The sequence below is a fragment of the Pseudomonas sp. FeN3W genome (assembly GCA_030263805.2).
In the GTDB taxonomy this organism is placed as follows: domain Bacteria; phylum Pseudomonadota; class Gammaproteobacteria; order Pseudomonadales; family Pseudomonadaceae; genus Stutzerimonas; species Stutzerimonas stutzeri_G.
Genome location: CP136010.1, coordinates 1,001,125 through 1,057,046, shown reverse-complemented (window position 1 = coordinate 1,057,046; position 55,922 = coordinate 1,001,125). Strand labels below are relative to the sequence as shown.

The 55,922-nt window shown below is 61.4% G+C and carries 52 protein-coding genes and 1 pseudogene (2 of these 53 only partly in view); 26 read left to right on the top strand and 27 right to left on the bottom strand.

The window, feature by feature from the left end; genetic code table 11:
- Together P5704_004760 and P5704_004755 are read right to left on the bottom strand one after the other, a co-directional pair.
- Window positions 1-173: the start of a hypothetical protein gene (locus P5704_004760; GenBank protein ID WOF79811.1), read on the bottom strand. 562 nt of this gene lie to the left of the window's left edge; only the first 173 of its 735 coding nucleotides appear in the window; its start codon is at window positions 171-173; its stop codon lies off the left edge, out of view.
- Window positions 174-199: 26 nt separating this feature from the next.
- On the bottom strand, window positions 200-2,197 hold the full coding sequence (locus tag P5704_004755; protein ID WOF79810.1) for a U32 family peptidase: 1,998 nt from the start codon (window positions 2,195-2,197) through the stop codon (window positions 200-202).
- Between the two features lie 325 nt (window positions 2,198-2,522).
- Between P5704_004755 and P5704_004750 the strand changes: the two genes are divergently transcribed.
- Window positions 2,523-4,643, top strand: a complete 2,121-nt coding sequence (locus tag P5704_004750) for a TonB-dependent siderophore receptor (GenBank protein ID WOF79809.1) — start codon at window positions 2,523-2,525, stop codon at window positions 4,641-4,643.
- A 205-nt stretch (window positions 4,644-4,848) separates the two neighbouring features.
- Here the strand turns inward: P5704_004750 and P5704_004745 are convergent, their stop codons facing one another.
- Window positions 4,849-5,250 (bottom strand): hypothetical protein, encoded by a 402-nt coding sequence (locus P5704_004745; GenBank protein WOF79808.1) that lies wholly within the window; start codon window positions 5,248-5,250, stop codon window positions 4,849-4,851.
- A gap of 153 nt (window positions 5,251-5,403) precedes the next feature.
- On the opposite strand from P5704_004745, the gene P5704_004740 reads away from it, so the two are divergent.
- Window positions 5,404-6,237, top strand: coding sequence for a CAP domain-containing protein (locus P5704_004740; GenBank protein WOF79807.1), 834 nt, complete (start codon window positions 5,404-5,406; stop codon window positions 6,235-6,237).
- A gap of 1 nt (window position 6,238) precedes the next feature.
- Here the strand turns inward: P5704_004740 and P5704_004735 are convergent, their stop codons facing one another.
- Window positions 6,239-6,703, bottom strand: coding sequence for a hypothetical protein (locus P5704_004735; GenBank protein WOF79806.1), 465 nt, complete (start codon window positions 6,701-6,703; stop codon window positions 6,239-6,241).
- A 319-nt stretch (window positions 6,704-7,022) separates the two neighbouring features.
- Between P5704_004735 and P5704_004730 the strand changes: the two genes are divergently transcribed.
- On the top strand, window positions 7,023-7,448 hold the full coding sequence (locus tag P5704_004730; GenBank protein ID WOF79805.1) for a transcriptional regulator: 426 nt from the start codon (window positions 7,023-7,025) through the stop codon (window positions 7,446-7,448).
- Window positions 7,449-7,523: 75 nt separating this feature from the next.
- Window positions 7,524-9,482, top strand: a complete 1,959-nt coding sequence (locus P5704_004725; protein ID WOF79804.1) for an alkaline phosphatase D family protein — start codon at window positions 7,524-7,526, stop codon at window positions 9,480-9,482.
- Window positions 9,483-9,499: 17 nt separating this feature from the next.
- On the opposite strand, the gene P5704_004720 is transcribed toward P5704_004725, so the two are convergent.
- A complete protein-coding gene (locus P5704_004720; protein ID WOF79803.1) occupies window positions 9,500-10,147 on the bottom strand; it encodes a cation diffusion facilitator family transporter in 648 nt (215 codons plus the stop codon).
- A gap of 62 nt (window positions 10,148-10,209) precedes the next feature.
- On the opposite strand from P5704_004720, the gene P5704_004715 reads away from it, so the two are divergent.
- The gene (locus P5704_004715) at window positions 10,210-10,611 is read left to right on the top strand and encodes a helix-turn-helix domain-containing protein (protein WOF79802.1); all 402 of its coding nucleotides are present in this window, start codon (window positions 10,210-10,212) and stop codon (window positions 10,609-10,611) included.
- A 339-nt stretch (window positions 10,612-10,950) separates the two neighbouring features.
- Window positions 10,951-11,073: a hypothetical protein gene (locus tag P5704_004710; GenBank protein ID WOF79801.1), complete on the top strand. Its 123-nt coding sequence runs from the start codon at window positions 10,951-10,953 to the stop codon at window positions 11,071-11,073.
- Between the two features lie 69 nt (window positions 11,074-11,142).
- Here the strand turns inward: P5704_004710 and P5704_004705 are convergent, their stop codons facing one another.
- Window positions 11,143-12,234, bottom strand: coding sequence for an SMP-30/gluconolactonase/LRE family protein (locus P5704_004705; protein ID WOF79800.1), 1,092 nt, complete (start codon window positions 12,232-12,234; stop codon window positions 11,143-11,145).
- Window positions 12,235-12,550: 316 nt separating this feature from the next.
- Here P5704_004705 and P5704_004700 point away from each other — a divergent pair, with 316 nt between their 5' ends.
- Window positions 12,551-12,799 carry a zinc ribbon domain-containing protein gene (locus tag P5704_004700; GenBank protein ID WOF79799.1) on the top strand — a complete coding sequence of 83 codons (249 nt, stop codon included), beginning with the start codon at window positions 12,551-12,553 and terminating at the stop codon, window positions 12,797-12,799.
- Between the two features lie 81 nt (window positions 12,800-12,880).
- Here P5704_004700 and P5704_004695 read toward each other — a convergent pair whose 3' ends face one another.
- Window positions 12,881-13,303 (bottom strand): DUF2141 domain-containing protein, encoded by a 423-nt coding sequence (locus tag P5704_004695; GenBank protein WOF79798.1) that lies wholly within the window; start codon window positions 13,301-13,303, stop codon window positions 12,881-12,883.
- Between the two features lie 343 nt (window positions 13,304-13,646).
- Here P5704_004695 and P5704_004690 point away from each other — a divergent pair, with 343 nt between their 5' ends.
- A complete protein-coding gene (locus P5704_004690) occupies window positions 13,647-14,390 on the top strand; it encodes a class I SAM-dependent methyltransferase (GenBank protein WOF81170.1) in 744 nt (247 codons plus the stop codon).
- A gap of 79 nt (window positions 14,391-14,469) precedes the next feature.
- Here the strand turns inward: P5704_004690 and P5704_004685 are convergent, their stop codons facing one another.
- The 4 genes from P5704_004685 to P5704_004670 form a co-directional block, all read right to left on the bottom strand.
- Entirely contained in the window at window positions 14,470-14,913 is a 444-nt protein-coding gene (locus P5704_004685; protein WOF79797.1) for a DUF2846 domain-containing protein, read from the bottom strand.
- 201 nt (window positions 14,914-15,114) lie between these two features.
- On the bottom strand, window positions 15,115-15,807 hold the full coding sequence (locus P5704_004680) for a GNAT family N-acetyltransferase (protein ID WOF79796.1): 693 nt from the start codon (window positions 15,805-15,807) through the stop codon (window positions 15,115-15,117).
- A gap of 107 nt (window positions 15,808-15,914) precedes the next feature.
- Window positions 15,915-16,265 carry a TfoX/Sxy family protein gene (locus P5704_004675; protein WOF79795.1) on the bottom strand — a complete coding sequence of 117 codons (351 nt, stop codon included), beginning with the start codon at window positions 16,263-16,265 and terminating at the stop codon, window positions 15,915-15,917.
- An 81-nt stretch (window positions 16,266-16,346) separates the two neighbouring features.
- Window positions 16,347-17,072 carry an NAD(P)H-dependent oxidoreductase gene (locus P5704_004670; protein ID WOF79794.1) on the bottom strand — a complete coding sequence of 242 codons (726 nt, stop codon included), beginning with the start codon at window positions 17,070-17,072 and terminating at the stop codon, window positions 16,347-16,349.
- Window positions 17,073-17,189: 117 nt separating this feature from the next.
- On the opposite strand from P5704_004670, the gene gcvA reads away from it, so the two are divergent.
- On the top strand, window positions 17,190-18,095 hold the full coding sequence (gcvA, locus tag P5704_004665; GenBank protein ID WOF79793.1) for a transcriptional regulator GcvA: 906 nt from the start codon (window positions 17,190-17,192) through the stop codon (window positions 18,093-18,095).
- 225 nt (window positions 18,096-18,320) lie between these two features.
- Here the strand turns inward: gcvA and P5704_004660 are convergent.
- Window positions 18,321-19,482: pseudogene (locus tag P5704_004660) on the bottom strand (IS3 family transposase).
- Window positions 19,483-19,564: 82 nt separating this feature from the next.
- Here P5704_004660 and P5704_004655 point away from each other — a divergent pair.
- Window positions 19,565-19,996, top strand: coding sequence for a hypothetical protein (locus P5704_004655; GenBank protein WOF79792.1), 432 nt, complete (start codon window positions 19,565-19,567; stop codon window positions 19,994-19,996).
- Window positions 19,997-20,011: 15 nt separating this feature from the next.
- Window positions 20,012-21,352: an ATP-binding protein gene (locus P5704_004650; protein WOF79791.1), complete on the top strand. Its 1,341-nt coding sequence runs from the start codon at window positions 20,012-20,014 to the stop codon at window positions 21,350-21,352.
- Here P5704_004650 and P5704_004645 read toward each other — a convergent pair.
- Window positions 21,291-22,441 (bottom strand): IS3 family transposase gene (locus tag P5704_004645; GenBank protein ID WOF79790.1). Its coding sequence is split into 2 segments (ribosomal slippage): window positions 21,291-22,204 and window positions 22,204-22,441, totalling 1,152 coding nucleotides; the frame shifts between segments, so codons are not numbered across the junction. The genes P5704_004650 and P5704_004645 overlap by 62 nt on opposite strands.
- A gap of 217 nt (window positions 22,442-22,658) precedes the next feature.
- Here P5704_004645 and P5704_004640 point away from each other — a divergent pair.
- Together P5704_004640 and P5704_004635 are read left to right on the top strand one after the other, a co-directional pair.
- On the top strand, window positions 22,659-23,609 hold the full coding sequence (locus tag P5704_004640; protein ID WOF79789.1) for a HAMP domain-containing sensor histidine kinase: 951 nt from the start codon (window positions 22,659-22,661) through the stop codon (window positions 23,607-23,609).
- The gene (locus P5704_004635) at window positions 23,610-25,574 is read left to right on the top strand and encodes a hypothetical protein (protein WOF79788.1); all 1,965 of its coding nucleotides are present in this window, start codon (window positions 23,610-23,612) and stop codon (window positions 25,572-25,574) included.
- 236 nt (window positions 25,575-25,810) lie between these two features.
- Here the strand turns inward: P5704_004635 and P5704_004630 are convergent, their stop codons facing one another.
- Both P5704_004630 and P5704_004625 read right to left on the bottom strand, forming a co-directional pair.
- The gene (locus P5704_004630; GenBank protein WOF79787.1) at window positions 25,811-27,058 is read right to left on the bottom strand and encodes a ribonucleotide-diphosphate reductase subunit beta; all 1,248 of its coding nucleotides are present in this window, start codon (window positions 27,056-27,058) and stop codon (window positions 25,811-25,813) included.
- 524 nt (window positions 27,059-27,582) lie between these two features.
- Window positions 27,583-30,465, bottom strand: coding sequence for a ribonucleoside-diphosphate reductase subunit alpha (locus P5704_004625; GenBank protein WOF79786.1), 2,883 nt, complete (start codon window positions 30,463-30,465; stop codon window positions 27,583-27,585).
- Window positions 30,466-31,169: 704 nt separating this feature from the next.
- On the opposite strand from P5704_004625, the gene P5704_004620 reads away from it, so the two are divergent.
- Window positions 31,170-31,886: a winged helix-turn-helix domain-containing protein gene (locus P5704_004620; GenBank protein ID WOF79785.1), complete on the top strand. Its 717-nt coding sequence runs from the start codon at window positions 31,170-31,172 to the stop codon at window positions 31,884-31,886.
- Window positions 31,887-31,897: 11 nt separating this feature from the next.
- Window positions 31,898-33,514 (top strand): ATP-binding protein, encoded by a 1,617-nt coding sequence (locus tag P5704_004615; protein ID WOF79784.1) that lies wholly within the window; start codon window positions 31,898-31,900, stop codon window positions 33,512-33,514.
- Between the two features lie 25 nt (window positions 33,515-33,539).
- Here the strand turns inward: P5704_004615 and P5704_004610 are convergent, their stop codons facing one another.
- Window positions 33,540-34,211 carry a DUF4197 domain-containing protein gene (locus P5704_004610; GenBank protein ID WOF79783.1) on the bottom strand — a complete coding sequence of 224 codons (672 nt, stop codon included), beginning with the start codon at window positions 34,209-34,211 and terminating at the stop codon, window positions 33,540-33,542.
- On the opposite strand from P5704_004610, the gene P5704_004605 reads away from it, so the two are divergent.
- Window positions 34,198-34,395: a hypothetical protein gene (locus P5704_004605; protein ID WOF79782.1), complete on the top strand. Its 198-nt coding sequence runs from the start codon at window positions 34,198-34,200 to the stop codon at window positions 34,393-34,395. The genes P5704_004610 and P5704_004605 overlap by 14 nt on opposite strands.
- 70 nt (window positions 34,396-34,465) lie before the next feature.
- Here P5704_004605 and plsB read toward each other — a convergent pair whose 3' ends face one another.
- Window positions 34,466-36,967, bottom strand: a complete 2,502-nt coding sequence (gene plsB / locus P5704_004600) for a glycerol-3-phosphate 1-O-acyltransferase PlsB (protein ID WOF79781.1) — start codon at window positions 36,965-36,967, stop codon at window positions 34,466-34,468.
- A 419-nt stretch (window positions 36,968-37,386) separates the two neighbouring features.
- Between plsB and katG the strand changes: the two genes are divergently transcribed.
- The gene (gene katG / locus P5704_004595) at window positions 37,387-39,618 is read left to right on the top strand and encodes a catalase/peroxidase HPI (GenBank protein ID WOF79780.1); all 2,232 of its coding nucleotides are present in this window, start codon (window positions 37,387-37,389) and stop codon (window positions 39,616-39,618) included.
- Between the two features lie 180 nt (window positions 39,619-39,798).
- On the opposite strand, the gene blaOXA is transcribed toward katG, so the two are convergent.
- Together blaOXA and P5704_004585 are read right to left on the bottom strand one after the other, a co-directional pair.
- On the bottom strand, window positions 39,799-40,581 hold the full coding sequence (gene blaOXA / locus P5704_004590; GenBank protein WOF79779.1) for a class D beta-lactamase: 783 nt from the start codon (window positions 40,579-40,581) through the stop codon (window positions 39,799-39,801).
- Between the two features lie 93 nt (window positions 40,582-40,674).
- Window positions 40,675-41,244 (bottom strand): GNAT family N-acetyltransferase, encoded by a 570-nt coding sequence (locus P5704_004585; protein WOF79778.1) that lies wholly within the window; start codon window positions 41,242-41,244, stop codon window positions 40,675-40,677.
- Between the two features lie 256 nt (window positions 41,245-41,500).
- On the opposite strand from P5704_004585, the gene P5704_004580 reads away from it, so the two are divergent.
- The 4 genes from P5704_004580 to P5704_004565 all read left to right on the top strand — a co-directional run bounded on the left by P5704_004580 (window position 41,501) and on the right by P5704_004565 (window position 45,412).
- Entirely contained in the window at window positions 41,501-42,424 is a 924-nt protein-coding gene (locus tag P5704_004580) for an ATP-binding cassette domain-containing protein (protein WOF79777.1), read from the top strand.
- Complete coding sequence (locus P5704_004575; GenBank protein ID WOF79776.1) at window positions 42,421-43,152, top strand: ABC transporter permease; 732 nt, start codon at window positions 42,421-42,423, stop codon at window positions 43,150-43,152. The genes P5704_004580 and P5704_004575 overlap by 4 nt, the downstream gene beginning before the upstream one ends.
- Before the next feature lie 10 nt (window positions 43,153-43,162).
- Window positions 43,163-44,998 (top strand): Gldg family protein, encoded by a 1,836-nt coding sequence (locus P5704_004570; protein ID WOF79775.1) that lies wholly within the window; start codon window positions 43,163-43,165, stop codon window positions 44,996-44,998.
- A gap of 204 nt (window positions 44,999-45,202) precedes the next feature.
- Window positions 45,203-45,412, top strand: coding sequence for a cold-shock protein (locus P5704_004565; protein ID WOF79774.1), 210 nt, complete (start codon window positions 45,203-45,205; stop codon window positions 45,410-45,412).
- Between the two features lie 99 nt (window positions 45,413-45,511).
- Here P5704_004565 and P5704_004560 read toward each other — a convergent pair whose 3' ends face one another.
- The 3 genes from P5704_004560 to dapE are packed head-to-tail and all read right to left on the bottom strand — an operon-like array spanning window position 45,512 to window position 47,888.
- A complete protein-coding gene (locus P5704_004560) occupies window positions 45,512-45,883 on the bottom strand; it encodes a hypothetical protein (protein WOF79773.1) in 372 nt (123 codons plus the stop codon).
- A 56-nt stretch (window positions 45,884-45,939) separates the two neighbouring features.
- Entirely contained in the window at window positions 45,940-46,746 is an 807-nt protein-coding gene (locus tag P5704_004555; GenBank protein ID WOF79772.1) for a methyltransferase domain-containing protein, read from the bottom strand.
- Window positions 46,740-47,888 (bottom strand): succinyl-diaminopimelate desuccinylase, encoded by a 1,149-nt coding sequence (gene dapE / locus P5704_004550; GenBank protein ID WOF79771.1) that lies wholly within the window; start codon window positions 47,886-47,888, stop codon window positions 46,740-46,742. Before dapE ends, P5704_004555 begins: the two co-directional genes overlap by 7 nt.
- Before the next feature lie 127 nt (window positions 47,889-48,015).
- Between dapE and tcdA the strand changes: the two genes are divergently transcribed.
- The 3 genes from tcdA (at window position 48,016) to P5704_004535 (ending at window position 51,497) form a co-directional block, all read left to right on the top strand.
- A complete protein-coding gene (gene tcdA / locus P5704_004545; protein WOF79770.1) occupies window positions 48,016-48,825 on the top strand; it encodes a tRNA cyclic N6-threonylcarbamoyladenosine(37) synthase TcdA in 810 nt (269 codons plus the stop codon).
- 168 nt (window positions 48,826-48,993) lie between these two features.
- Window positions 48,994-50,283 (top strand): porin, encoded by a 1,290-nt coding sequence (locus tag P5704_004540; GenBank protein ID WOF79769.1) that lies wholly within the window; start codon window positions 48,994-48,996, stop codon window positions 50,281-50,283.
- A gap of 83 nt (window positions 50,284-50,366) precedes the next feature.
- Complete coding sequence (locus P5704_004535) at window positions 50,367-51,497, top strand: GNAT family N-acetyltransferase (protein WOF79768.1); 1,131 nt, start codon at window positions 50,367-50,369, stop codon at window positions 51,495-51,497.
- Between the two features lie 9 nt (window positions 51,498-51,506).
- On the opposite strand, the gene P5704_004530 is transcribed toward P5704_004535, so the two are convergent.
- The 3 genes from P5704_004530 to P5704_004520 form a co-directional block, all read right to left on the bottom strand.
- Window positions 51,507-51,929: a DUF6306 domain-containing protein gene (locus P5704_004530; protein ID WOF79767.1), complete on the bottom strand. Its 423-nt coding sequence runs from the start codon at window positions 51,927-51,929 to the stop codon at window positions 51,507-51,509.
- A gap of 97 nt (window positions 51,930-52,026) precedes the next feature.
- Entirely contained in the window at window positions 52,027-52,581 is a 555-nt protein-coding gene (locus P5704_004525; GenBank protein ID WOF79766.1) for a peptidylprolyl isomerase, read from the bottom strand.
- Between the two features lie 28 nt (window positions 52,582-52,609).
- Entirely contained in the window at window positions 52,610-53,518 is a 909-nt protein-coding gene (locus P5704_004520; GenBank protein WOF79765.1) for a LysR family transcriptional regulator, read from the bottom strand.
- Between the two features lie 61 nt (window positions 53,519-53,579).
- Here P5704_004520 and P5704_004515 point away from each other — a divergent pair, with 61 nt between their 5' ends.
- A complete protein-coding gene (locus P5704_004515) occupies window positions 53,580-53,900 on the top strand; it encodes a 3-phosphoglycerate kinase (protein WOF79764.1) in 321 nt (106 codons plus the stop codon).
- A gap of 46 nt (window positions 53,901-53,946) precedes the next feature.
- Here P5704_004515 and P5704_004510 read toward each other — a convergent pair whose 3' ends face one another.
- Window positions 53,947-54,381 (bottom strand): anti-virulence regulator CigR family protein, encoded by a 435-nt coding sequence (locus tag P5704_004510; GenBank protein WOF79763.1) that lies wholly within the window; start codon window positions 54,379-54,381, stop codon window positions 53,947-53,949.
- Between the two features lie 149 nt (window positions 54,382-54,530).
- Here P5704_004510 and P5704_004505 point away from each other — a divergent pair, with 149 nt between their 5' ends.
- Window positions 54,531-55,862 (top strand): DEAD/DEAH box helicase, encoded by a 1,332-nt coding sequence (locus P5704_004505; GenBank protein ID WOF79762.1) that lies wholly within the window; start codon window positions 54,531-54,533, stop codon window positions 55,860-55,862.
- A 16-nt stretch (window positions 55,863-55,878) separates the two neighbouring features.
- Here P5704_004505 and P5704_004500 read toward each other — a convergent pair whose 3' ends face one another.
- On the bottom strand, window positions 55,879-55,922 hold the final stretch of the coding sequence (locus P5704_004500) for a hypothetical protein (protein ID WOF79761.1). Its footprint extends 250 nt past the window's final position; only the last 44 of its 294 coding nucleotides appear in the window; the start codon falls outside the window, past its right edge; it ends in the stop codon at window positions 55,879-55,881.

Below are 55,922 nucleotides of genomic sequence, written 5' to 3'. Positions count from 1 at the left end.
GGTGACTGGCTATTGAACCAGGTCCCAACCAGCAATATGCCGACAGCGATCGTCAGCGCCCAGGAGGGCCAGACCATGCGCAGCCCGCCGTGCGTGAAGCTCGCCTTGAACACACCGGGTTGGCATTGTCGATAGAGCGAGCGGATCTCCGCCCATGTCGCAAGCACAGTCACGGCAGTGCCTCTTCCGGATGTGGATGTCAGGCGTGCGGCTTGCGGATGGTCTTCATCAGATCGTCCGGTGTGATGTGCCCGACCACACTGCTGGCACTGCCCGGCAGTGGCAGATCGAGGATATGGCCCTTCATTTTGCCCACCACATGCATCTCGCAGGGCTTGCAGTCGAACTTCAGGGTCAGCACTTCGTCGCCGTGCACCAGCTGCATCGGCGCGACCTTGGTGCGCACGCCGGTGACGCCCTTGGCCTGCTTCGGGCAGAGGTTGAAGGAGAAGCGCAGGCAGTGCTTGGTGATCATCACCGGCACTTCGCCGGGCTCCTCGTGGGCCTCGTAGGCCGCGTCGATCAGCTGCACGCCGTAACGGTGATAGAAGGCGCGGGCCTTCTCGTTGTAGACGTTGTAGAGGAACGACAGGTGCGACTCCGGATAAACCGGCGGCGGTACGCTGACCGGTTTGCGCCCGCCGCGCGGGCGGATCGCTTCGCGGGCCTCGGTCAGTGCCTCGACGGCTTCGCGGCGCAGCGCCTTGAGTTGCGAATTGGGAATGAAGAAGGCCTGCGGCGCATCCACCTCGATTTCTTCGGCGTGGTAGATGGTGGTGCCCAGCTGGCTCAGCAGGTCGGCGATCTGGCCGGGCACCTGCTCGGGCTTTTTCGCTTCGCCGAACGGGCCGGGTAGGGAGGCCGTGGCATAGGCGCCTTCCTCGCTGGTGACGTGCAGTTCCAGTTCATCGGCGCGCAATTTTGCCAGCCAACGTACGCCGATGCGGCGCTCGGCGGAGGGCTTGAGCAGCGCGTTCTGCCAGTTGTGGTCCAGGTTGCGATTGAGCGGATGGTTCGGGCGTACCTGGCGTATCGCGGCAGGCATTTCGTTGGGTTCGACGCGGTACTCGTAGCGCGACTGACCGTCTTCCTCGAATTGCTTGAGCGGCTCGACCACGCTGGCGCGGAAGCCCACCACCTCGCGCTTGATCAGCACGTTGAGGCCGTCACCGTTGGACAGCGGCTCGCGAGTCTGCACGGTCAGATCATGCTTGCCGACCTTGAGCACTTCACCCACGGCGAGGCCGGTGAAGGTCGGCGAATCGAAGGCACCGATGTCGATCTTGCGGTCGGTGACGAAGTAGTCGGTGCTGCCGCGGTGGAAGGTCTTGTCCGGGTCCGGCACGAAGAAATGATCGGTGCGGCCGCTGGAGGCGCGGGCCAGGTCAGGGCGTTCGGCGAGGATGCCGTCGAGGCGCTGGCGGTAATAAGCGGTGATGTTCTTCACGTAGCTCACATCCTTGTAGCGCCCCTCGATCTTGAACGAACGCACGCCGGCATCGACCAGCGCGCTCAGGTTGGCGCTCTGGTTGTTGTCCTTCATCGACAGCAGGTGCTTCTCGAAGGCCACCACGCGGCCCTGGTCGTCCTTCAGCGTGTAGGGCAGGCGGCAGGCCTGGGAGCAGTCGCCGCGGTTGGCGCTGCGCCCGGTCTGCGCGTGGCTGATATTGCACTGCCCGGAAAACGCCACGCACAGCGCGCCGTGGATGAAGAACTCCAGGGTCGAGTCCACTTCGTCGTGAATCGCGCGGATTTCCTGCAGGTTCAGCTCGCGGGCGAGGACCAGCTGCGAGAAGCCGGCCTTGTCGAGAAACTTGGCCCGTTCCAGCGTGCGGATATCGGTCTGGGTGCTGGCGTGGATCTCGATGGGCGGAATATCCAGCTCCATGATGCCCATGTCCTGCACGATCAACGCATCGACGCCGATCTCGTACAGCTGGTGGATCAGCGTGCGCGCGGCTTCCAGCTCGTCGTCATGCAGGATGGTGTTGATGGTGACGAACACCCGCGCATGGAACAGGTGGGCGAATTTCACCAGCTCGGCAATGTCCGCCACGCTGTTCTCGGCGTTGTGCCGCGCACCGAAACTCGGGCCGCCGATATACACCGCGTCGGCGCCATGCAGGATGGCTTCACGGGCAATGCTGGCATCCCGGGCGGGGGCGAGCAGTTCGAGATGGTGCTTGGGAAGGGACATGGCGCGGACCGGCTGTATTTCGAGGTCGTGCATTGTAAAGGCTTGAGGCCCGTTTGGGGTTGGCCGCCGGGCGACTTACGCGGCTGCCGACAACGCCCGGAGGCAGATGCCCCAGAGCAGAGCGTGCTCTTCATTCCGATGCCGCCTTTATATGCCGTATGCCCAGTCAGCCAGGGCCGAGCAAATTTGCTGCTCTTTCGATAAATGATTAATTATCTCATTCGCGATTGATTATTATCCATTGCCCGCGAATCTATGTGATCTGGCGTAACAAGAAGTCATGGGGCGCGCGGATGCCATCACTCAAATACAGAGGACATCGAATATGACGTGTATCAAAGTCGGGCTCGGTGAGGCTCGGACGCCTTGGCGCCGGGTCACAGCCGCTTTCCTGTGTTGTGCACCGCTTGCAGCTGCGCCCTTGAGTTCAAGCGCCCAGGAGGCAACCAGCGCCGATGACAAGGAGCCGTTTCGCCTCGCGCCCATCATCGTCAATGCCAATGCATCCGCTGGTGACGATGCCAGCACGGTCGTTGCTCAAGAGCTTTGGGTGGGTGGCAAGGTGCCTACCAGCATCCTCAACACACCCGCTTCGGTTTCCGTGGTGACGCAGAAGGAAATCGAGCAGCGCAGCGCCAGTACCACTGAGGAAGTTCTGCAATACACCCCAGGGGTCATCACGGACTACTACGGCACTGACGATCGCAATGATTACTTCAAGATCCGCGGCTTCCAGGCGACCACTTACCGTGACGGCTTGACCTTGGGGTCGATGCGTGGCGTCCGCGAAGAGCCCTTCGCCTATGAGCGCGTCGAAATCCTCCGTGGTGCCAACTCCACCCTGTTTGGCCCGGCAGACCCGGGTGGCTCGGTGAACTTCGTCACCAAGCAGCCGCGCTTCGAGAAGTTCGGTCAGGGTTATGTGACCTACGGTTCCTTTGACCACGTGGAAACCGGAATCGATGTCGGGGACTCGTTGAACGAGGAACAGACGCTGGCCTATCGCTTCACCGGCAAGTTCCAGAACAGTGATCGCGAGTACGATCACTCAGAGGATGACAATAAATTCGTGATGGGGGGACTGAGCTGGGCACCGACGGCATTTACCTCGGCGACAGTGATTCTCGACTACCTCAATACAACCAGCACGCCCAACAGCGGCGGGTATCCGAAAGATAAGGAATATGACCGCAGTAAATTCTATGGCGAGCCCGACTACAACTTTCATGATGTTGAGCGCACCAGTCTAAGCGGCAACTTTACCCATGATTTCGACAATGGCTTCGTGCTGCGCAGCAATCTGCGTTACAGCGAGCTGACTGATGATTTTGGCTACGTTTACCTGAATGGCACTGGTGCTGGAACGTTACGCAATCGTGATGCTTTTGGTACCGATACCGAAGCTGATCAGCTCAATGGCAACCTGATGCTTCAGTACGATGCACGATTTGAAAACATAGATAGCAGCACTATGGTAGGGGTCGAGTATCGCGATGCTTCGTCCGAGGATAGTTCCGTGTATCAGGGGGTTTCTCCCATTGACGTCGCCAATCCAGCGTACAGCGGTGCCCCGGTTGGGCTGGTCCCATATAGCCGTAACAAACAGGACTACACTACCAAGTCAGTTTTCGTGCAGCAGAATTTGTCATTCTTCGAGCGCTTCATCGTTACCGGTGGTTTCCGCAACGACTCGCTGGATCTTTCCAGCACTGACATCACCAACGTCAAAGCGTCGGATAGTTTTTCAGAGAATTCTGTCCGCGGTGCATTGACCTACATAGTCAATGACGAAGTTTCCACCTATGTCAGCATGGTGGAGTCTGTCGCGCCCCCAAGCATTGGCGTTACCCCTGAGCGCGGCAAACAGTATGAGGTAGGAGTTAAGTATTCACCCACGGGTATGAATGCACTATTTTCTGCCGCCATCTACGATCTGACTCAAGAAGACATCACCATTGCTGTCGTACAGCCAAATGGCACCATCGAACGAGAAACCATTGGCGAGTCGCGAGTGCGGGGTCTCGATCTGGAGGCCAAGGCTGAACTGACTGACAACCTGAGCCTGATTGGCGGCTACTCCTACATGGAGTCGGAGGTGCTCCGTGGAACGTTGCGCAGTGGCGCTTCGCTCGAAGGCAATGAGTTCGAAGCAGCGCCAAAGCACTCAGCATCACTGTGGAGCTACTACAACCTGCCAGGCACGACAATGAGCGTCGGTCTGGGCGCGCGTTACACGGGTGCGTACTACTTCAATCCCGACAACAGCGCTAAAAGCGACGCCACTACCCTGTTTGATGCCGCTTTCAACTACCAGATCCTCAAAGACACCGATCTAGCCATCAATGTCAGCAACCTTCTGGACGAGCAGCACGTAGTCGGCTCTGGCACGGCGGATTACTACAACCCAGGCCGCGAGATCACAGCGAAGGTCAGCTATAACTGGTAAGCGAAGAAGTCCTGTCTGGCGGCACCGATTTCGGCCAGTCAGGGCTTTGGGGGGCCACCGCTGGCTGCTATCTGGTGCGCCGCAAGGTCGTCTCGACCACAACTTAAGGGGATGCTGCTGTCAGCCGACAGCAGCACGGTCGCACTGTCGGCAGGCATGTGCAGGTGGTAGCGCAGTTCGACAGCGAATGTTGCGCCCCCCTGCGTCAAAGCCCACCCAGCAAATCATGCGCATCGAGCAGGCGCCAGGCGATTTCCGGGTGTTGCTCCAGTCCGCGGCGTACGGCGGCGGCGATGGCGGGGCGGGTCTTGCGGCAGAGGCCGGGCTGTTCGGCGAATTCGATGGCGATGCCGCGCATGCTGCGCACCTCGTTGCGGCCGGGGGCGACGGTCATGCGGATGCCGAGCTGGTCGAGCATTCGTTGCTGCACGCGCTCGAGATCGGCCAGGCTCTGCACGTTTTCCAGACGTTCGAGCAGGCGGCGTTCCTCGTGGCGGGTCAGCATGAGAATGCGCACGTCGGCACCGGCTGTTTCCAGCAATTCGTCGCGCCGGCAGGTGCAGGTGCCGGGTGGGCAGGATGGGCGAAGCGGCGGCAGGTTGTTCATGGCTTTCGATCATAGCCAAGCCTGCGCAATGCGCACAGCCAGTGGCGTTGTGCCTGCGCGGTGATGACAAGCGTGGCAGCGTCGCGCACCATGGCGCTTCATTTCTGCGCCGGGTGCGCCTCGTTCCGTCAGGGATTTAGCTGGAGAACTGTCATGCGTGTTCTGTCATCCGTCCTGCTGATCGCAACCTTGTGCGTCGCTGGCGCTGCTGTGGCCGAGGAGGCCCGCCTGGTCGAGGCGATCAATGCCTACCGTGGCGAAGTGCAGCGCTGCGGCGACAAGGCCAGCGAAGAGCTGCCGCCGCTCACCGCCGACTCGCGTCTGAACCTGCCGGTCGATGGTGCGGGCGATTTGCAGCAGGCACTGTCCCGCGCGGGCTATCCGATGGTGACCGTGCAGGCGATCACGCTGTCCGGCCCGCGGGATGCCCAGGCGGCGATGCAGGCGCTACGCGAGAGTTTCTGCCGGGTGATCCTCGATCCGCAGTTCGCCGACATCGGTGTGAGCCGCAACGGCCGTGACTGGCGCATCGTGGTGGCGCGGCCGTTGCTCGATGGTCGTCTGGGTGACTGGCAGGCCGAAGGGCAGAAGCTGCTGGAGCAGATCAACGCCGCCCGTGCTACCGCCCGCAGTTGTGGCAAGCAGGACTTCGCTGCAGCCGGGCCGCTCAGCTGGAACGAGACGCTGGGCAGCACCGCCGAAGCCCACAGCCGGGCCATGGCCAATGGCAACTTCTTCAGTCATCTGAGCGAAGACGGCCGCACGCCAGGCGATCGCGCCGAGCTGGCCGGCTACGCTGGCGGGCAGGTCGGCGAAAATATCGCCGCGGCGCTGCCGACCGCCCGCAAGGTGCTGGACGGCTGGCTGGCCAGCCCCGGCCATTGCGCGAACCTGATGAATCCGCAGTTCAGCGAGCTTGGCGCGGCCTACGCGGTCGACCCGCAGAGCGATGCGGCGATTTACTGGACGGCCCTGTTCGGCGGCTGATTCAGCGGAAGGTGCCGCGCAATTCGCCGAGCGCCTTCTGCAGGTCTTGGTCCAAGCTGCCTAGCAATTGCATCGCGCCGTTGAGGGCTATCCAGCTCTCGCCTTGCCACTTCAGTACCCGTAGATGCTGCCCGCCGACGCTGGCCCGCCGAACCTGGGGAAGCGAGCGCTTGCTGAAGTGCGGCAGCAACCAGTGGCTGAGCCAGTGCGCGAGGCGTTCGGCCAGAGGCAGCTGGCTGTGAAAGACCAGGCGATGGGCGTTGCGTATGTCGATCCAGATCGTCGGGCGCGGCTGGTTGCCGAATACGAAGCCTTCGATACGACAATGGGCATGCAGCGCGCCGAGATCGTCGGGGTAGCCGAGCAATTGCGCCAACGGCGGGCCGTCCAGCAGCAGGACGCCATCCGGCCGGTGCAGTACGGAAAGATCGTGGCTCTCGAACGTTACTTGGTGAAGGGTCGGCATTCCTTTTTCTCCGGGGCTGTCGACAATGCCTTGCGTCGCGCTCGCATGAAGTAACGCCGACAGGCGCAGTGAGGTGTCGAACCCGCTTGGATGCTGGGCGCGGCCTCTGTTTCTGGCCGGGAGCGGTGCTGTGCGTCGTACGGGCATGCGACGCTCGCGGAACGCTGTGGGTGGAGGCCAATCAGACCAGTGCGATCGGACCACCTTGCCGACGTTCCTTACCCTCCCCGTTATCACGAGCAAATGAAAGCATGAATTCAATTACAAACACAATCGAATGTTCAGTCAGGCGAGGGGCCGGAACTTAACGTCCGCCTCCATGAATGAAAAATTGGAATTCGCCGAACGCCTGCGCAGCGCCATGCTCGCCGCCGGCTACCCTGATCGCCCTGCCGTCCTGGAACGGGAGTTCAATTCCCGTTACTGGGGACGATCCGTTACCTTCCAGGCGGTCTCGCGCTGGCTGAGTGGAAAGTCCATCCCCTCGCAGGACAAACTCCAGGTCATCGCCCAGTGGCTGAGGATAGAACCCCAGGCCCTGCGCTTCGGTGAGCGCGCGGTATCGGCGATCCGCGAGCAGCGGGCGCAGTGGGAGGACCCCAGCTTCTACCGCGAGCGCGAAGCCATAGATGCCTTCTTGGCATTGCCGGCCGAGCAGCGCAAGGTTGTCCGCGATGTGATCAAGGCCTTCACCAAGGCAGGCGAGGCCGCCACGACCCTCAAGGACGATAAGAAGATGCGTTGATGCGCGCTTGCATTGCGAACGCGAAGGCACGAAAGCATCGGAGTTACGTCGAATGACCTCCGTTTCCCATTGCGAATGCCGTCCTTGATCGAATCCCCTGCTACTACCGCTCCCTTGCCACCGGTCCTCGCCGGCCCGCTACTGCGTCGTGCCGAGTCTGGCCATCTGGTGTTCTGGCTGGTCGGTTCGCGGCCGCTGACGCTGTCGCTACTGCTCGAAAGCCGGGCCCTCCGGTTGCAGCGCCGCATCGAGCTGGATGGGCCAGCCTGCCAACGGTTGCCGGTCGGCCGCGACGCGGTGCTGCACTTGGTCGACATCGTGCTGGACGAGGCGCTGCCGAGCGATTGCCTGATCGACTACGACCTGCGTATCCATGACGGCGCTGCCGAGCAGGGCATCGCCGACTGGGCACCGCATCTGCTCTACGAAGGCGAGACGCGGCCGAGCTTCGTCATCAAGTCGCGGCTCGATCGCGTGTTGCACGGTTCCTGCCGCAAGCCGCACCACGCCGCAGCAGATGGTCTGCTGTGCGTCGACCAGCTGCTGGGTGATGCGCTAAACGACCCGGCCGAGCGCCCGGCCGTGCTGTTGATGACGGGCGATCAGGTATACGCCGATGATGTTGCCGGGCCGATGTTGGTGGCCATCCATGCATTGGTGCGTCGGCTCGGCCTGTTTGGCGAGCGGCTGGAAGGTGCGGTGGTAAACGACAGCGATGAGCTGATGAACCATCCGGCCAGCTATTACCGTCGCGAGCAGCTGTTGCCCGCATTCAAGTCCAACGAGGCGCTGCGCGAGCGCTTCTTCGGCGGCGTTGAAAAGCCGGTGTTCACCACCGCCAATGGGCAGAACCATCTGATCAGCCTGGGCGAGGTCATGGCGATGTACCTGCTCGTCTGGTCGCCGACACCCTGGTCGCTGATCGCGCCGCGGATGCCCGCGCTGGAACCAGCCGAGGCCGAGCGTTACCGCACTGAAGAGGCGTGTCTGCAAGGTTTCATCACGGGATTGCCGGAGGTGGCACGCGCCCTGGCCCACATGCCGTCGCTGATGATCTTCGATGACCACGACATCACCGACGACTGGAATCTCTCCGCGCGCTGGGAAGAGACCGCCTACGGCCATCCGCTGTCGCGGCGCATCATCGGCAACGCGCTGCTCGCCTATCTGCTGTGCCAGGCGTGGGGCAACGATCCGACGCGTTTCGCCGAGTTGCTGCCGCCGCTCCATGAGCTGCTGGCGACTGCGAGCGATGGCTGGCTGGATTGCGCGGCGCAGGATCAGCTGATCGATACGCTGTTCAGGCTCGACGGCTGGGGCTACGAGCTGCCTACCGATCCGCCGTTGGTGGTGCTGGACACGCGTACGCGGCGCTGGCGCAGCGAGCGCAACCTCAGTCGCCCGTCGGGCCTGATGGACTGGGAGGCGCTGAGCGAATTCCAGCAGAACATTCTCGACAAGCCCTCGGTGCTGATCGTCTCGCCGGCACCGATGTTCGGCGTCAAGCTGATCGAGGCGGTGCAGCGGGTGTTCAGCTGGGCCGGCCAGCCGTTGCTGGTCGATGCGGAGAACTGGATGGCTCACCGCGGCGCCGCCCACGTGATGATGAACATCTTCCGTCACACGCGAACGCCGGGAAACTACGTGGTGCTGTCCGGCGACGTGCATTACTCCTTCGTCTACGAGGTACACATCCGTTCCCGCGATAGCGGGCCGTGCGTCTGGCAGATCACCAGCAGCGGCGTGAAGAACGAGTTTCCGCGGCGCCTGCTGGACTGGTTCGATCGCCTCAATCGCTGGCTCTACGCGCCCTGGTCGCCATTGAACTGGCTGACCAAGCGCCGCCGGCTGGAAGTCGTGCCGCGCGTGCCGGACCGCAGCAACGCCGGCGAACGGCTGTGGAACGGCTCGGGTATCGGCCTGCTGGTGCTCGATGAGCAGGGCAGGCCGCGTGAGATCTACCAGTTGAATGCCAATGGCGCGGCGCCAGTGGCTTTTCTCGCCGAGCGCGCTCGCCCTCGCGGCGGGGTGTAGCCGCACGTGCACCGGGATTACGTGCGTCGCTCCATATCGCTGACCGCTATCCGCTCGGATCGCAGCTCTTCCAGGGCATGGCGGGTGATCTGCACCGCCGCGCTGATCGAGAGCAGCGCCATGATCGTCGCCACGATCAGGTCCGGCCAGCCGGCACCGGTGCCGAATACGCCGAGCGCTGCCAACATCACGGCGAGATTGCCCAGCGCGTCGTTGCGGCTGCACAGCCAGACGCTACGCATGTTGCTGTCGCCTTCGCGGTAGGCATAGAGCATGCCGGCGACTGCGATATTGGCCAGCAGCGCGATCACGCCGACGACGCCCATGGTCGAGGCATGCGGCACGCTGCCATCGACGAAATTGCCGATCGCGACCACCAGGATGAGCACGCCGAACAGGCCCATGGTCAGCGCCTTGGCCAGCGACGCCCGCGCCCGCATCACCACGCCCAGGCCCAGCACGAACAGACTGACGCCGTAGTTGGCCGCATCGCCGAAGAAATCCAGCGAGTCGGCCAGCAGCGATACCGAGCCGGAGCGCACGCCCGCGCCGATCTCGACACCGAACATCGCCAGGTTGATCAGCAGCGCAATCCAGAGAATGCGCCGATAACGTCCGCGTGCCGCCGTGGTGGCGCAGCCGCCGCTGCAACAATTTCCCGCCATGACATCGCCTCCAGTTGTCGATGGCGCTACGCTAAACCCTGTAGCCACTACAGGGTCAAGCGATGCCACTCACCATCGGCAAACTCAGCAAGGCCACGGCGGTTAACGTGGAGACCATCCGCTATTACGAGCGCATCGGGCTGCTTGCGGCACCGTCGCGTACCGAATCCGGCTATCGCACCTTCAGCGAGCAGGACGCCGCACGGCTGCGTTTCATCAAGCGTGGGCGGGAGCTGGGGTTTTCCCTCGACGAGATCCGTACCATGGTCGAACTGGCGGACCAGCCGGAGCATGCCTGCACAGATGTCGATCGCCTGGTGCAGACGCATCTGGTCGAAGTGCGCCAGCGCATCGCCGATCTGCAGCGGCTCGAAGCGGAACTGCAGCGCCTGGCAGGTTGTAGCGAATCGTCGGTCCGCGAGTGCCGCATCATCGAAACCCTGACCGGAGCGCGCCGGCCCTAGATCCGCTGTATCGCGACACGCGGTGCGCACGCACCGCACATTGGATGTGCGGTGCTGACGAAACGCCCGGTCTGCCCATTCAAGGATGGCCTGATCCCGCCGGATTACGACGAGTACGGCGATGTGCCGGACTCGGGTGAAAACGATTCAGGCGCGGATTAGAACGACCAACCGAAAGCCGTTCAGCGCCCGCTCGGTCAGGCGCCTGTGCCTGGGATCTACCCGACGTCGCGCAAACGCTGCATCTGCTGGACAATTCGAGCCGCCCAGCCTAAAAAGGCGCGCTGCGCCCTGAGGCGTAGGCGCCATCCGGCAGCAGTGTCCACAAGCAGGTGAATCGTGAGAAAGAAAAAGCCCGTAGACCCCGTCCGCCAGGCCCAAAAGAACCGCGCCCACCGCATCGGCTGGCTGATCGCCCTGGCCGGCATCGTGGTGGGTTTCGCACTGGTGATGGGCAAGTAGGTAAGCTCACCGCGGCCAGGTGGACAAGCGAGGCGCTATCCACCTGCGAAGAGGCGGGCGCGGGTGGTGTCAGGCGAACGTGGCGCCCCTGGTGTTCACGTACAGCGCGTAGATGCCATGGCTGCTGGCCATGAACAGGCGATTGCCCTGCGCACCACCGAAGCACAGATTTGCGCAGCGCTCCGGCAGGTGGATATGCCCGATCGCCTTGCCCGTGGGGTTGAACACGCGCACACCATCCAGGCCTTCAGGGCTCGCCTCCGGTGAGCCGGAACTGCCCCAGCCGCACCACAGGTTGCCGCCCTCGTCGCATTTGATGCCATCCAGCGCGCCATGAGCGGTGGCCTCGATGTGTTTGCTGCGCTCGCCCAGCGTGCCGTCGGCGTTCACCTGGTAAGCCCAGACCAACCGGTTCGGCTTGGCGCGTCCCTCCACCACATAGAGCGTCGTTTCGTCCGGCGAGAAACACAGACCGTTGGGGCCGGCGATGCCCTCGATCACGCGCGTGACTTCCAGTGTCTCGCCGTCTATGCGGTACACGGCATCCGGCAGCTCGGTCTGGATCTTGTGCCCTTCGTAGTAGTTGCCGGCCTGAAACGGCGGGTCGCTGAACCAGATCGAACCATCGCGCTTGACCACCACATCATTCGGCGAGTTGAAGCGCTTGCCCTGGTAATTGTCGGCCAGCACCGTGGTGCTGCCATTGTGCTCGGTGCGTGTGACGCGCCGCCCCAGCTCGTGGGTGGTCGAGCCTTCGCAGACCACCAGGCGGCCTTCGCGATCTCGCGTCAGCCCGTTGGAGAAATTCGCCTGCTCCCGATAAACGCCGAGCGACTCGGTGATCTCGTCCCAACGCATGATTCGGTTGTTGGGAATGTCGCTCAGCAGCAGGTAACGTCCATCGCCGACCCACACAGGACCCTCGGCCCAGCGCAAACCATCGGCGATCTTCTCGACGCTGGCGTTGAACAGGCGCAGCTGCAGAAAGCTTTCGTCCAGCACTTCCAGCGACGGATCGGGATACCGCCTGCTCAGCAGTTCGGCTGACTGGGAAAGGCGGGGCAGGGCGAGGCCGGCGCTCAACAGGGTCGAGTAGGCGAGCGACTGTTTCAGGAACTGGCGGCGGGAATGGCGTGATCGTTGTTGTTCTTGTTCATTCATCGGAAGACCTTCAGGGATGGAAGCAAGCGAAATCCATGATAGTAGAGGTACGATGACTTTCAAGAATTAACGATAATAAATGACCGATTTCAACTGAGTTATCTAAGAATTCTTTTTAAAACAGTTAGATGCCTATTTTGTGGAAATCAATGTTGTCATATGACAAGGGTTGTTTGAGTCAGGTTTATGAGGCCTGCCTGCTCGGCTGCGGGCAGGGGTGGCGCTGCGCAAATCTGTTCGTACAATCGCCAACGCCGCCGGAAGGTTCATCAGACGGCGGGCCGACGACAAGGATCCGACCGAGAGAGGAAGACAGATGCCGACCTATGACTACCGTTGCGAAGCCAATGGCCAGGTTTATGAAGTTCGCCATGCCATGGCGCTACGGCCCAAGACCTGGGGCGAACTGCGCGCGGCCGGCGCGCTGGCCGAAGATGCGGCGATCCCGGACGACGCGCCGGTGACCAAACTGATGACGGCTGCCGGGGTGGTCAGCAGCCGCGTATTGAAGAATCCGGAAGCGCCGGCATGTGCCCGCGGCGGCTGTGCCGGCAATTGCCGCTGAGTTCAGCCGCGGATATGGATGCGGCGTCGCTAGGGTGGAAAACGGCGAAGCCTTTTCCACGCGGTTTCCCGGGTTTTTTCGTTAGTAACGCATCTCCAGGGTGACCCGGGTCGGTTCGCCGGCGGGCACCTCGAATGCGCTGTCCTCGAAGGACGGCGGGCCCATCACCTTGGGATTGTTCGACAGGCCGTAGCCTTCCGTTGGGATCATGCCGAAGCGGCGATCCATCTCGCCGTTGTCGTTCTCGTCATGGTAGGCCAGCACCGCGTAGCGGCCGGGCGGCACGTTCTCGAACACCAGGGTCACGGCCCCCTGCTCGGCCTTGGCCTTCTGCGCGGCGAACGCCTGGTCCTCCTTGCGGAAGCTCTTCGCGCTGGAATATACCGCCACGGCCACCTGGCCTTTATCGTGTTGCAGGCCGTCGAGGGTGACCTGCAGTTCCTCGGCATAGGCCGAGGGGAGCAAGAGTGCGAGGGCAACGCCCAGAATCGGAAGTGCTTTCATGCTGTGCTCTTGAAGTCGAGGAGGCGGAAGTCGCCGGACCCGAACGTGGCCGGCGACGCTTGAGTCGATCGCCGACATCTTCAGCGAACAAGCGAAGCGTTGTCCACGTGCGGCGGGTAGCGCATCCATCGTTCGATCAGAACTGCGGCCCCGGAGCGGACGTCTTCGACCAGCACCACCGCAATCGGCCCGCAGCGGAATGTCCTGATGGACCTACCTGGTATCGGTGACGAAATCCCTGGCGCGGTGTCCGGACATGCCGGCTCACGCGCAATTGCCGGGCGAATCGCAGCCGACCGGGATAATATGCGCGCCCCATCGACCTCTCACACTTCAGGTCATCATGCCCGGCGATGCTCTCTATACCGACTTGTCGGGTTACTACGACCTCATGTGCGCGGATATCGATTACCACGCACAAAGCCACTGTGTTCATCGGTTGCAGCAGCTGTTCGGCAACGGCGGGACGAGGCATCTGGACCTCGCCTGCGGCACGGGCCCACACGTCCGCCATTTCATCGATGCCGGCTATACCAGCGGCGGGCTCGACATCAACCAGCCGATGCTGGATAGAGCAGCCGTACGTTGCCCGGAAGCACAGTTTTCCCTGCAGGACATGTGTGGCTTCGCGGTCGAACAGCCGGCCGATCTGATCACCTGCTTTCTTTACTCCATCCATTACAGCGCAGCGCTTGCCGGGCTCGCGGCGTGCATCGCCAGCGCGCATGCTGCGTTGGCCCCGGGCGGGCTGTTCTGCTTCAACGCCGTGGACAAGCGCCGGATCGACAACGCGTCATTCGTCTCGCACACGGCCAGGCATGCTGACGGCCTGTTCACCTTCAGCTCCGGTTGGCATTACCCGGGGGAAGGAGAGCAGCAACTGCTGAAGCTGCGCATCGGCAAAACCGCCGCGGATCAGAGCCAGGTCTGGCACGACGAGCACGTGATGGTGGCGGTGAGTTTCGCCGAGCTGAGCGAGCTGCTGGCGCCGTACTTCGAAGTGCATGTGCTCGAGCACGACTACGAGAAGATCGTGCCCTGGGACGAGGTTTCGGGAAACGCGATATTCGTCTGTGTGAAGGTTTGAGCGGATCGCGGATAGAGCAGGAGCAGAAAAAGCCCCGCAAGTGCGGGGCTATTGTTTGGCGGCGATTCTTTCCGCAGCGTTAGCGGGCCAGTTCGGTTTTCGCTACAGCTTGCTGGCCTTCGCTTTCCGATACTTCGGTCAGCTTCGCACCACCCACGAACACGCCCATCTTGATCGACTGACGCACGTAATGGTTCTTGCCAGCTATGGCGTCCAGTTCGATGAGGTTGTCGCTGAACTCGGACTCGGTAGCCAGCGTGTGCTTTCCGGGCGTGATGAGACGGTAGAAGTAGGTGTTGGCTGCCGTTTCGCCGATGACCTCATCGTCGATCTTCACCGTTTTCTTTAGAGCGCCTCCAAGCATGGAGTCGCGGAAGATGTACAGGCCGGCTTGATCCTGTGGCGGTGCGGGGAAGGTCTTGTACGCCTGGTCCTTTTCGGGTGACTCCATTGGGACCGATGCGCAGCCGGTCAAAATGGCAAAGCTCAGCGCCGCGGCGCTCATCATGAAATGCTTGAACATGAATACTCGTTCCTGAGTGTTAGGCGAATTGCCGGTAAATATTAAATTGCTATCACCTGACCGTTAACCCTCTGCAGCGTCGAGCAAGTCTTGGTGAGCGGTTTTAGTGACGGGGGTCACGCTAATGGCCGCGTGCGGCGGTGTACTGCCGAACGATTGTCTGGCCTAGGTCTATCCTGCCTGTTCTGAACCTGGCAACGGTTAGTGCAGGCGTCGCACCGTCGACTGCTGCACCACGTCCTGTGCCTGACGCGCCAGCTGATCGAGCAGGCGGTCGCGCTGTTTCTCCGCCTCGCTCATGGCCTTGCGGCCGTTTTGCTGCGCCAAGTAGCTGTAGATCTGCCGGACTTCCTTGGACTGGAAGATCGGCTCCAGATCCTGCACCGCCACCGCACCGTTCGAAGCCTCGTTACGGGTATTCATCACCACCTGCGGGCCGCGCGCCGCCAGTGGCTGAAAACCGAGCTTCTGGAAATAGGGCACCTTGCTCGCTACGCAGGCCACTTCGGCATGGGGATAGCGCGCCACCATCGCGTCGACCATGGCTCGTCCGATGCCGAGCCGGCGATGCTCGGCCTGCACCGCCAGATAAACCAGCGCACAGGCGTCGGGATCATCCACGAAGGGCAGGTACAGCGCGAAGCCGAGCAGGACCGCCGGGTCGTCGGCATCCAGCGCCATTATCAGCTCCGGCTTGCCGGCCTGCGCGCCGTCCATGCTGTCGAGATAGCGATGCACCTCGAAACCCACCACGTACTGGTACAGCTGATACAGCGGGTTGTTGGGCTGCAGCGAGACCGGGCTGATGTCGCCGAGGTAATCCACCACCATCTGCAGCACCTGGCTTTTCAGCGATTCCGGCGGCGGGGTGTCGAGGTGGGTGAGGGTGAACATGGCGGCGCTCCGGTTGGTACGGAAAATGGCGGCATTGTACCGGGCGGTGCGCGGCAGGCGAGGGTAAGCGGCATTCTGATCGGTGCTGCGAGAGATCCTGCCTGCCGCTAGGTCGCGGCTGCATCTGGCTTTCTTTTCCTCGGCTTGCGTGGCGCAGGTGCCGGCATGAGGCGAGCCGTTTCGATCACCAGGCGGCAGAGGTCGTCGGCATCGTCCAGCAGCTCGTCCGCCACCGGATAGTTCTTCGCGCCGGGATAGGGCGGCGCTTGCGGCAAGTCCGGGGCGAGCGTTTCGGCGGCCTGCGAATGCTTGATGAACAGGCTGTTGTCGCAGACGAACGCGACGACCTTTTCGTCCAGATAAAGAGCGTACTCGCCGAACATCTTCCTGTACGTCAACCTGCTTCCCAGGCCGATCTGCTCTGCCACATACAGCACGAAATCTCTGTCGCTCGCCATGCCTGCTCCGCTGTCTCGACTGGGTGCCACGCCCATGGAGCGTAGCGTGGAAAGCGAAGCCGTTTCCACGCGTTACCCGCCTTATGCCTGATCGAACGCTACCTCTCTTGTCCGCCTATGAAGCGGAGGCGCATCGATTGCCGCCTGCAGCTCCGTGACCAAGGTATCGACCTGGCGTAGCGCCTCCGCCACCGAGGCGGCCAATATCTCTCCACCGGTTTCCTGACCTTCAATCGCGATCTGATGGATGCGGGTGATCCCGATGAAATTGAGTGCCGTCACCAGGTTCGGCTCCAGGTGATTCATGTGCGCCATCTCCCCGCCGGGACCAAAGCCGATGCCGCCGCGGGCGCTGAGGATGACCGCATGCCGTGGCCGGTCCGCCAGCAACGGAACGTACGGATCGGGCAACTTGCTTTCGTCGACCTCAACCGTCCGGCCCGGGCGCACGATCTGGTCGATCCAGGCCTTCAGCGCCGCAGGCATGCCGAAGTTGTAGAGCGGCGTACCGATGACCAGTACATCGGCGGCGATCAGCTCATCGACTAGCTGGTCACTTTCCGCCAGCGTGTCCCGCATCCACGGCTCACGGCGTTCTTCCGGCGTGAAGCTCGAGGCGATCCAGTCATGGTTGATAAACGAAGGCGGGTTCTGGCCTATATCCCGATAGACGATGCCGTCCTGCGCGCGGCGGGCCGCCCACTGGCTGACGAAGCGGTGGGTGAGGTTACGGCTGTGGGAGCCGTGCTCGTCCTTGCCGGCAAGGCCGGGGCGGGCGCTGGCATCGAGGTGCAGAAGGTGCGTCATGATGATTCTCCTCTGTGATTGAATTCATCTGCCGTTCGCGGTAAATCCAGCCTAGGGCTAGGCTGTAGTGGCGACAAACGACCATTTCTTCCAACAACAGATGAGAGAAACTCAGCCATGGCGCACCGCCGGTTACCTTCGCTTTCTGCTCTACGCGCCTTCGAAGCCGCCGCCCGGCACGAGAGCGCCAAGCAGGCCGCGGAGGAGCTGTCCGTCACGGCCACGGCGATCAGCCACCAGATTCGTTCGCTGGAGGAATCCCTCGGTGTGGCGCTGTTCCTGCGTAAACCAAGAAAGCTGGAACTGACCGACCAGGGGCGCGAGCTGCAACAGACGCTGGAAGCCGCGTTCGACAGCATCAGCGGGGCGGTCGAACGCCTCAGCGCGGCGCCTCGTCGCCAGGCAATCACCCTCAGCACCACACCGGCCATCGCGGTGCGCTGGTTGGTGCCCTGGGTCTGCCTGTTGCGTGATTCCCATTCGGATATCGATCTGCGCTTCCATACCTCCCATGAGCCAGTCGCGCTGGATGGCGTCACGGCGGACATCGCCATCCGTTACGGTGACGGCCGCTGGCCGGGGCTGGTGGCGGAGAAGCTGTTCGATAACACCTTCGTCCCGGTCTGCAGCCCGCACCTCGGCTTGCGGGATATAGCCGAGCTGTCCAAACACCCTTTGATTCATTTCCGTGCGCAAGCCGCCTTGTCCGCCCCGATTCACTGGGCGTCGTGGCAGAAACTCGCCAACGTGCCAGGGCTGGATGTGAGCGCCGGGCTGGTCTTCTCCGACGAGACCCACGCCATCTCCGCTGCCATCGGCGCCCAGGGTGTGGCCCTGATGAGTCGGCAGCTGATCGAGGACGAACTGAGGGAAGGGCGGCTGGTGCAGCCGTTCGGGCCGGAGATGGAGGGCAAGCCGTTTCATCTCGTGTACCCGGAGAGCCGCCGGGATGATCCGACGGTTCGGGCGGTGAGGGAGTGGGTAATGAAGGTGCCGGGTGGGTTGTGTGAGGTGGTGGGGTGAAGTGTTGAAAGGCGCGACCTAGGTAGCGCTTTCTAGGAGTTTGGAAGCTGGATCAGCTCAATCTCAGTAAAACGCCAAGCATCCTCAACGTATAGATTTTCGGTGGATCGGAGCACCGTAACCTTTTCACGCGGTACGGACTCCAGCTAGCTAACAAAATGCTCCCAAGACAACATTGTTTGTATTACTTGCGTCCAGGCTTTCCAGCTGAAATAAGTGTAGTGGTCAACCCATCCCGGACAGTGGGTTGAGTTTTTCTTCGGCCACGGCAGGCGGTAGCCCGCCGTTGTACTGATGCGGCCTGATCCAGTTGTAGCGGTGCATCAGGTAATGACTGATGTCCCGCTGCGCCTCCTGCGCCGCCAGGTAGCCCGTCGACGGGATCCACTCCGACTTCAGGCTGCGGAACAGGCGCTCCATTGGCGAATTGTCCCAACAATTCCCCCGACGGCTCATGCTCTGCTGCATCCGGTAGCGCCAGAGTCGTTGCCGGAACAGGCGACTGGCGTACTGGCTGCCCTGATCCGAATGAAACAGCACTTGCTTTGGCTTGCCGCGCTGTTCGTAGGCCATGTCCAGCGCCTTGATCACCAGGTCAGCATCTGGCTTGGCCGAGAACGCCCAGCCGATCACCCGCCGTGTATGCAGATCCAGCACCGCGGCTAGGTAATGCCAGCGACCTTGCGCCCAGACATAGGTGATGTCGCCACACCACACCTGGTTGGCGCGCTGGACAGTGAACTCGCGGTTCAGCCGGTTCGGGATATCCGGGCGCTCTACCGTGGCCTGCTTGTAGGCGTGCGACCCCGGCTGCTTGCTGACCTGCCCCAACTCCCGCATCAACCGACGCACGCGGAAACGGCCGATTGTCACGCCGGCAGCCGCAGCATGCCGAGGATGCTGCGGCTGCCGGCCGAGCCTCGACTCTGGCTGAACAACTGGTTGACCTGGCTGCGTAGCGCAACGCGGCGAGCATCAACATGGCGTCGTCGAAGACGGTGGGCGTAGTAGCAAGACCGCGCCACATCGAAGGCTGAACAGACCACTTCCACTGGCTCCTGCTCACTTAACTGGTCTATCAGCGCGTACGATCGAGTTCGTCTGACATCAAGAGAGCGGTAGCCTTTTTTAATATCGCTTTCTCCCGCTCCAGCCGATTGATCCGGGCTTCCAGCTCCTGGATCTTCTGCTGCTCGGGCGTCAGCGCCTTGCTCTTCGGGGGCACGCCTTGGCGTTCCGCCTCGAGCTGCTTCACCCAACGGCGCAATGCCGAGTCCACCACTCCCAGTGAGCGGCAGGCCTCGATATGGCTGTAACCCTGGTCCAACACCAAGGCAGCAGCCTCTCGCTTGAATTCGGCGGAAAACGTACGTCGTTGCTTGCTCATCAGACACCTCTCTAACGGCGAGGATTTTCGCCTAAATCGGTGTCCGGGGTTAGTAGACCACTACAAAACGAATATCGAAGCTGTGTATCCCTTCCAAGAGGATGGGTTAATCCTGCGCGACATCGAGGAAATCCTGCGTGTCTCGGGTGTAGGAATGCCTCCCTATACCAAGTGGGGGCGAACCCGTTCTGGCTGCTACTTCTGCTTTTATCAGCAAAAAATAGAATGGGTGAAGCTGAAGGAAACACACCCCGACTTATACGAGAAGGCCAAAGAGTATGAAGTTCCGTTTGAGAAAACAGGAAATTTCTTTACTTGGAGCCAGGGCGAAAGTCTTGCCGAGTTGGAACGGCCTGAGCGCATGGCACAGATCAAGCGTGATCATGCCGTGCGTGTCGAGAGGCAAGCTCAGCGGAAAGATAACTCCACGTTAATCGCTGTGTTTTCGGAGCACGAAGGCACCGAGGCTTTTGACGATGATGATGATCAGGGATGCTTGGTCTGCCAGCTTTGAGGAGATGGAGTTCAGATGTCATTCAAAATAACTGCGAGAACCATCTTACAGTTGGGGGCTGAGCTTATTTCCTCCGACGCGGTGGCGTTGTATGAGTTAATAAAAAATGCCATCGATGCTAGGTCCAGTAATGGCGTAGATATAAAGTTTTCAATCGTAATGCTCTTGTCTAAGTATGAGGAGTGCTTGGCTTACATTGGCGAGGGTAATGATATTGATGCTTGCAGGTCATTCATCTATGAGAATTTACAAGCCGATGCTGAGCGAGAGGACCTTGATAGCTTCAGGAGTCTAATCAGGGCTGCGCGCAATTGTGATGAGCTGCGCGATGCATTAGTTCATGCCTACCGGGCAATAAACAGAATAGTGGTTACGGATACTGGTCATGGCATGTCTAAGTCTGATCTTGAAGATATCTATCTCACTATAGGAACCTCCAGCAGGGCCAAGGATGTCAATGCGCAATTAAAAGATGGTGGGAAGGGGGAGTCAATATATCTGGGTGAGAAGGGTGTAGGGCGACTGTCTGTTATGCGTTTGGGGCGGCGACTCAGCGTACAAACAGCCAAAGTGGATGAGAAGAATTACAACATTTTAGATATTGATTGGCGCGAATTTGAAGCAGCCTATGACAAGTCTCATGATTCGGTTGTAATTACGGTAAAGCAGGGTGAGGCTAAGCCTTTAGGTCAGTCAGGAACGAAAATTATTATATCTGATTTAACTAGCGTATGGACAACTAGCGTTTTGGAGGAAAACATACGCGGACAGATAGCAAGACTGACTGATCCTTTCGTTGTAGGTAAAAAAAGGCGTTTCCCGATCCGCTTCGAGTACAACGGATCTGATATTTCATACGCTGCGAAAATTGAGCAGCTACTGCTGGATAATGCTCACGCGATCTGTAAAGCGACCTATAAGATTATTGATGGGAAGGCGCAGCTCAAAGTCGATATTGTTGAAAATATTTATAATGGTAGTGCTTACTCGGATACGCATGACGAGTTAGACCTCAAGGTTATGGTGGGATTGGAAAAGCTCGGTTATCCGCTCTCTACTTTACGGAAGGTGGGGGATTTTGAGTTTCAATTGTATTGGTATAACCGGCAAAAAATTAAAGGTATACCAGACCTGGGAAATCGGGCCGAAATCCTTAAGCTCATTGAGCAATGGGTTGGTGTGATGCTGTTTCGCGATGGTTATCGCGTATTGCCGTATGGCGATGAAGGCGATGATTGGCTTGGCCTTAATCGTAAAGCACTATCGGCAAGTGGTTTGAATCGCCCCGGCTTTCCTAGACACTCTCCAAGCTCTGGAAATAACGCTTTTCAAACTCCACTGGCGACAGCTGCATAGCGCTGCTGTGCCGGCGCTTGGGGTTATAGAACATCTCGATGTAATCGAACACATCACTGCGGGCTTCTTCGCGAGTGCCGTAGGTTTTCCGTCGGATGCGCTCCCGCTTCAGCAACTGGAAAAAGCTTTCCGCGACCGCGTTGTCGTGACAGTTACCGCGTCGACTCATGCTGCTGATTAGGTTGTTGGCCTTTAGGAAGCTCTGCCAGTCCGAGCTGCTGAACTGGCTGCCCTGGTCGGAGTGGATCATCACCTCCTGCCTGGGCTTGCGCCGCCAGACCGCCATCAACAACGCATCGATGGCCAGGTCGCTGCACATCCGTGGTTTCATCGACCAGCCGATCACCTGGCGCGAAAACAGATCCAGCACCACCGCCAAGTACAACCAGCCCTCATAGGTGCGGATGTAGGTGATGTCGGTGACCCAGACCTTGTTCGGCTCGCTGACCTTGAACTGCCGCTCCAGGCGGTTGGGCGAAGCCACCGTCGGCTTACCGCCGTAATAGCCGGGGCGCCGACGATAACCGGTCTGCGAACGCAGCCCCTCCACCCGCATCAGGCGAGCCACGCGGTGCCGGCCACAGGACTCGCCCAGCTCACGCAGGTCGTCGTGGATCTTGCGGTAGCCGTAGACCCCGCCGCTTTCCAGCCAGGCATGCTTGATCAATCCGAGCAGGCGCTGATCTTCCTTCTCGCGTGCGGATTTCGGCTCGGCCAGCCAGGCGTAGTAACCGCTGGGATGTACCTGTAGGGTCTGGCAGAGACGCCGTACCGGGTACTCCACCGACAGCTTGCTGATGACGGCGTACTTCAGCCGGACTCCTTGGCAAAGTACGCGGCGGCCTTTTTTAGGATGTCTCGCTCTTCGGTCACCCGCTTGAGTTCCGCGCGCAAGCGACGCAGCTCGGCCTGTTGATCATCTACCTGCTGCCGCTGTGCTTGGGGCTTGCTGTAGCGCTTTACCCAGGCGTACAGGCTGTGCGCGGACACGCCTAGACGCTCCGCCACATCGGCAACGCGCAAACCGCGCTCGGTGACTTGCTTGACCGCTTCGATCTTGAATTCTTCGGGGTAACGCTGGTTGCTCATGGCACCTCCTGATGGGCCTCATTATGAGGCTTGGAGGTGTCTACGAAACCAGGGGCGATTCAGTTATAAGCTAAATACCAAGCAATTTATTGGGCGAGTTGCTATCGGTCGAATTAATAATCCATATCTTTTGGATCAAACTAATAGGCAAGGCTTGCAAGATTGTCCGGAAAAAACACTGTTGGTGAATTGCCTTCAGAGCGTTATCGTAAATCGAATGGCTTTCGTCTTAGAAGAGGGAAAGTCTAGTGAAAAAACGGAACGCTTGGCGGGGTTCGATGTAGGCCGAACGGACAAAGCAGTGAAAGATCTCGAAAAGAGAGCGAGCCAGGCCGTTCGAAAGATATCGCAGCACTACAGCGGGCCAGAACATGTTTTACAGCAGGTCAAGGATTCATTCGCAGAGCTGAAAGATGCATACAGCCGGGCCGTAGATAAATTGGGCGTGGTTGAAAATGAACGCGAACGAATGACGCACTTGGCAGGCATCGGCCTAACTGTTGAGCTGGTTGCTCATGAGTTGGCTAGGGTCACCGAATTTACGCAAAAAACACTGAGAGATGTGCCGGAAAAGGAAATTAGCCAAGAGCTAAAGGGGGTCTTCGATGTCTTGGAATCTCAGCTGAAAAGTATCCAGAAGCGCTTAGCTATTCTCGAGCCTCTCAGTGTGTCTGCTCGACAGCGCAGGGCTATGAAAGATGTTGGTGATATTATTAATTTTGTCTTGACGGCACATGACTCACAGTTCAAGCGGCATAATGTAAGGCTAAGTTTGGATCTTGGTCGCAGCCCGGTGAAAGCGTTTGTGATAGAAGGGCTAGTCGTACAGATACTTGAGAATTTAATCTCTAACTCGGTTTATTGGCTTAAAGCTTACTCTGAGGAACATGAGAGTTTTCAGCCTGAAATAAATATTGTATTGACCGGTAGTCCTCCGATGATTACTTATCAAGATAATGGCCCTGGTATTCCAATTTCCCGGAGAGAGGTTGTGTTCCAACCATTTTTCTCCACAAAGGGAACTATTGAGCGCCATGGGTTGGGGCTTTACATCGCTCGAGATTGCGCGGAGATGATGGGGGGCACTCTGACTCTGTGTGATGAGCCGGTGGTGCAAGAAGGTCGTCTGAATACGTTTGTGTTGGAGTTGGCAGAGGAAGCCAAATAAATGTCTTCATTGCAGGAATTATTTAATAAATCTGACATTAAGTATGTCGAGGTGATCGACGATGCTTTTGACATACAGCCCAATATGTCTCTAACAACTGCGCAGGCGACAGCCTTTACGGACCTTCTCTCCGGTGAGGACTATGAACTACTTTGCGCGATCTTCGAAACTGATGATTTCAGCGTAATCATGGAGAGCCTTGTATCTCTAGAAGGTACTCTGAAACTTTTCGAACGTATCGACGAGCTTTCGGATAAGACCCTACGGAAAAAGGTTTTTACTGATTTCTATGAAGATGTTGAGCCGCAAAGAGAGATGCTGCAGCCGTTGTTGGATCTGCTTGAAGAGACAAAGGTAAGTTGGAAGCCATTTGGCTCTGATTACGAAGTTCGGGATGAAGCCCCTGATATTGTTTTTATCGACTTAAAAATATCGCACAGCTCCGTACTGGATTTGAGTAAGGCTGTGTCGATTGTCAGAAAAATTCAAGAACGGCATCCGCAGGCTATACCTATTATTTTTTTGATGTCGTCTCTCACTGTCGCGCTCAAGGAAAATCGCGATGAGTTTCGTCAGTCCTGTAATCTATATGCTAGTCAGTTCGAGAAGCTTAACAAGGACATGTTCAAAAGAACCCGTGAGCTGCAGAGAATGATCGCGGATTACGTGTCTGCCTACCCTGCGATCAAGTCGGTTCGTGGTTATCATGAGGCTTGGGGAGCCGCAATCCAAAGCGCTGCAGCTAGGTTCCAAGGCCAATTAAGAAATTTGGATGTTGCAGACTACATTGCGCTTAAAGATATCTCGCTTGCACATGAGAAGAGTAGTGTCGGTGGGTATCTCACTGAGGTGCTGATGGAGTACTACTTGTATGAGCTGCAAGGCTCATCAGAGATTCATGCGCTGGCAGGTGAAATTGATAAGTGGGCTAAAGGAAATATTAGGTCGCGATTCAATATAAATAAGGCTGCAGAAACTGTTTATCTGTCAAATATTGTCTTCAATGCTGAATTGCTAAAGGCGGAGGAGAAATCTGGTCTGGGTTACAAGCACGGAAAATTTAACTTGGGTGACGTGTTTTTGTATGAGGATCCCCAGACTCAACAGTATGTCAAAGCGGCTGTTATCATGAGTCCTGCCTGTGACTTGGCAAGATATAGCTGTAAGGACAAGAAAGCTCTTCATATACTGCTTTGTGAAGGGGAGGTTAGTAAGTTTAATGACGCTGTTCCTGTTCGAAACATCAAGTCAGAATCGCCTGTTGGGCCTTTGATTGTTGACTACGCAGGCAAAGATGGAACGTCCAAGTACTTGATCAGCTGGAATGTCAAACGACCCTTTTCTTGGTGTGGTGAGGGGGCCGCAAGTGTCGTAGCTCAAAAGACTCCATGGCGCTTTGCTGCGAGAATGAGGATGCTATATGCAATTCAACTACAGCGTGCGATGACTAATGATTTGAGCCGCGTGGGAGTGCAAGTTGCTCCCTCTATCTATCAACCCCACGGCCTAACAGTTTACTGTCGTGAGAAGGGACAATGGACGGTCCTTTGTGATGATTGGGCTAATGACAATACAGCAGCAGCCGTTACTGATGACGGCCCAGCCAAAAAAGTCATGTTTATGCTGCGTGGCGGGGTTTGGGCTCAACTGTTGAATAAGCTGGATGTCTGGGTCGATAAGAATTCGGATGAGTACGGTGTTGATGACTTGAAGAAGTTTCTCGCTGATGAGAACGTCTATTCAGGGCTTCAACACGTTATCATGAATAGAGTGGCTCCACCGGATAATGCATTGACTTATCGTCATCCTTTGAAAAATCTCTCACTTAAAGGTGAGGCGAGTAAGGCGTTGCGAGAGGTTCTTGCTTTTGCAAGGGAGAACGATAAATTTGACCCGAAACTCTCGGTGGTTGAAGGGGAGCAGGCTGCCGTAGTGGTAGTATTCAAACAGCTAAGTACAGAGTGAAGCGTCTTTTGCTTGTTACTTTAGTGGTATTGATGCTTTGATGTGCAGCTCTATAGTAAAAAGGCCGCATAAGCGGCCTTTTTCGTACATCGATTTTCTAAGCTGACGTGTAATTTTATATGTCGTTCGATATAAGCTTATGTGTCGTATTTGGATGCTTATGCGTCGTCCGATGGTCCGTTTCAGCATTCAGTGAAAAAAATTCAGTGAATGCTGAAAAATAACGATGCCTTGAATCAATCCCAGCTCAACGCCCCACCAGTCTGATACTCGATCACCCGCGTCTCGAAGAAGTTCTTCTCCTTCTTCAGGTCCATGATCTCGCTCATCCACGGGAACGGGTTGGTAGCGCCCGGGTATTCTTCCTTCAAGCCGATCTGCGTCAGGCGACGGTTGGCGATGAACTTGAGGTAGTCCTCCATCATCGCGGCGTTCATGCCGAGGACGCCGCGGGGCATGGTGTCGCGGGCGTATTCGATTTCCAGTTGGGTGCCCTGGAGGATCATCTGGGTCGCTTCGTCCTTCATCTCGGCGTCCCACAGGTGCGGGTTTTCGATCTTGATCTGGTTGATCATGTCGATGCCGAAGTTCAGGTGCATGGACTCGTCACGCAGGATGTACTGGAACTGCTCGGCGGTGCCGGTCATCTTGTTGCGGCGGCCCATGGAGAGGATCTGGGTGAAGCCGCAGTAGAAGAAGATGCCTTCGAGCACGCAGTAGTAGGCGATGAGGTTGCGCAGGAACTGTTTGTCGGTCTCCGGGGTGCCGGTGTTGAAGGTCGGGTCGGAGATGGAGCGGGTGTACTTGAGGCCCCAGCTGGCCTTTTTCGCGACGCTCGGGATCTCGTGGTACATGTTGAAGATCTCGCCTTCATCCATGCCCAGCGATTCGATGCAGTACTGGTAGGCGTGGGTGTGGATCGCCTCTTCGAAGGCCTGGCGCAGGATGTACTGGCGGCACTCGGGGTTGGTGATCAGGCGGTAGGTGGCCAGCACGAGGTTGTTGGCGACCAGGCTGTCGGCGGTGGAGAAGAAGCCGAGGTTGCGCTTGACGATGCGGCGCTCGTCTTCGCTGAGGCCGTCCTTGCTCTTCCACAGGGCAATGTCGGCGTTCATGTTCACTTCCTGCGGCATCCAGTGGTTGGCGCAACCATCCAGATACTTCTGCCAGGCCCAGTCGTACTTGAAGGGTACGAGCTGGTTGAGGTCGGCGCGGGCGTTGATCATGCGCTTCTCGTCAACGCGCACGCGGGCCGATTCGCCTTCCAGTTCGTTGAGGCCTTCCTGGATGTCCAGGTCGTCCAGCGCGCGCTTGGCGCGGGCGATGGCGTCGGAGTCGTCAGCGGCAACGGCGCGGGCTTCTTCCACGGAGCCGGCGGCTTCGTTGTCCAGTTTGGCGGTGGTCTGGCTTGCCGGCTGTGCGGCAGCGGTGGCCGGCGCGGCGGTGGTGGTGTCTTCTTCGTCGAATTCGTCCCAGCTCAGCATGTGCGATTGCTCCTGATCGGGGACCGGGGCTTGGCCGGTCGGATGTGTTTGGGTGCTTTTGGTTTGCACGCAAAAGCGGGTGTTTGGTTTGGGCCGAGATGGGTCCGGCCTTTTGTATCGTCTGGTGGGGTTGCCCCTCACCCAAGCCCTCTCCCCGGAGGGGCGAGGGGATGGTCGGGTGTTTGGTCCGGCCTTTTGTATCGTCTGGTGGGGTTGCCCCTCACCCTAACCCTCTCCCCCGGAGGGGCGAGGGGACTGGTTTGGTGTTGGCGTCGGGCTTGTTCTATCGGTAGCCACCGCGTTGGCTTAGGCTCCAGCAGGAGCGGGGCCGTTCTGTTTCCTTGTCGCAACAGTGGTGCGAGCGTGGAGCTGTGCGAGTGGTTGCTAGGCGGCTGCCGAGCCGGAACCCCTGAGCGTACAGCTGTACGTGATGGGGTCCGGTTTGGCGGCCAACGCCGCAGACGCCGCTCCTCCCTTTACCAGCTGCCCTCTCCCCAAAAGGAGAGGGCGGCGCGCCTCCTTTATTACTGACAGGCTTCGCAGTCTGGGTTATCGATGGAACACGCCAGCGGCACCGGAGCCGGCTTCGGCTCTGCAGCCGGCGCGGCGCTGGCGGAGTTCGCCGCCTCGCTGCCACCACTGGACACGGCGTTCAGCTTGCCGGTGTTGATGGTGGACTTCTCGGTGCTGGTCGCGGCCAGGGCACGGAGGTAGTAGGTGGTCTTCAGGCCACGGTACCAGGCCATGCGGTAGGTCACGTCGAGCTTCTTGCCCGAGGCGCCGGCGATGTACAGGTTCAGCGACTGTGCCTGGTCGATCCACTTCTGGCGGCGGCTGGCGGCATCGACGATCCAGCGGGTTTCCACTTCGAAGGCGGTGGCGTACAGGTCCTTCAGATCCTGCGGGATGCGCTCGATCTGCTGTACGGAGCCGTCGTAGTACTTGAGGTCGTTGACCATGACCGGGTCCCACAGGCCGCGGGCCTTGAGGTCGTGGACCAGGTACGGGTTGATCACGGTGAACTCGCCGGACAGGTTCGATTTGACGTACAGGTTCTGGTACGTCGGCTCGATGGACTGCGACACGCCAACGATGTTGGAGATGGTCGCGGTCGGCGCGATGGCCATGATGTTCGAGTTGCGGATGCCTTTCTTCACGCGCTCGCGGATCGGCGCCCAGTCCAGGGATTCGGACAGGTCGACGTCGATGTACTTCTGGCCACGGGCCTCGATGAGGATCTGCTGGGAATCCAGCGGCAGGATGCCCTTGGACCACAGCGAGCCGTCGAAGCTGGAGTAGGCGCCACGCTCGTCGGCCAGGTCACAGGAGGCCTGGATGGCGTAGTAGCTGATGGCTTCCATGGACTTGTCGGCGAAGTCGATGGCGGCATCGGAGCCGTAGGCGATGTGCTGCAGGTACAGGGCATCCTGGAAGCCCATGATGCCCAGGCCCACCGGGCGGTGCTTGAAGTTGGCGTTCTGCGCCTGCGGCACGCTGTAGTAGTTGATGTCGATGACGTTATCGAGCATGCGCACAGCGGTGCGCACGGTGCGCTCCAGCTTGGCCGAATCCAGCTTGCCGTCGACGATGTGGTTGACCAGGTTGATCGAGCCCAGGTTGCAGACGGCGATCTCGTCCTTGTTGGTGTTCAGGGTGATCTCGGTGCACAGGTTGGAGCTGTGCACCACGCCGACGTGCTGCTGCGGGCTGCGCAGGTTGCACGGGTCCTTGAAGGTCAGCCACGGGTGGCCGGTCTCGAACAGCATCGAGAGCATCTTGCGCCACAGGTCCTTGGCCGGCAGGGTCTTGAACAGCTTGATCTTGCCGTACTTGGTCAGCTCCTCGTAGTACTCGTAACGCTCCTCGAAGGCGCGGCCGGTGAGGTCGTGCAGGTCCGGTACGTCGGAGGGGGAGAACAGGGTCCACTGGCCGTCGTCGAAGACGCGCTTCATGAACAGGTCCGGAATCCAGTTGGCGGTGTTCATGTCGTGGGTACGGCGACGGTCGTCACCGGTGTTCTTGCGCAGCTCGAGGAATTCCTCGATGTCCAGGTGCCAGGTTTCCAGGTACGCGCAGACCGCGCCCTTGCGCTTGCCGCCCTGGTTGACCGCAACGGCGGTGTCATTGACCACTTTCAGGAAAGGCACGACGCCCTGGGATTTGCCGTTGGTGCCCTTGATGTAGGCGCCCAGTGCGCGCACCGGGGTCCAGTCGTTGCCCAGGCCGCCGGCGAATTTAGAGAGCAGGGCGTTATCGCGGATGGCGTCGTAGATGCCGCCCAGGTCGTCCGGCACGGTGGTCAGGTAGCAGGAGGACAGCTGCGGACGCAGGGTGCCGGCGTTGAACAGGGTCGGCGTCGAGGCCATGTAGTCGAAGGACGACAGCAGGTTGTAGAACTCGATGGCGCGCGCTTCTTTCTGCTCTTCCTCGATGGCCAGGCCCATGGCCACGCGCATGAAGAAGATCTGCGGCAGTTCGAAGCGGACGTCGTTCTTATGGATGAAGTAGCGGTCGTACAGGGTCTGCAAGCCGAGGTAGGTGAACTGCTGGTCACGCTCGTGATCGAGCGCGGCGCCCAGCTTGGCCAGGTCGTAGCTCTTGAGCTTGGAATCGAGCAGTTCGAACTCGACGCCTTTCTCGATGTAGGCCGGCAGGGCCTTGGCGTAGAGGTCGGCCATCTCGTGGTGGGTGGCGGACTCGGCTACGCCGAGGAAGCCCAGGGCCTCGGCACGCAGGGTGTCCATCAGCAGGCGCGCGGTGACCTGGCTGTAGTTCGGCTCGCGCTCGACCAGAGTACGGGCAGTCATCACCAGGGCGGTATTGACGTCCTTTTCGGCCACGCCGTCGTAGAGGTTCTTCAGGGTTTCACGCTCGATCAACGCGCCGTCGACTTCGGCCAGGCCTTCGCAGGCCTCGCGGATGATGGTCTGCAGGCGGCCCATGTCCAGTGGCTGCTGGCTGCCGTCGGCGCGGGTGACGCGGATGCTCGGGTGCGGCTGGGCGATGTCGCTGCTGTCGCTGGCGCTCTTGCGCTTGGCGGCCTGGGCTTCGCGGTAGATCACGTAGTCTCGGGCGACCTTCTGCTCGCCGGCGCGCATCAGGGCCAGTTCGACCTGGTCCTGGATTTCTTCGATATGAATGGTGCCACCCGAGGGCATGCGACGACGGAAGGTGGCGGTGACCTGCTCGGTCAGGCGCGCGACGGTGTCGTGAATGCGCGAGGAAGCGGCAGCGTTACCGCCTTCCACTGCGAGAAAGGCTTTGGTGATGGCGACGGTGATCTTGTCGTCGGTGTAGGAGACGACGGCACCGTTGCGCTTGATCACGCGCAGCTGGCCCGGGGCGGTAGCCGCCAGATCCGGTTCATCGGCTGACAGCGGGTTCTCGCGAGTGGATGGGTTCTGCATGGGGGCTCCGGATTCTATTTTTGATCGCGTTCTGATTCTGTCTGCGCGGGCCTGGTCTGGCCCGGGCGTCGTTACTGCATGAACCATGCCCCGCATTGCGGCGCATGGTGGTATCGCAAGGAATAGTCCTGACTCGGCCGCTCACGAGCTAAGTCGTTGCCGGAAGGATAGTCAGGCTGGAAAAACTGTCAACACAATATGTTGTGTTTTGTCTTGGCTCCGAGCACAGCTGCTAGTTTCGCGCTTGGAGTCAGGGAGACGACTGTCGAAGGCTTGCATTAATGCTTGACCTGAGGCTGCCGACGATGTTGCAGAGCAATGAGACGCGGGACGATAGCCTGGCGCTCGAATATGTCTCGATTGTGTCAGTTGCTACGTATAGGCCCAACATCTAGGGTCTACGACGCGCAGGGGCGACAAGATAATGCTGGCTCCGGGCCAATGCAAGACAGCTGTCTGGGATAACCTGTGGATAAGGTGTGTGCGTTTTGTGGGTTAAAGCGCGGCGTCCGGCCACAGGCCGCATGGCTGCGGCGCTCGGCCGTATGCCGACGAAATACGTGCCGCCGGGCATATTTTGATGATGGTCAATGACACAACATGTTGTGTTTGCCGCTGCCCGCTTTTTGTGCATCGTGCCAGGCCGGGCGTTGGGTACAATGCGCGCTGTTCGTTTGTGGCCGACGGCCTGACAGGGGGCGGGGATGGAGCAAGAGACGTGGCGGATTCTCATCGTCGAGGACGATCGACGGCTGGCTGAGCTGACGCAGGAATACCTGCAGAGCAGTGGCGGCTTCGAGGTATCGATCGAGTCGGATGGCGCCTGTGCTGCCGAGCGCATCATCGCGGAGCGTCCGGATCTGGTGGTGCTCGATCTGATGCTGCCCGGCGAGGATGGCCTGTCGATCTGCCGGCGGGTGCGTGACCGCTACGATGGCCCGATCCTCATGCTCACCGCGCGGGCCGACGATCTGGATCAGGTGCTGGGGCTGGAAACCGGCGCTGACGACTATGTCTGCAAACCGGTGCGTCCGCGTCTGTTGCTGGCGCGCATTCGCGCCTTGCTGCGCCGTCAGCCGCCGGAAACGCCGGCCAATGCCAAGCGCCTGCAGTTCGGCCCGCTGGTGATCGACAGCGCACTGCGCGAAGCCTGGCTGCGCGAACAGCAGATCGAACTGACCGGCGCCGAGTTCGACCTGCTCTGGCTGCTGACCTCCAACCCCGGGCGCATTCTTTCCCGTGAAGAAATCTTCGCCGAGCTGCGCGGCATCGAATACGACGGTCAGGACCGCTCCATCGATGTGCGTATCTCGCGTATCCGTCCCAAGATCGGTGACGATCCCGATCATCCGCGGCTGATCAAGACGGTGCGCGGCAAGGGCTATCTGTTCGTTTCCGAAGCTGCCGTGGCGATGGTGTAGCGCCGCCGCCCATGAACTCGATCTTCCTGCGCATCTATGGCGGCATGCTCGGGGTGCTGGTGCTGGTGGCGCTGCTCGGCACCAGCGGCCTGCACCTGCTCAACCAGTACCGTGCGGACGATCACCGCGAGCGCCTGGCCAGCGGCACCTTCCGCCTGATGGCGCACAACATGAGCAGCATGACGCCGATCGAACGGCGCCAGGCGGCGAACCTCTGGGGGCGGCTGCTGGGCATTCCGCTGCGGGTGCGCACGCTCGACGATGTCAGCCTGGAACGCCGGCTGGAGGCGCGCCTGCTGCGCGGGCAGGTGCTGGTCGAGCAGATTCGCCCGCAGAGCACCACGGTATTCAGCCTGGTCAGCGCAAAGGATCGGCTGGTGCTCACCGGCGAGGTGGAACAGCTCAGCGAGCAGCTGGCGCGCGCGACCATCTATCTACTGATCGACGAGCTGATTCGTTATCCCGAAGCCGAGCAGCCGCGACGGCTCGCCGAACTGAAAAAGGCGCGTGGTTTCGGCTTCGATCTGGAATTGCTGACGCGTGACAGCGCCAACCTCGATGACGACCAGCGTCGACGGCTGGACGAGGGCGACACGGTGATGGCGCTCGCTCGTGGCGGCGATGCCGTGCGCGTGTTCGCGGCCATCGCCGGCACCGGCTGGATCATGCAGCTCGGTCCGCTGTACCAGATGAATCCCTATCCGCCGCAGTTGCTGGTCCTGATCGGCCTGCTCGGCCTGTCGCTGATCGGCCTCACCGTGTATCTGCTGGTGCGCCAGCTGGAGCAGCGCCTGAGCGTGCTGGAAGGCGCTGCGACCCGCATCGCCGCGGGCAATCTGGAAACCCGCGTGCCGGACGTCGGCACCGATTCGGTCGGGCGCCTGGCTGCGGCATTCAACGGCATGGCCAGGCATCTGCAACGCTTGCTGGCGGTGCAGCGCGAAATGGTCAGTGCCGTGGCCCATGAGCTGCGCACGCCGGTCGCGCGCCTGCGCTTCGGTTTGGAAATGAGCGCCGAGGCGCAGACCGATGAGGCCCGGCGCAAGTACCTGGAAGGCATGGACGGCGACATCGACGACCTCGATGCGCTGGTCGACGAGATGCTGGTGTATTCGCGGCTGGAGCGCGGCTCGCCGACCCTGCATTTCCAGCAGGTCGACCTAGGTGCGCTGGTCGATCAGGTGATCGGTGAGCTGGCGCCGCTCCGCGCCGATGTCGGCGTCAGCCGCGGGGAATGCATCACGGCTGCCGATGGCAGCTGCTGGGCCGAGGCGGAGCCGCAGTACCTGCGCCGCGCCCTGAGCAACCTGATCACCAACGCCATGCGCCATGCCGAGCGTCAGGTGCAGGTCAGCTTCGCCATCGATGGGCAAACGGTGCGGCTGGAGGTGGACGACGACGGCCCCGGCGTGCCGGAAGCGGATTGGGAAAAGGTCTTCACCCCGTTCCTGCGCCTGGACGACAGCCGTACCCGCGCCTCGGGCGGGCACGGGTTGGGCTTGTCCATCGTGCGGCGGATCATCTACTGGCACGGCGGCCGCTCGCAGCTGGGGCACAGCGATCTGGGCGGCGCGCGTTTCAGCCTGCTCTGGCCGCGGCGCAGAGCGGACCAAGCAGCGGCTGGCTGAAGCCAGCGCGGTTCGATCCATTCCCTCAGAGCAGTCCGAACACCTTTTTCGCCAGGCTGGTGGCTGCGGCGGTGGGGTTCTTGCGAATGCTCGCTTCCTGCTCGGCGATCACGGTGAACAGGCCATCGAGCGCCTGTTCGGTGACATAGCTTTCGATATTCGCGTAACTGCTGTTCGTGCCAGCCGGCACCTTGGCGGCGACGGCGTTGTACTGCTGTGCCAGGCCGACCTGGTCGGTGGCCTGTTTGACGATGGGCAGGAACTTCGCGCGAATCTGCTCGCGGCTGGACTGGTCGAGGTACTGGGTGGCCGAGTCGTCACCGCCGGCGAGAATCGCCTTGGCGTCCTGCACGGTCATCTTGCGCACGGCATCCAGCAGCAGTTGCTGAGCTTCTGGCACGGCCTTCTCGGCGGCCAGGTTCATGCTGTTCTCCAGCTGCTCGACCTGTGCACCCATGCCGAGCATCTTCAGCATCCGCGAAGCCTTGCCGATGTTGCCCGGCAGTTCGATGCGCACGTCCGGATCGCTGCTGAAGCCGCCAGGGCGGCCGAGCTGCTGTACGGCGACCTTGGCGCCCTGGCTCAGGGCATCCTTGAGGCCGGCGCTGGCGTCGCTCTGGGTCAGGTCGGAAAGTGAAAGGGCGAAAGCGCTGGCAGAAAGTGCCAGGCCTGCAACGAGAGTGATGATGCGCAACATGGCGTTTAACCTCATGTTCACTGGATGGTTTAGAAGCGGCGAATTGCCGCCGGCCGCATGGTCTGGCGCCGATGCTAAAGCAATGCAGGGCAAGGCACAGGCGTTTACCAGCAGTATGGGCCAGGAGGGCGGGGGATACCCTGTCGCTGACCTTCTATCTATCGCCGACATGGCTTTGCCGTGATCAGCGAACAGCTGGATCCGCACACCAGCCATCCCGAATTGGCGATGGCCTGGCAGCGGGACTGGCCTCGTCAGGCGGCAGCGTCGGGAGGCGGAGAGTCGGAATCGTCGTGATGACGCTCCAGCGCCACCTGGCGGATCGACAGGCGAATCTCCGCCGGTAGCACGCGCTTGGCCGCGCCCTCGGCCAGTTCCGCGAGCTTCTCGTGATAGCCGAGCCGGCCGTTTTCGTCCGGGCTGACCACGCCCTGTTCCTGCATGCTCTGGATGAAATGGCGGAACAGCGCCTTGTCGAAGAACTCCGGCGCGTTGAGCCCATGCAGGATCGACAGGCGTTGGGCCATGACCGTGCAGAGGTTTTCCAGCTCCTCGGCGCTCAGGCTGTGCTGGCCGCTGTTGAGCAGCAGCGAGGTGGCCATGTAGAAACGTTGCAGGGTCTGCACTACCACCCGCGCCAGCAGGGTGAGCAGCACGAACTGCCGCGAACTCGGGGCCGGGCGCACGTAGTGATTGCCGTCGATCTTGAGCAGGCCGCGCTCGACGAAGGCCGCCAGCCACTGGTCGACCACGGCCTCCAGCTCCTCGACCTCCCAGCGCATGAACAGCTCGGCACGCAGATAGGGGTACAGCGCCTCGGTGAAGCGTTGGATCTGCTCGCGGCTGATGCGTGAGCTGCTCTGGAAGAAGCTCGCCAGCAGTGCGGGCAGGGCGAAGATATGCATTACGTTGTTGCGGTAGTAGGTCATCAGGACGGCATTCTGCTCGTCCAGATAGAGGATGTTGCCCAGCGCGTCCTTCTGTTCGGCGAGCAGGTCGAGGCTCTTCACGTAGGCGATCAGCGCATTGCCGTCGCCTTCCGGCAGCGTGGTGTGCGGCGAGTAGGGCACCGCGCGTAGCAGCGCCTGATAGAGATCGAGAATACGTGCCAGGGATTGCTGGTCCAGCGCCTGGCGGCTGGTGGAAAGCATCGCCAGCGCCACCAGGTTGACCGGGTTGACCGCCGCCGCCTCGTTGAGGCGCTGGGCAATGCGCTCGGCCAGCCGATTGGTGGTGTCGTTCAGCCATTCGGGGCGGTAATTCGGCGCGTAGGTCTGCTGGCGCCAGCCGGGTTGTTCCTGGTCGAGGAATTCGTTGAGCTTGAGCGGCTCGCCGAAGTTGACCCAGACCTGGCCGAAGCGCTGCTTGAGCGCACCGATGACCTTGAAGATGTCGAAGATCGACTCCTTCTTCTTCGCCGCGCCACGTAGTTCACCCAGGTAGGTGCGGCCTTCCAGCACGCGCTCGTAGCCGATGTAGACCGGTACGAAGAGGATCGGCAGGCGCGACGAGCGCACGTAGCTGCGCAGGGTCAGGGCCAGCATGCCGGTCTTCGGTTGCAGCATGCGCCCGGTGCGCGAACGGCCGCCCTCGACGAAGTATTCGACGGGGAAACCGCGGGTGAACAGGTTGTGCAGGTATTCGTTGAACACCGAGGTGTACAGCGGGTTGCCCTTGAACGAACGGCGCATGAAGAAGGCGCCACCGCGGCGCAGCAGGCTGCCGATCACCGGCATGTTGAGGTTGATGCCGGCGGCGATGTGCGGCGGCGTCAGGCCGTTGCGGAACAGCAGATAGGACAACAGCAGGTAGTCGATATGGCTGCGATGGCAGGGGACGTAGATCACCTCGTAGCCGCGCACGGCGTCCTGCAGCGGTTCGATATGGTTGACGCGGATGCCGTCGTAGATCTTGTTCCAGAACCAGGACAGCACCACCTCGAGGAAGCGCACCGCGGTGTAGGCGTAGTCCGAGGCCACCTCGTTGCCGTAGCGCAGCGCCCTGGCTTCGGCCCGCTCGATGGAAATGTTCTCGCGTTCGGCCTCGTCGCGAATCGCCTGCCGGACCTGCGGCGCATGCACCAGCCCCTTGACCAGATTGCGCCGGTGCGACAGGTCGGGGCCGATCACGGCGGTCTTCTGGTTGCGGAAGTGCACGCGCAGCATGCGGTGGATCATGCGCAGGGTGCGCTCGTGGCCCTTGTTCAGTGCGATCAGCTCGTTGAGCTGGATCGGTGCGGAGAACTGCACGCGGGTCTTGCGCCCCAGCACCAGGATGCTGAGCAGTTTGCGCAGCCGCCCGGTGACCGCCCAGCTGTCGGCGAACAGCAGCTTCCAGGCGCTGGTCTCGCGATTCGGCGACTGCCCCCAGAACACGCTGACCGGGATGATCTGCGCGTTCTCCACCGCGTTGTGCTCCAGCGCGCCGACCAGTCGGACCAGCGTCGGTGGCGCCGCTAACCGCGTACGGCGGCCAAACCAGCTCGTCGCAGGATTGAGAAAGAAGAATGCGGCCGGCTCGACGTGATCGCCCACTACCACATCGGCCACCGGGCGCGGCAGCCCGGCCTTGCTGCACTCGACGTCGAGCACCGCGAGGTCGCTCAGCGAGGGTTGCTGCAGCACATAGAACACCGGCTTGCTGCGGTCCAGCTTGAGGGTGAAGGCGGATTGGTTGATGGTCTCCGAGCGTACCCAGAAGTACAGCACGCGGCGCAACACGGAGAAGATCAGACGGCGAACGGGGGAGCGAGTCATACGGCAGATTCGGCTATGGAAGGGGCTATGCCCTCGAAGGCGGCAAGTGTGCCGCAAGCGTGGAGGGCGGGCAAAACTCTCTGTCGGCGAATCGCCAGCGATTGGCGGGACTGCTCGACGACCAGGTCTTTCGGCAGACCTGCGCGGACATCGGCACAAAGACGCAAATGCTCAGAAGGATGCCGAAGGCGCTCTGTTTGAAGCTGTGGCTATCGGACCAATAGGGAAATTCCATGCACGCCATTTCAGTCGCCGGCCGGGTAGCTGAAAGCCGCTTGGTTGCAGCGCTGGCGCCGCTTTCAGCCGGGTTTCTACAGCCATGAAAGGCGTGTTCCAGGCTTTTGTTCGTTCATCAGCTCGGTGCTAGCTTGTTTGAAGCGGCGCCTGGTCGCGTCATCGACAACCGTGAGGAGCAGAACATGAACGAAGAGTCTGGAGAAAAGGCGGGTGGCGTATGCCCATTCGGCCATGGCGCCGGTGCGCCGCGCAAGCGCCCTGGCAATCGGGACTGGTGGCCTGAAGCGCTGAGCCTGACATCGCTCAACCAGCATTCGCCACGTTCGAATCCGTACGGTGGCGATTTCGACTATGCCGCGGCATTCAATTCGCTCGATCTCGACGCGGTCATCGCCGACCTGCATGCCCTGATGACCGATTCACAGGACTGGTGGCCGGCGGACTTCGGCCACTACGGCGGGCTGTTCATCCGCATGGCCTGGCACAGCGCCGGCACCTATCGCATCACCGATGGTCGCGGCGGTGCCGGTGGCGGTCAGCAGCGTTTCGCGCCGCTCAACAGCTGGCCGGACAACGCTGCGCTGGACAAGGCCCGGCGCCTGCTGTGGCCGATCAAGCAGAAATACGGACGCAAGCTGTCCTGGGCCGACCTGTTCGTGCTCACCGGCAACGTGGCGCTGGAGTCCATGGGCTTCAAGACCTTCGGTTTCGGCGGTGGCCGTGCCGACACCTGGGAGCCGGAAGAGCTGTTCTGGGGACCGGAAGGCACCTGGCTGGGCGATGAGCGCTACAGCGGCGAGCGGCAACTGCACCCGGGCCTGGGTGCCGTGCAGATGGGCCTGATCTACGTGAATCCGGAAGGCCCGAACGGCAAGCCGGACCCCAAGGCGGCGGCCATCGACATCCGCGAGACCTTCGCGCGGATGGCCATGAACGATTACGAAACCGTGGCGCTGATCGCCGGTGGTCACACCTTCGGCAAGACCCACGGCGCGGGCGACCCGTCGCTGATGGGGCCGGAGCCGGAAGGCGCGGTGATCGAGGATCAGGGCCTGGGCTGGCGCAGCCGCTACAAGAGCGGAATCGGCGCCGATGCGATCACCTCGGGGCTGGAAGTCATCTGGAGCCAGACGCCGACGAAGTGGTCCAACTACTTCTTCGAGAACCTCTTCAACTTCGAGTGGGAGCTGACCAAGAGCCCGGCTGGCGCGCACCAGTGGGAAGCCAAGGACGCGGCGGAAATCATGCCGGACCCCTTCGGCCCGAACAAAAAGCGCAAGCCGACCATGCTGACTACGGACCTGTCGCTGCGCTTCGACCCCGAGTACGAAAAGATCTCCCGGCACTTCCTGGAAAACCCGGACGAATTCGCCGATGCGTTCGCCAAGGCCTGGTTCAAGCTGACCCACCGCGACATGGGCCCCATCGGCCGTTACCTCGGGCCGCTGGTGCCGAAGGAGCAGCTGATCTGGCAGGACCCGATTCCCGAACGTGACCACCCGGTGATCGACGCGGCGGACATCGCCGCGCTGAAGCAGCAGCTGCTTGGCATGGGCTTTTCCGTGTCCGAGCTGGTGTCAGTAGCCTGGGCATCGGCCGCCACCTATCGCGGATCGGACAAGCGTGGCGGCGCCAACGGCGCACGCATCCGCTTCGCGCCGCAGAAGGACTGGGAGATCAACAACCCGCCGCTGCTGGAGAAGGTGCTGCACAAGCTCGGCGAGATCCAGAACGACTTCAACGGCTCGGCCACCGGCGGCAAGAAGGTCTCCATGGCGGACTTGATCGTGCTTGCCGGCTGCGCGGCGATCGAGAAGGCCGCGCAGGACGGTGGCGTGAACGTCACCGTGCCCTTCACGCCAGGGCGCATGGATGCCGAGGAGGAGTGGACCGACGCACAGTCCTTCGAAGCGCTGCGCCCGGTCGCCGATGGCTTTCGCAACTACTATCACGAGTCGCACTTCATGGCTCCCGAGGAAGCGCTGGTCGACAAGGCGCATCTGCTGCGCCTGAGCGCGCCGGAAATGACCGTGCTGGTCGGCGGCATGCGTGTACTGGGCACCAATGCGGATGGCGGCAGCGAAGGCGTCTTCACCAACCGCGTCGGCACGCTGACCAACGACTTCTTCGTCAACCTGCTGGACATGAAGAACGAGTGGACTGCCACCGAGCACAAGAACCGCTTCCAGGGCCTGGACCGCAAGACCCGCCAGCCGACGTGGAGCGCCACCCGCGTGGACCTGATCTTCGGTGCGCAATCGGAACTGCGCGCGCAGGCTGAGGTGTATGGCATGGCCGATGGCAACGAGAAGTTCGTCCACGATTTCGTCAAAGCCTGGGACAAGGTGATGAACGTGGACCGGCTCGACATTGGCAAGCCTGCCGACAACTTCAGCCAGAAGCTCTCGGCGTAACGCTCGCGGCGGCGCCTTCAGGCGCCGCCACGGGTTTCGGCGAAATGGAGCGGCACAAGCCGCCGCTGAAGGCCAGCGCTACGCTGTAGGCATCCAAGGGCCCGAGGTGGCCCTCCGCCAGTTTTCATCGCTGCGCATGATGGGTTTCCCAGGAAAGACGTACCCGGCTTGCCGAGCGACTCAGTCGGCCGGCAGAATGCCTTTGGCGCGCAATGCGCTCAGCGCGATCTGCTGGCGCAGTGGCAGATCCGTGGCGCCGCGGGTCTCGATGTTCAGGGCGAACAGCCAGGTGTTCTCGGCGAGTTCGACATAGCCGATGTACCAACCGGTGCCAGGCGTGCTGCGGGCGGCCCAGCCGGTCTTGGCGTAGAGACGATAGTCCTTGGCGGCTTCGCTGAGCATCACCGTTTTCAAGGTGTCGTAGCTGCTGGCGCGGTACGGCAGGCTGCGCTCGGTGATGCGTTTGAGCAGATCGATCTGCTGCTCGGCGCTGATGGTCAGCGAGCCATCCAGCCAGAACTCGGTACCGTTGAAGGGCTCGCGCAACTGACCGTAATGCGCCCGGCGGATGTGTGGCGGGTAGTCTGCCGCACCCACCCGGCGCGCCAGCCACTGATAGCACCAGACGCAACTGACCTGGAAGGCGCTCTTGAGCGTCTGGTCACGATTCCAGTCCTCGATCTCGTAACGGGTGTTGTCCCACGGGATGATCTCGTCAGCGCCGGCGATAGCGCCTTCCTCCAGCGCGATCAGCGTGTTCAGCACCTTGAAGGTGGATGCGGCGGTGAACGGCTGCTTCGCACGGGCCTCGTCATGAACGAAGCGCTGGCCGGTTTCAGCCGACTCGATCAGCAGGGTTCCTTTGACGCCGGCCTCGTCGAACAGCCTGGCGATTTCGGCATCTTCCGCATGTGCGAGGCCGTAAAAGCCAAGGAACAGGAGTGCGAGGAACAGCTGAGGCATTGAAGAATATCCGTAGAGTGGGATGACAGTGCGGCGATGCGCGTGCCGTTCTAACAGGGTTTCCAGCGAAGTCCAGCCAATGTGAATGAACGGTCAGTCAGCTGCAGCCAACTGCGCCGCAAAGCGTTCGCGATCCAATCGATACAGGCAGTGCCGGCGAAGCGGATGGCCGACGGGCAACCCGGGGTGCTCGAATTCTTCCGTTTCACGCATGCCGAGGCGCTTCATCACCGCACGTGAGCGCCGGTTCTCGATAGCGGTGAAGGATACGATTTCCGGCAAGGCGAGCCTGCCGAACCCAACCTCAAGCGCGGTTCGCGCAGCCTCGCTGGCCAATCCCTGGCCCCAGAACTCAGCGGCCAGACGCCAGCCGATCTCCACGCACGGCGAGAACGGCAAGGCGGCCGTCGGCGTATGCAGGCCAACGAAGCCGATGAATGTGCCGGTGGCTTTCAGCTCGACGGCCCAGAATCCCCAGCCGCGCTCTTCGATCAGCGCCTGGCAGCGTGCAGCCATCGCATCGCTCTCGGCACGGCTGAGCAGGGCGGGGAAGTGCTGCATGACCCTGGGGTCCGCATTCATCGCGGCGAATGGTGCGCGATCGGCTGGCTGCCATTGCCGCAGAAGCAGGCGCTTGGTCTGGAAGTCGCTTGGATCAGTCATTGCAGGTCATTTCATCCAGGGTGTTTGCATCCTTTTCACGTCTCAATCTCTGACGGGGACTTTAGCGTCTGCGATCCATGTAGCATGGCCTTCTAGCGAATTGCGCGCAGAGTGGTGATTAATCAACGTCTTCTCAATCCAGGGACTGGTTGCATTCGTCGGGTCGCTGTTCTTATAGTTCCGCCGGCATTTTTGCAGGGCCTGGCTCGGGTCGCGCGGCGGCACGCCAGAGCCTTTGGCGCACTGGTGAGAGCCCATGATCGAAATAAGCAACCTGACCAAGCGTTTTGCCCAGCACACTGCTGTCGACGACCTGTCGTTCCAGGTCCAGCGCGGCGAGGTACTGGGCTTCCTCGGCCCGAATGGCGCGGGCAAATCCACCACGATGAAGATGCTGACCGGCTTTCTCGCGCCGACGTCCGGCACGGCGAGCATTCTCGGCCACGACATCCGCACCCAGACTCTGCAGGCCCAGCGGCAGATCGGTTATCTGCCCGAAGGCGCGCCCTGCTACGGCGACATGACGGTGCGCGGTTTTCTCGAGTTCATCGCTGAAGTCCGCGGCTTCCGTGGTGCGGACAAGCGCCAGCGGGTCGAAGCCGCGGTCGACCAGGTGGAGCTGGAGAACGTGCTGCGGCAGTCCATCGAGACGCTGTCCAAGGGCTTCAAGCGTCGCGTCGGCCTGGCCCAGGCGATCCTGCACGATCCGCAGGTGCTGATTCTCGACGAGCCCACCGATGGCCTCGATCCGAACCAGAAACACCAGGTGCGTCAGCTGATCCAGGGGCTGGCGCAGGACAAGATTGTCATCATCTCCACGCATATCCTCGAAGAGGTCAGTGCGGTCTGCACCCGCGCGGTGGTCATCGCCCAGGGCCGACTGGTGGCCGACAGCACGCCGCTGGAGCTGGAGAGCCGGTCGAAATATCACCAGGCCGTCACGCTGGTCAGCGACGGTCCGCTGGACGACGTTGCCCTGGCCGCGTTGCCCGGCGTGGCCGGTGTCGAATTCAACGAGCCCGAGCATAGCCTGACGTTGCTGGCGCAGCCGGGGCAGGTGATTTTCCCCCAGGTCAGTGCTCTGATCGCCCAGCATGGCTGGGTGGTGAAGGAGCTGGACGTGGAACGCGGCCGGTTGGATGAGGTGTTCCGTAACCTGACTCGCGGGGAGTCGCTATGACCCAGTTGCCGGTTATCTTCAAGCGCGAGCTGGGCAGCTATTTCGCCACGCCGCTGGCCTACGTGTTCATCGTGATCTTCCTGGTGCTCTCCGGGGTGTTCACCTTCTACCTGGGCGGTTTCTACGAGCGCGGCCAGGCCGACCTCACGCCGTTCTTCAGCTTCCATACCTGGCTGTACCTGTTCCTGGTGCCGGCGATCGCCATGCGCCTGTGGGCGGAGGAGCGCAAGTCCGGCTCGATCGAGCTCTTGATGACGCTGCCGATTACGCGTTTCGAGGCGGTTACCGGCAAGTTCCTCGCCGCCTGGGTATTCGCCGGCATCGCGCTGCTGCTGACCTTCCCGATGGTGATCACCGTCAACTACCTGGGCGAGCCGGACAACGGTGTGATCGTCGCCGGTTATCTCGGCAGCTGGCTGCTGGCAGGGGCCTTTCTGGCGATCGGCTCGTGCATGTCGGCGCTGGCGAAGAACCAGGTGATCGCCTTCATCCTCGCGGTGGCGGTGTGTTTCCTGTTCATCGTCAGCGGTCTGCCGATGGTGCTCGATGCCTTCGCCTGGGCACCGCAGTGGCTGATCGATGCGGTGGCTTCGCTGAGCTTCCTGATCCGTTTCGATTCCATCAGCAAGGGTGTGATCGACCTGCGTGACCTGCTGTATTTCGTCACGCTGATCGTCGCCTGGCTGGCTGCCACTGCCGTGGTCGTCGATCTGAAGAAAGCCGCCTGAGGGAACAGACATGAAAAGAGTCATCTATTCCGGTGCCGGGCTGCTGCTGATCGCACTGGCATTTCTGCTGTTCAACGGCGTGTCCGGCATGCTGTTCACCAATGCGCGGCTCGACCTGACCGAGCAGAAGCTCTACACCATTTCCGAGGGCACCGAGCGCATTCTTGACGGCCTGCAGGAACCGATCGAACTGCACTTCTTCTACTCGGACGAGACCTCCAAGGAGCTGGTGGCGCTGCGCAACTACGCGCGTCGCGTCGAGGAGATGCTCAAGGCCTACGAGCGGGCCTCCGATGGCAAGCTCAAGCTGCATGTGATCGACCCGCAGCCGTTCTCCGAAGAGGAGGACCGCGCCGCCGAGTTCGGCCTGCAGGCGGTGCCGCTCAACCAGGGCGGTGACAAGATCTACTTCGGCCTCGCCGGCACCAATGCCGAGGGCAGCACGCAGATCATTCCGTTCTTCCCGCTGGATCAGGAAGAGTTTCTCGAGTACGAGATCAGCCGCCTGGTGCAGGGCCTGGCTAGCGGCGAGCTGCCGGTGGTCGGCGTGCTGTCAGGGTTGCAGCTGACCGGCGGTTTCGACATGCGGACTCAGCAGGCGACGCCGCCGTGGATGGTACTGGAGGAAGTCCGCCAGCTGTTCCATATCGAAAGCCTGCGCCGCGATGTGGACATGATCCCGACCAACGTCTCGGTGTTGCTGCTGATTCACCCGAAGGATCTGCCGGAGCAGACGCTGTACGCCATCGACCAGTTCGTCCTGCGTGGCGGCAAGCTGCTGGTATTCGTCGATCCGCACAGCGAGGCCGATCCGGGCATGGGCATCGGTCCGGGAGAATTCGGCGAGGAGCGTGCCTCCGACCTCGAGCCACTGTTCAAGGCCTGGGGCGTGCGCATGGTGCCGCAACAGGCGCTGGTCGATGCAGCCTACGCGATGTCGGTTGGCGTCGGTGCGGAGCGCCGTCCGGTGCGCCACGCAGGCTGGTTGAGCCTGCCGCGCAACGCGCTGGATCAGGATGACGTGACCACCGCCGCGCTGGAAAACATCACCATCGCCAGTGCCGGCATTCTCGAGCCGCTGGAGGACGCGACGACGCGCTTCACGCCGCTGTTCGGCAGTTCCGACTACGCCATGCCGGTGGAGGCCGAGCGCTTCGCCACGCTGGACAACCCGGAAACCCTGCTGCTTGGCCTCGAGCCGACCGGCGAGCGCTACACCCTGGCGGCGCGCATCCAGGGGCCGGCGAAAACTGCCTTTCCGGACGGCATCGAAGGCCGTGAAGAGGGCATCAAGGAAAGCCAGAACATCAACGTGATCGCCGTCGCCGATACCGATCTGCTGAGTGACCGCATGTGGGTGCAGGTGCAGGACTTCTTCGGCCAGCGCGTTCCGCAGCCGTGGGCGGACAATGGCGCGTTCGTGATCAATGCGCTGGACAACCTTTCCGGCACCGATGCGCTGATCAGCGTGCGTTCGCGTGGTCGCTTCACCCGTCCGTTCGTGATGGTAGAAACCTTGCAGCGCGAGGCCGAAGATCGTTTCCGCGAGAAGGAAGAAGTGCTGCAGCAGCGCCTGGCTGATACCGAGCAGCAACTGGCCGAGCTGCAGAGTCCGGACCCGGAGCAGGCGCTGGAGCTGACGGCTGAGCAGGAGCAGGCGTTGCGTCAGTTCCAGCAGGAGAAGGCGCGTATCCGCAAGGAGTTGCGTGAGGTGCGCTACCAGCTCAATGCCGATATCGAAGCGCTGGGGCGTACGCTGAAGTTCGCCAACATCGCTCTGGTGCCCTTGCTGCTGACTCTGGGCGTGCTCGCCCTGTGGCTATGGCGACGCCGCCGGAGCGCCTGAAAAGAGCACAAGTTCCGGCATTGGCCGGGGCGGGTAAGGGTGTCAAATCCGCAGCGGAAAAAAGAGGCTGACAGCGAAAATCGTTGTTTTATACTCCGGCAACGGTCGCGTTCGAGTCGCATTTGCGCCGGAGCCGAATGCACGAAGGCCTGACCGTCGACCCCTCTTCCGAGGAATAACAAAAAGCGAGTTGGAGAAGTGGTAATGGCTGAGCGCGAGACCGGAACCGTCAAGTGGTTCAACGATGCAAAAGGCTATGGATTCATTCAGCGGGGTAATGGCGCCGACGTGTTCGTGCATTACCGCGCGATCCGTGGTGACGGCCACCGCTCGCTGGCCGAAGGGCAGCAGGTGGAGTTTTCGGTAACCCAGGGCCAGAAGGGCCTGCAGGCCGAAGACGTCGCCGGCGTGTAACTTCGGTTGCGCAATGACAAAGCCCGTCCAAGTGACGGGCTTTGTTTTGCTATCCGGTGGTTTCGGTCCACCACGGATGAGCGATACGGCCGATGCCGATCAGCCCGTCCGCCAGACGATTTCCTCTTCACCGTCATCGCTGATGCGGATCCAGCGGTCGGCCTCTTCAACGGCTTCCTCTTCCTGCCAGCCGCCTGGCGCGCAGCGGATTTCCACACCTAAAGCCTGATACGCCGCGCGGGCGCAGGCGAGGTCATCGTCCCAGGGGGTGGCATCGCTTTCCAGCAGCAGACAATGCCATTTGCCCACCGCCTTCGGCAGCCAGGTCACCGGAATGCCGGCGGCGCTGCACTTGAAGGTCTGGCCTTTCTGTTGCCAGGCGGAACATGAGCCAATGGCTTGGGCCAGCCACTCGCCGACGGCCTCCTGACTGGCATCCCTGAGGTAGATCTCGATATCGGGTTGACGCATGGGCGACTGCCTTATGTGGTGGTGCGAGGTTTTGGTCGTAGGCAAATATACGAACGCTAGGGTGTGCGTTCGATCCAGTCGTAGCGTATCGCAACCCGCACGCTGAGGTGACTGTCGATCACGGCGGCGCGGCGCTCGGCGCTGGCGCGCCAGCCATGCGGGGTCATCGCCAGCAGGTCGGCACGGGCCTGGGCATCGTCCAGTTGCAGCTCGTAGCTGAGGGTTTCGCTATGGGCCAGGCGCATGCCTTCGGGAATCAGCGACAGGTGTTTCTCGTCATCGTAGTCGCGCACCTCGTCGTAGAGCCGCGCGCGCAGCTCCCACAGATGCTCGCGGGTCGGCCCCATGCGCAGCAGTCCGCCGCCGGGCGCGAGCAGGCGTCGCGCTTCCTGCCAGTCCAGCGGGCTGAACACGCTGGCCAGCAGATCGCAACTGGCATCGGCCAGCGGCACCCGGGCCATGCTTGCGACCAGCCATTCCAGCTGTGGCGCCCGTTTGCAGGCGCGCTTGATCGCCTCGCGGGAGATGTCCAGGGCATAGCCGTCCGCGTGCGGCAATGCATCGGCGATTTGCGCGGTGTAGTAGCCCTCGCCACAGCCGATGTCGAGCCAGCGTTGCGGTGCGCGCTCGGCGGCCAGTCCGGCCAGGCGTCGGGCCAACGGCGCGTAGTGGCCCCCGTCGAGAAAGCGTCGCCGTGCTTCGACCATAGCCTGGTTGTCGCCGGGGTCGCGGCTGTTCTTGTGCTGCACCGGGAGCAGGTTCAGGTAACCCTGACGCGCGCGGTCGAAACGGTGGTTGGCCGCGCAGACCACGCCGTTGTCGAGCGCGCTCAGCGGCGCCTGGCAGATCGGGCAGATCAGCATGCGAGCAGGTTCACCAGGGTCTGGTAGTAGATCTCGGTCAGCAGGTCGAGATCGCTGGCCAGGATGTGTTCGTCGACCTGGTGGATGGTCGCGTTGACCGGGCCGAGCTCGACCACCTGGGTGTCGAGGGTGGCGATAAAGCGCCCGTCCGAGGTACCGCCGCTGGTGGACGGCGTGGTCTCACGGCCGGTGACGCTGCGGATTGCCTTGGCCACGCCGTCGAGCAGCGCGCCCGGTTCGGTGAGGAACGGCAGGCCGGACAGTGCCCAGTCCACGTTCCAGTCCAGACCGTGCTTGTCGAGAATCGCGGCGGTGCGCTGCTTGAGCTGTTCGACGGTGGACTCGGTGGAGAAGCGGAAGTTGAACACCGCTTCCAGCGTGCCGGGAATGACGTTGGTGGCGCCGGTGCCGGCGTTCAGGTTGGAGATCTGGAAGCTGGTCGGCGGGAAGAAGGCATTGCCGTCGTCCCAGTGCTCTGCGGCAAGCTCAGCCAGCGCAGGCGCGGCCAGGTGGATGGGGTTCTTCGCCAGATGCGGATAGGCCACATGGCCCTGCTGGCCGCGTACGGTGAGGGTGCCGCCGAGTGAGCCGCGACGGCCATTCTTCACCACGTCACCTACCAAGGCGGTGCTCGACGGTTCGCCGACGATGCACCAGTCCAGGCGCTGGCCACGCTCGCGCAGGCGCTCGACGACGGCCTTGGTGCCGTGGTGCGCAGGGCCTTCTTCATCACTGGTGATGAGAAAGGCGATCTGCCCCTTGTGATTCGGGTGATCGGCTGTGAAGCGCTCCACTGCCACGACCATCGCCGCCAGGCTGCCTTTCATATCTGCCGCGCCGCGGCCGTGGAGCATGCCCTGCTCGTCGATGCGCGCACTGAACGGCGGATTCTGCCAGGCCTGCAGCGGGCCCGTAGGGACCACGTCAGTGTGGCCGGCGAAGCACAGCACCGGGCCTTCGTTGCCGCGAATGGCCCAGAAGTTCTCCACGTCCTCGATATGCATCGGCTCGATGGCGAAGCCGCAGGCCGCCAGGCGCTGGCTCATCAGCTGCTGGCAGCCTTCATCCAGCGGCGTCACCGAAGGGCGATTGATCAGCTCGCAGGCGAGTTCGAGCGTCGGGGAGAGGGCAGGCGCGGTCATCAGGGCTCCGGTGCGGCGGGGAAAGGGCGCCATATTAAAGCAAAGGCGCGGTTGCGGTGACGGCTGGATGCAGTGGTCGTGGCGTGCTGAGGTCTTATAATCGCCAGGTTTTTTCCGGGGAGTCGGCATGTCTATCGATGATCAGCGTTTCGGCGGTATTGCCCGCCTGTATGGCCGCGTCGGCCTCGAGCGGCTGACGGCTGCGCATGTGGCGGTGGTCGGCATCGGTGGCGTCGGCTCGTGGGCGGCCGAGGCGCTGGCGCGCAGCGGGGTAGGCGAGATCAGCCTGTTCGACCTGGACGATGTGTGCATCACCAATACCAACCGGCAGATTCACGCCCTCGATGGCGCAGTGGGCAAAGCCAAGGTCGACGAGATGGCCGCACGTATTCGCGCCATCAACCCGGCCTGCCAGGTTCATGCAGTGGCGGATTTCGTCACCCGCGAAACCATGGCCGAGTACATCACCGAAGACATGGACTGCGTCATCGACTGCATCGACAGCGTGCCGGCCAAGGCGGCGCTGATCGCCTGGTGCAAGCGCCGCAAGATCCAGATCATCACCACCGGCGGCGCCGGCGGGCAGGTCGATCCGACACAGATCCAGGTCACTGATCTGAACAAGACCTTCAACGATCCGCTGGCGGCAAAGGTGCGCTCGCTGCTGCGTCGCGAATACAACTTCTCGCGCACGCCGGGGCGCACCTACAGCGTGCCCTGTGTGTTCTCCACGGAGCAGTTGCGCTACCCGAAGCCGGACGGCGGCGTGTGCCAGAGCAAGAGCTTCGTTGGCGAGGGGGTCAAGCTCGACTGCGCCGAAGGCTTCGGCGCGGTGACCATGGTGACCGCCAGTTTCGGCATGGTTGCAGCCGCCAGGGCTGTCGACAAGCTGGTCGCCGGAGCCCGACGCCCCAGCGAGCGCAACGTTCGCAGCTGACGAAAAAGTGCCGCAGCCGCTCTGTGATGCGGCTCCACGGAAAGTTCCGCTGTCACAAAAGATTTACATATCAGCCATTTGGCTGACATACGCCGCCGCCAAGATTCCCCCCAACACAAAGAGCCCATCTCGTGTGTTTCCGACGCTAAACATAAAGGGGAATTTTGGATGATCCGTAAGCACTTCGCCGGTTTCGCCGCCAGCGCCCTCGCTCTGGCCGTTTCCGCCCAGGCTTTCGCCGGTACCGTCACCACCGATGGCGCCGATCTCGTTATCAAGACCAAGGGCGGCCTGGAGGTCGGAACCACCGACAAGGAGTTCTCGTTCAAGATCAATGGCCGTCTGCAGGCTGATGCCGACAGCTTCGATGGTTTCTACACCCAGAACGGCGAGCGCGCAGATGAGACCTACTTCCGTCGTGCGCGTCTGGAGATTTCCGGTGTTGCCTTCACCGATTGGGGCTACACCTTCCACCGCAACTTTGGCAACGATTCCAGCGATTGGCAGGAGCTGGCCATCCACTACAACGGCTGGAAGCCGGTCCAGGTTTCGGTTGGTCGTTTCAACCCGACGTTCGGCCTGGAAGAAGCCGTCAGCTCCAAGTGGATCACCGCCATCGAGCGCTCGGCGATCTATGACCTGGCGCCCTGGCTGAACGACCACGAAGACGGCGAAGGCATCCGCGTGCGTACCACTGTCGGCATGTTCCACGGCGAGGCCGGTGCCTATCGTCAGGATGGTGGCGACGGCGTCGACATGCTCGAGGACGAAGATGGCGCCAACAACACCAGCTTCGTGCTGCGTGGCGTGATCGCCCCGATCGTCGAGAAGGACCAGGTGCTGCACTTGGGCGCGAGCTTCGGTCAGCGTGACGTGGAAGAAGGTTACCTGGAACGCATCCGTCCGCGCCTGTCCGTGCGTGGCACCACCGAAGACAGTGCCAACGGCAACCGCGCCACCTTCGGCGGCACTCGCACCGACGGCAGCGATCAGGCCTGGGGTTTGGAAGCGGCTTACATGATCGGCCCGTTCTCGGTTCAGGGTGAGTACCTGACCCGTACCGTCGATGGCATGGAAGGTTTCGAAGACCTCGAAGCCACCGGCTACAACGTCCAGCTGGCGTACACCCTCACCGGTGAGTCGCGCTCCTACAAGCTCGATGGCGGCAAGTTCGACAAGATCAAGCCGGAGAACAAGCAGATCGGTGCCTGGGAAGTGTTCTACCGCTTCGACGACATCACCGTCGATGAAACCGGTGTTGCACCGAGCGGTTATGTCGGTGCCCTGGATAGCGCAGAAGCTGGTGCGAAGACCCACACCATCGGTGTCAACTGGTACGCCAACGAGTCGGTCAAGCTCTCGGCCAACTACCTGAAGACCAGCGTGGACGACGTGGTCAACGCCAATGGCGACGACGATGGCGACGCCATCAGCCTGCGCGCCCAGTACGTGTTCTAAAACATCACCTCATCCGTGATGCTCCATTGAGCCCCGCCCTGGCGGGGCTTTTTTTCGCCTGCGGGACAGGTCAGACTGCGCGCATGCCTATCCAGACCCTGTACCGCCTCGCCGAACTGCCCCCCGCCGAATGGGACGCGCTGCTGAGCGATGATCAGCCCTTCCTTCGTCACGCCTTCCTCTACGCGCTGGAAGACAGCGGCAGCGTGGGTGGGCGTAGCGGCTGGCAACCTGCCCATCTCCTGCTGCGCGACCCGCAGGGCGCGTTGCAGGCAGCCTTGCCGCTGTATCGCAAGTTTCATTCGTACGGTGAGTACGTGTTCGACTGGGCGTGGGCGGATGCCTGCCAGCGGGCCGGCATCGCCTACTACCCCAAGCTGCTTTGCGCGGTGCCTTTCACCCCGGTCACCGGCAGTCGCCTGCTGGGCGACGTACAGGCTGCCGGTGAGCTGCTCGATGTACTCACCGCTGGGCTTGAAAGGCAGGAACTGTCGGGGCTACACGTGAATTTCAGCGAGCCGCGGGCCGATCAGCTGCTGGCGGGGCGGGATGGCTGGCTGGAGCGCATCGGCTGCCAGTTTCATTGGCACAACCGTGGTTACCGGGATTTTCAGGACTTTCTCGATGCACTGACCTCGCGCAAGCGCAAACAGTTGCGCAAGGAACGCGAACAGGTGGCGGGGCAGGGCATCAGCTTCGAGTGGCGCGATGGGCACGAACTCAGCGAGGCGGAATGGGATTTCGTCTATGCCTGCTACGCCAACACCTATCAGGTCCGCGGTCAGACGCCCTATCTGACTCGGCAATTCTTCAGCCTGTTGGCCGAGCGCATGCCGCAGGCGATTCGCGTGGTGCTGGCATTACAGGGTTCGAGGCCGGTGGCGATGGCCTTCAGCCTGCGCAGTGCGTCTGGCCTGTACGGTCGTTACTGGGGCTGTCTGGCGGAGTTTGACCGGCTGCACTTCGAGACGTGCTTCTACCAGGGTATCGATCAGGCCATCGCGGGCGGCCTGGAGCGGTTCGATGCCGGGGCGCAGGGTGAGCACAAGCTCATTCGTGGCTTCGAGCCGGTGATCACGCGCTCCTGGCACTATCTGCAGCACCCCGGTTTGCGCGCCGCGGTAGCGGATTTCCTCCAGCAGGAACGTGCGGGGGTGCTGGCGTACGCCGAGGCGGCGCGCCAGGCGCTGCCGTACCGGCAGGCCGGCAGCTAGTCGTTTGTCTCAGGCGTGGGAGGCGGCGCTGTTCTCCTCGTGGATCAGCAGCATGCGTTGCAGTTCGCTACGCAGCAGCGGGTCTTGGCATCCCGGCAGGTACTCGCGCAGTTTGCGGATCACCCACTGCTGACCCCTGTCGATGAAGGGCAGACGCTCGTCCAGCGATTCGATAGCCATCGCCTTGCCGTAGAAGGCGCCGGTGTCCTTGTTGGGTTCCAGCCCCAGATGCTGCAGGCAGTTGAGCAGCAACTTGCAGCTTTCGATTTCGCCCTGGCGGACCTGCTCGAGCAGTTGCCGTTGCTCCGGTGTGCAGGGTTGTTGCAACGAGTCGCCGGCCACCTTGGCTCCGGCGCGCTCCGCGCTGAGCAGGTCCTGCAGCAGCTGGGCTTCGCCTTCCGGGGCGTTCAGTGGGCTTTGTGGTTCGGTCATGTCGCGATCTCCTATCGGTCGAGGGTTTCGCACGCTGGCGGCAGCTGGGTACGTGCCGCCATAAATGAAAAGGGCCGGTGAACCGGCCCCTCGGGGATCAGAGCTTCTTCGCGGTGATGATCTTCACCGGGGTCAGCGGCACGTTCTGCATCATGGCGCGGTTGCCGGTGGGCACTTGGGCGATCTGGTCGACCACCTCCATGCCGCGTACGACCTTGGCGAATACCGCATAGCCGAAGTCGCGGCCGCCGTGGTCGAGGAAATCGTTGTCGCGATGGTTGATGAAGAACTGGCTGGTCGCCGAATTCACGTTCTGCGTACGAGCCATGGCGACGGTGCCGCGCACGTTGTGCAGGCCATTGTCCGCTTCGTTCTTGATCGGGGCCTTGGTGGGCTTCTGGTTCAGGCCTTCGCCGAAGCCGCCGCCCTGGACCATGAAGCCGGGAATGACGCGGTGGAACACGGTGCCGTCATAAAAGCCGCTGTCGACGTAGCCGAGGAAGTTCTCGACGCTGATCGGTGCCTTTTCCGCTTCGAGCTCGAGCTCGATCTCGCCCAGGCTGGTGGTCAGCAGTACGCGAGGGTTTTCCGCGGCGAACAGGTTGCCGGCCAGCAGAACGGTACAGGCGGCGAGGGCAATGCGTTTCAACATGATGTCTTTCCTGATGTTGGGGAAGCTGTCAGCCGGCCAGTGGGGTGGCCTGGCCAGCATCGTACGTCTTGATCAGCTCGATGAGAATCCGGGTGGCCGGGCCGAGCGGTCTGTCGTGGTTAGTGTAGAGATAGAACAAGGGCCGGCGAATACTGCCTTGGACCAGTGGCAGCGGCTTGAGTATGCCCTCGGCCAGTTCGCGTCCGATCAGGTGCCGCGGTAGCCAGGCGAAGCCCAGCCCGCTGCTGACGAAGGCCACGGAGGTGGCCAGGCTGCCCACCGTCCAGCGCTGTTCGGCGCCCAGCCAGCCGGCATCGCGCGGCTGGCGCAGGCCAGTGTCGCGTACCACGATCTGCATCTGGCTCTGCAGGTCCTGCACGCTGAGCTTGCGTCCCAGTTGGTGAAGGGCATGATTGGCGTGCGCTACGGCGACGAACTCCACGGTGCTGAGCTCGCTGCCCAGGTAGCCGGTGATGTCCAGGGCGCTGATGGCGAGGTCCGCGGTACCGTCCTTGAGCACTTCCTCGACGCCGGAGAGCACTTCCTCACGCAGGCGGACCCGGCAGCCGCGGCTCTTCGGCATGAACTCGCTAAGTGCCTGGATCAGCTTGGCGCTGGGGTAGGCGGCATCGACCACCAGTCGCACCTCGGCTTCCCAGCCTTGTTCCATATGGTGTGCCAGCTCTTCCAGCTGGCTGGCCTGGGTGACCAGCTGTCGCGAACGGCGCAGCAGCACCTCGCCCGCCTCGGTTAGCACTGCCTTGCGCCCGTCTATGCGCAATAGCGGCACGCCCAGTTGTTCCTGCATGCGTGCCACGGTGTAGCTGACCGACGACTGCGACCGATGCAGCGCTTCGGCCGCCTGGGCGAAGCCGCCGTGATCAATGACCGCCTGCAGGGTGCGCCACTGATCGAGGGTCACACGGGGCACTTTCATTCCTTCGGTTCCTTTAACAAGGTCTGTTAGGCTGGCCACTCTGTAGAGGAGCCCAGTCAAAATGAAAACAATCGGTTACCTACTCGTCGCCTTGCTGCCACTCACGGCCAATGCGGTCACTTATCCGGTAGACGTCGAGCAGCAGCTCAACGGCGCGGAGATCACCGTCACCCCGCAGACCATTGATCGTGACTTCGCCGGGCTACTGCTGCTCAACTATGGGGGCACGGCTGCGGTGTGTACCGCCGTGTTCCAGAACGGCCCGGAAGCGCCGCGCACGCGACGCACGGAGTTGCAACCAGGTGAGCGCAAGGCACTGACGTCCAAGTTCAAGCGCGACGTGATTCGCCTGCGCATCAAGTTGACCTGCCAGCCAGAATAGGACGCTAGGCTGCCCTCATCGCGCGGGCTGCCTGAACGCGAACCGATCAATCCAGTATGTTCTCGAGTATTTCGTAAACGATGCCGGTGGCGATGGCGACCAGAACCACGTCGCGGCCGATCTGTTTCCACTCGTAGCCTTCGTAGCGCGGCAGGTGCCCCAGCAGGCGGCTGTCCATGTTCTTGGCGATGCCCGGCGGTAGCGGCTTGCCGCGCGCCAGATTCTTCTGGATGCCCGGTGGCAGGGACGAGACCGGCGCTAGCAGATCGCGATGACTACGCAGGGTGATGCGGACCGAACCGATGTCCACCGACGGACCCTGGTAGCGATGCGGCTGCTGTGCCGAAGGCTGATGCTGCTGTGCGCGGTCGGGCTTGCCCTTGCCGGGGTGATCATTGTTCGGCTGCGCTGCGCCGGCAGCGGCGTATAACGCCAGTGAAAGTGCGCCAGTCAGCAGTACCACTCGCTTTTGGGACATCATGCGAACCTCTTGGGTATTAAGCCGCTTCTATTTCCTCAGCTTAGCCTGTGTTTGCCTGGGAAAACATGGCGACCGTTACAGAACGCGCCTTTGCCCGGCAGACGAGTTACCCTATGCCATTGTTTTTTTCGACCTCCGAGGTAGCTCCCTTGTTTGACCAATTCGCCCTGCACGAACGCCTGCTAAAGGCTGTCGCCGAACTCAAATTCGTCGAGCCGACTCCAGTGCAGGTGGCGGCCATTCCGCCGGCGCTGGAAGGGCGTGACCTGCGGGTGACGGCACAGACTGGCAGCGGCAAGACCGCCGCCTTCGTACTGCCGATGCTCAATCGGCTGATTGGCGATGCCGTGGTGCGCACCGATGTTCGGGCGCTGATTCTGTTGCCGACCCGAGAGCTGGCGCAGCAGACGCTGAAGGAGGTCGAGCGTTTCTCGCAATTCACCTTCATCAAGTCGGCGATGATTACCGGTGGCGAGGACTTCAAGGTCCAGGCCGCAGTCATGCGCAAGGTGCCGGACATTCTCATCGGCACGCCTGGGCGCATGATCGAGCACCTTAATGCCGGCACGCTGGTCCTCAAGGATGTCGAGATGCTGATCCTCGACGAAGCCGACCGCATGCTCGACATGGGCTTTGCCGAGGACGTGCAGCGTCTGGTCGGCGAGTGCGCCAAACGCCAGCAGACGCTGCTGTTTTCCGCGACCAGTGGCGGCGCCGCGCTGCGCGAGATGACCGCCAGCGTGCTGCGCGACCCGCTGCACCTGCAGCTCAACCGCGTCAGCGAACTCAACGAAGGCACGCGCCAGCAGATCATCACTGCCGAAAACACCGAACATAAGGAAAAGTTGGTGCACTGGCTGCTCGCCAACGAGACGTACAAGAAGGCAGTGATCTTCACCAACACCCGCGTACAGGCCGACCGCCTCTACGGCCGGCTCGTTGCCGAGGGCGTGAAGGCGTTCGTGCTGCATGGCGATAAGGACCAGAAAGACCGCAAGCTGGCGATCGACCGGGTCAAGGAAGGCGGCGTCAAGGTGCTGGTAGCGACCGACGTGGCGGCGCGCGGGTTGGACATCGAAGGGCTGGATCTGGTGATCAACTTCGACATGCCGCGCTCGGGTGACGAATACGTGCACCGTATCGGTCGTACGGGGCGCGCCGGTGGCGAAGGGCTGGCGATCTCGCTGATCTGTCACAACGACTGGAACCTGATGTCCAGCATCGAGCGTTATCTCAAGCAGCGTTTCGAGCGGCGGGTGATCAAGGGGCTGAAAGGCAGCTACATGGGCCCGAAGAACCTTAAAGCGTCGGGCAAGGCAGCTGGCACCAAGAAGAAAAAGATCGAAAAGAAGAAAGGCACCGAGAAGAAATCCAAACCTGCGGGCAAGCGCCCGAACGGCGCCAAGCGCGAGTCACCATCGCCGGTGGTGAGCCAGGATGGAATGGCACCGCTCAAGCGCAAGAAGCCGACGGCCGAGTAACCGTCGGCCTTCAGCCTCAGCGCTGAGCGTCAGCCGGCATATCTGCCTCGCGTTCCGCTT

What these genes read in the sequence shown, in the direction of transcription:
- P5704_004755 (WOF79810.1), bottom strand. Translation starts at nt 2,197, where the DNA reads ATGTCCCTTCCCAAGCACCATCTCGAACTGCTCGCCCCCGCCCGGGAT.
- P5704_004750 (WOF79809.1), top strand. Translation starts at nt 2,523, where the DNA reads ATGACGTGTATCAAAGTCGGGCTCGGTGAGGCTCGGACGCCTTGGCGC.
- P5704_004745 (WOF79808.1), bottom strand. Translation starts at nt 5,250, where the DNA reads ATGAACAACCTGCCGCCGCTTCGCCCATCCTGCCCACCCGGCACCTGC.
- P5704_004740 (WOF79807.1), top strand. Translation starts at nt 5,404, where the DNA reads ATGCGTGTTCTGTCATCCGTCCTGCTGATCGCAACCTTGTGCGTCGCT.
- P5704_004735 (WOF79806.1), bottom strand. Translation starts at nt 6,703, where the DNA reads ATGCCGACCCTTCACCAAGTAACGTTCGAGAGCCACGATCTTTCCGTA.
- P5704_004730 (WOF79805.1), top strand. Translation starts at nt 7,023, where the DNA reads ATGAATGAAAAATTGGAATTCGCCGAACGCCTGCGCAGCGCCATGCTC.
- P5704_004725 (WOF79804.1), top strand. Translation starts at nt 7,524, where the DNA reads ATGCCGTCCTTGATCGAATCCCCTGCTACTACCGCTCCCTTGCCACCG.
- P5704_004720 (WOF79803.1), bottom strand. Translation starts at nt 10,147, where the DNA reads ATGGCGGGAAATTGTTGCAGCGGCGGCTGCGCCACCACGGCGGCACGC.
- P5704_004715 (WOF79802.1), top strand. Translation starts at nt 10,210, where the DNA reads ATGCCACTCACCATCGGCAAACTCAGCAAGGCCACGGCGGTTAACGTG.
- P5704_004705 (WOF79800.1), bottom strand. Translation starts at nt 12,234, where the DNA reads ATGAATGAACAAGAACAACAACGATCACGCCATTCCCGCCGCCAGTTC.
- P5704_004700 (WOF79799.1), top strand. Translation starts at nt 12,551, where the DNA reads ATGCCGACCTATGACTACCGTTGCGAAGCCAATGGCCAGGTTTATGAA.
- P5704_004695 (WOF79798.1), bottom strand. Translation starts at nt 13,303, where the DNA reads ATGAAAGCACTTCCGATTCTGGGCGTTGCCCTCGCACTCTTGCTCCCC.
- P5704_004690 (WOF81170.1), top strand. Translation starts at nt 13,647, where the DNA reads ATGCCCGGCGATGCTCTCTATACCGACTTGTCGGGTTACTACGACCTC.
- P5704_004685 (WOF79797.1), bottom strand. Translation starts at nt 14,913, where the DNA reads ATGTTCAAGCATTTCATGATGAGCGCCGCGGCGCTGAGCTTTGCCATT.
- P5704_004680 (WOF79796.1), bottom strand. Translation starts at nt 15,807, where the DNA reads ATGTTCACCCTCACCCACCTCGACACCCCGCCGCCGGAATCGCTGAAA.
- P5704_004675 (WOF79795.1), bottom strand. Translation starts at nt 16,265, where the DNA reads ATGGCGAGCGACAGAGATTTCGTGCTGTATGTGGCAGAGCAGATCGGC.
- P5704_004670 (WOF79794.1), bottom strand. Translation starts at nt 17,072, where the DNA reads ATGACGCACCTTCTGCACCTCGATGCCAGCGCCCGCCCCGGCCTTGCC.
- gcvA (WOF79793.1), top strand. Translation starts at nt 17,190, where the DNA reads ATGGCGCACCGCCGGTTACCTTCGCTTTCTGCTCTACGCGCCTTCGAA.
- P5704_004650 (WOF79791.1), top strand. Translation starts at nt 20,012, where the DNA reads ATGTCATTCAAAATAACTGCGAGAACCATCTTACAGTTGGGGGCTGAG.
- P5704_004640 (WOF79789.1), top strand. Translation starts at nt 22,659, where the DNA reads ATGGCTTTCGTCTTAGAAGAGGGAAAGTCTAGTGAAAAAACGGAACGC.
- P5704_004635 (WOF79788.1), top strand. Translation starts at nt 23,610, where the DNA reads ATGTCTTCATTGCAGGAATTATTTAATAAATCTGACATTAAGTATGTC.
- P5704_004630 (WOF79787.1), bottom strand. Translation starts at nt 27,058, where the DNA reads ATGCTGAGCTGGGACGAATTCGACGAAGAAGACACCACCACCGCCGCG.
- P5704_004625 (WOF79786.1), bottom strand. Translation starts at nt 30,465, where the DNA reads ATGCAGAACCCATCCACTCGCGAGAACCCGCTGTCAGCCGATGAACCG.
- P5704_004620 (WOF79785.1), top strand. Translation starts at nt 31,170, where the DNA reads ATGGAGCAAGAGACGTGGCGGATTCTCATCGTCGAGGACGATCGACGG.
- P5704_004615 (WOF79784.1), top strand. Translation starts at nt 31,898, where the DNA reads ATGAACTCGATCTTCCTGCGCATCTATGGCGGCATGCTCGGGGTGCTG.
- P5704_004605 (WOF79782.1), top strand. Translation starts at nt 34,198, where the DNA reads ATGATGCGCAACATGGCGTTTAACCTCATGTTCACTGGATGGTTTAGA.
- P5704_004610 (WOF79783.1), bottom strand. Translation starts at nt 34,211, where the DNA reads ATGTTGCGCATCATCACTCTCGTTGCAGGCCTGGCACTTTCTGCCAGC.
- plsB (WOF79781.1), bottom strand. Translation starts at nt 36,967, where the DNA reads ATGACTCGCTCCCCCGTTCGCCGTCTGATCTTCTCCGTGTTGCGCCGC.
- katG (WOF79780.1), top strand. Translation starts at nt 37,387, where the DNA reads ATGAACGAAGAGTCTGGAGAAAAGGCGGGTGGCGTATGCCCATTCGGC.
- blaOXA (WOF79779.1), bottom strand. Translation starts at nt 40,581, where the DNA reads ATGCCTCAGCTGTTCCTCGCACTCCTGTTCCTTGGCTTTTACGGCCTC.
- P5704_004585 (WOF79778.1), bottom strand. Translation starts at nt 41,244, where the DNA reads ATGACTGATCCAAGCGACTTCCAGACCAAGCGCCTGCTTCTGCGGCAA.
- P5704_004580 (WOF79777.1), top strand. Translation starts at nt 41,501, where the DNA reads ATGATCGAAATAAGCAACCTGACCAAGCGTTTTGCCCAGCACACTGCT.
- P5704_004575 (WOF79776.1), top strand. Translation starts at nt 42,421, where the DNA reads ATGACCCAGTTGCCGGTTATCTTCAAGCGCGAGCTGGGCAGCTATTTC.
- P5704_004570 (WOF79775.1), top strand. Translation starts at nt 43,163, where the DNA reads ATGAAAAGAGTCATCTATTCCGGTGCCGGGCTGCTGCTGATCGCACTG.
- P5704_004565 (WOF79774.1), top strand. Translation starts at nt 45,203, where the DNA reads ATGGCTGAGCGCGAGACCGGAACCGTCAAGTGGTTCAACGATGCAAAA.
- P5704_004560 (WOF79773.1), bottom strand. Translation starts at nt 45,883, where the DNA reads ATGCGTCAACCCGATATCGAGATCTACCTCAGGGATGCCAGTCAGGAG.
- P5704_004555 (WOF79772.1), bottom strand. Translation starts at nt 46,746, where the DNA reads ATGCTGATCTGCCCGATCTGCCAGGCGCCGCTGAGCGCGCTCGACAAC.
- dapE (WOF79771.1), bottom strand. Translation starts at nt 47,888, where the DNA reads ATGACCGCGCCTGCCCTCTCCCCGACGCTCGAACTCGCCTGCGAGCTG.
- tcdA (WOF79770.1), top strand. Translation starts at nt 48,016, where the DNA reads ATGTCTATCGATGATCAGCGTTTCGGCGGTATTGCCCGCCTGTATGGC.
- P5704_004540 (WOF79769.1), top strand. Translation starts at nt 48,994, where the DNA reads ATGATCCGTAAGCACTTCGCCGGTTTCGCCGCCAGCGCCCTCGCTCTG.
- P5704_004535 (WOF79768.1), top strand. Translation starts at nt 50,367, where the DNA reads ATGCCTATCCAGACCCTGTACCGCCTCGCCGAACTGCCCCCCGCCGAA.
- P5704_004530 (WOF79767.1), bottom strand. Translation starts at nt 51,929, where the DNA reads ATGACCGAACCACAAAGCCCACTGAACGCCCCGGAAGGCGAAGCCCAG.
- P5704_004525 (WOF79766.1), bottom strand. Translation starts at nt 52,581, where the DNA reads ATGTTGAAACGCATTGCCCTCGCCGCCTGTACCGTTCTGCTGGCCGGC.
- P5704_004520 (WOF79765.1), bottom strand. Translation starts at nt 53,518, where the DNA reads ATGAAAGTGCCCCGTGTGACCCTCGATCAGTGGCGCACCCTGCAGGCG.
- P5704_004515 (WOF79764.1), top strand. Translation starts at nt 53,580, where the DNA reads ATGAAAACAATCGGTTACCTACTCGTCGCCTTGCTGCCACTCACGGCC.
- P5704_004510 (WOF79763.1), bottom strand. Translation starts at nt 54,381, where the DNA reads ATGATGTCCCAAAAGCGAGTGGTACTGCTGACTGGCGCACTTTCACTG.